Origin of the sequence: Delftia sp. 11MD (genome assembly GCF_050907895.1) — a bacterium.
Taxonomy (GTDB): domain Bacteria; phylum Pseudomonadota; class Gammaproteobacteria; order Burkholderiales; family Burkholderiaceae_C; genus Comamonas; species Comamonas tsuruhatensis.
In genome coordinates this window covers 2,237,700-2,289,275 of record NZ_CP194333.1, presented here as the reverse complement: position 1 = coordinate 2,289,275, position 51,576 = coordinate 2,237,700, and the positions used below count along the sequence as shown (strand labels likewise).

The window sequence follows — 51,576 nt, the reverse complement described above, 5'->3', positions numbered from 1 at the left end:
GTCCTTGGCCTCCAGCAGCTTGCGCATGCCGGCGCTTTTCTCGGGGCCATCGGGCAGCTGCTTTTCCAGCAGCTCGGCTAGCAGGCCCACGGGCTTGCTCACGGCCTGCAGCTTGGCCGGCAGGTGAGCGTGGGCGAAATACTTGATGGTTGTGGATGCCATGTCAGTGGTTGGGGGTGGTGCCTGCGGCCGGCAGGCTCGGGGATGGGATCACGGGCCAGGCGGCGCCGAGGGTTTGGACATCAGCTGCGTGCCCTGCAGCCTTTGCTGCCATGTCCCCATACGCTGCGCGGCAGTCTTCAAATACGACTCCGAGGGCAGTGGCGTACTCAATGACGGCAGCAGGGGGAGCGCTGGCAAGTCGGCGGGCGGCATCTGCGGATTGCTCGCGCAGGCCGTCAGAGACAGTGCGCAGCTGGTCAAGATCACGGCGCAGCAGCGCCTCGCGGTCACGGGCGGCATTGAGGGCTCCTTGGTATTTGGTGTTCATGGCCTGCTCGGCCTGGCGCACGCGGGCGTCGGCCGCGCGCTGCGCGGTACTGGTGGCCAGCTGCTGGGTGGTGGTTTCCAGCCGGGCCTCGGCCAGCTCGGCGCCCAGGCGCGCGCCCTGGAACTGCCATGCCAGCACGGCGGCCACAGCGGCGGCGGCCACATGGGTGTAGAGAGCGGGGATCACCGCCCACCCCTCCACCAGTACCACCACATTGCCCAGAGGATCGGGTTCATGGCTGGGCCTCGCAGTCGTAGCCATTGCGACGCTGGGCCGCGCATGCGGATGCCTCGGCGCGCTCGCGGGCATCGGGCACGCCGCAGCGCTCCAGTACCTGCCCGGCGCTGACATACCAAGCCGGCGCCATCTCGGCTTCAGCGGCAGCAATTTCGATCACGCGGCAGGCCTGGTGCGCGGTGCCAGCCGGGACCACGGTGCAGCCGGCCAGTGCAAAGCCTGCGGCAATCAGGAGAGATTTCATTGGGCCTCCATGCACGCGGCGTGCCGCGCCTGTTGACGGGTCCAGACGCCGCGGCAGACGCGGTTGCCTGGGGTACTGCAGTCGTAACGCCAGCGCTTCGGGCGGCCTGCCGCGTCCCACTGGTATGGTTCCCAGCCCGGCCCCTCGCGCTTGGGGCTGGTCATGAAGCGATAGTCCAGCAGCGCCTGGCAGGCCGGCGCGAACTGCCCGGCCAGCAGCCGCGTGCGCATCCGACTGGTGCGCCAGGCGCCTATGCCGTACTGGTAGGTGAAGTCCAGGTAGAGGTCGTATTCCGCCTGGTACAGGGCCACGCCCGGCAGGCTGGCCCGGAACATGGCCTCGTCCTTGGATGTGTGGCTGCGCACCAGCTGCAGCGCTCGCTCGCGGGTGATCGGTGGATCCGACAACTGCACGGGCGTGCCGTCCTCGTAGACCGTGGAGCCGTGGCCGATGGTCGGGCGGTCGCCTTGTGTCGGGATGTGCGGGTCAGACCGGAAGCCCTCCACGCCCAGCGTGGCCAGCAGGCCGGCGGCCGAGATGGTGAGCGCCGCGACGGCGGTGCGCGGGGCCTTGCTCACAACACCCCCATGTCGGTTGGAGAGTGCTCAGGCTCGTCGTGCACTGGCCGGAGCGGAATGCCGGTCTTGCGCATCAGCTCCATGCGAAGCGCATGCTCGGCTGCTTCCTCTTGCCGGCTGGCCGTGGCACGCCGGCTGGCCTCCCGCCTGTAGTACCAGTTCACCAAGGTGCCCAGAAGCGCAATACAAATGCCCAGCAAGCCTATGGCCTGGGAAGAGGCGAGCCAGCCGAGAAAGCCGACGACAGCCCCGCCGCCGGTGGTGCGACTGCCTGCCGTTGCGAGCGTGTCGAGGGTTTCAGTTTTCATGGCCCCGATGATTCCGGGGCCGGGCCGCGCTGGCGAACCCTACACGGGGGCCGCAGGCCAGCCGGCCGCGACATCGATCTGCGACAGCGCCAGGGCGTCGTCGGCCGCCGCATCGATCTGGTCCTCGATGCGCTGGCGCGTGCCCGTCAGCAGGCCGTGCACCTGCCGGTATGCGTCATCCTTCTCGCGGATGCGCTCGGCCAGCACCAGGCGATCCAGACCGCGCGCGGCTGCCGCTGCGTCGATCCAGGGCGTTGCGGCTGCGGGGTCAGCCTCCAACTCCCTCGCCTCCTCCGTCTGCACGGGCCAACTCTCGCGCTCGCTCAGGGGGTAGCCTGCGGCGATCACCTGGATGTGCTTGCGGTACTCTGCGGCCAGGGCCAAACGCAGGCCCGCCGCGATCTCGGCTGCCGGCCGCAGTTCGGCAGGTAGCGGCACGCCGCCGGCCGCGAGCCAGGCGCGGTATTCGACTGCATCGGGATTCGGTGGCAGGCCCGGATCGTCCGCAAGCGGTATCGTCGCGCGTGCGCCGTCCTGCCAGCGATACACGAACCCCTCTCCGGTGAGCTGGTATGTCGTCATGCGTACCACCCTGGCGTAGTTGCGGAGCCAGCTGTGCTGCCGGGCAAATAGCTGGAACCTGCTCCGTTCACAAAAATGCCGGACCCTGTATCCGTGAAATAGCGCTGCCCCGTAGCACTTCCGGTGAATGTAGAGGCATGGAATTGAGCCAACGAATTACGAGCTGCGCGTGCATAGCCACCAGATCCAAAGGATGGCGATCCAGTCAGAGTGACATTGCAGAGCAGTCCCAGGAATGTTGCTTGATCAACGCATTCGACGTGCCAACCCGAATCAACCGCGCCAGATATCGTGTATGTAGCCGCCCGCGCATTGAGAATACTTCCACTCGCAATATACATATGCGTGCGACCTGCCGCCGCAAAATTTATCTGATCGATAGTTAAATAATTTTTTCCACCTTCCAAAAGAATTGGATATCCGGCAGTTCCTGTAGTTTGCAGCGTTAGATACGTCGCTTTGTATTTGCTATAGCGGGTTTCTACACCCCGGAAACACGAACCGTTGTTGACAGAAATAATTGTGCTGGTTTGGTCTGCATTTAGCCCTCGTACATGAATCGTTCCGCCACCAACATGCTCGCGGAGAACGACCCCCGCAGCGTAAGTTCCGGGCCCCACCAAGATGGTGATGTCGAAATTGTTGTTGTCGAAAGCAGCCGCGACATCGACCGCCTTCTGGATCGTGAGGAATGCACTGCCCGCACTATTGGCCAGTCCTGTGTTGCTGTCGCTGCCATCTGTGCGCACGTAGTATGTGCGCGCGGCGGTGAGCAGCTCGCGCACGCCGGGCAGCTTGTCGCCCGCGGGCAGCTCGCGGATGCTGCCGCTGACGTTGACCAAGGGACGCCGAGAAGCCATGGTGAATCAGGCCAGAACTACGGGCACGCCGCCCTCGAAGTTCACGGCGGTGGTGCTCACGGCCACGCCCAGGCGCTGCACCACGTTGCCCGATGCGCTGGGCGCCGTGGCGCCGCCCGTGCCCGCAGTGGTCTGCAGGAATACAGGCCCAGGGGTCTGGGCGGTGACCTGGGTGTTCGTGCCCTCGAAGTACACCGTAGCGTTGGCACCGCTGGTGACGGCGGCCAGCACGAAGCCGTGGGCCTCCTTGCCGGACGTGGTGGCGTCGGCCTTGCGGACCTTGGCGCCCGTGCTGTTCCACACGTTAACCCAATCGCCGGCCGCGAGTGCCTCGCTGGCGGCGATGACGGCAGTGTCCGCGCCGATGCCCACGGGCATCATGCTGTTGTCGATACGGCCCGAATCATCCAGGGCCACGATGTCGCCGGCATTGGCCGCGCCAGCCGATGTCTGGATGCCCAGCACCTCGGTGACCAAGTTGTTGACGAGACGTAGAAATTTCTTGCCAGCCATGGTGGACTCCTATTCAAGCAAGGGTGATTGGTGGGTTGATGTCGATGAGGACGCGGGTGGAAGACAGCGCCTGGCCGATGACCTGAGCGAATAGCGCGCCAGCGGGCGGGGCCTGGGCCAGTTGCCCCGAAAGCCCGACCAGCACCGGGCCGGGCGCCCAGGTCCAGCCGGCGTGCTCAAGGACGTAGCCGGTCTGCACCACGGCGTCGTCGCCAGGGCTGTATGCATCGGCCACCACGCCCAACACGGCGCCGCGGTGCGCAGGATTGGTAGCGTCGGCTGCGACCAGTTCGCCAGCGCTGTCGCAGGCCACCACGCTGTGGCCACTGATGGGCAGCAGGCCGACCTTGACAGTGGTGGCGCCGCCGGGCGGCCCAGGCACTCCACGCAGACCGCGCGGACCAGGAATTCCACGGGTCACAACAACGGCCCGGGGAGCCGGCTGCCGCACCACCACCGTCTCTCCGCCCCTGCGCATCACCACAATCGAGGTCTCACGCTCGACGATGGTTGGGCCTGGACGGCTGGAAACGATGGTGGTCACCTGGTGCCCTCCGGATACAACCCGAAGCGCAATTCGTACTGGCGCTCCACGTCGCCATTCGGTCGCGTGACTTCGACCTGGCCCACGCACGAGGTCCATCCTGGCGGCATGTCGCCGTAGACAAAGGCGCCCGTCTGCTCGGCCGTCATCAGCAGGCGCAACCAGGCGCCATCCAGCTCTATACCGCCGTTGGCCGTGCTCAGCTCCAGCAGGATCTCCGGGTCATCGACCTCGCGGCGCAGCTGGACGCGCGCCGTGCAGCCGGTGTAGTCCTCGCGGGTGATGTCGGCGTCGGGCACGGCAGCGCCTGTGCACGCATCCATCAGACGACCACATTCCTCGCGCACCACATAGGGCACGGTCACGCGCTCCAGCTCCTCGCGGAAGGTGGCGCCCTGATAGATCGAAAAGCTGAGGCATGCCGGTGTCGTCATGCTCCGCAGTGTCCCGGCCAGGGCGCCAAGAAGCGAACCCTAGCCGGGGGCGGCATCAGATCTGACCGCTGTAGTTCCAGCTGACACGGCCGTCGATGCCCGCCGTGGTGGACACCATCGACCAAGCGCTGGCCACGCGCTGCGCCGCAGTGGTGTATGCGACCTTGGCCGCGTCCAGCTGCGCGTCCTTGGCATGCATCGCTGCATCGTTGTTGGCCTTCGCAACCTGGAAGGTCAGGTTTGTGCCCGCCTCGTACTGCTTGAGATCTGCTTCCCAACGCCGCATGTACGCGCCGGCCTGGGCCTCCGCGGCCGATGCGCCCAGGCGGTAGCCGTCCACAACGATCGAGGACTGGCGCGCGGCGGCCTCCATGCGGCTGCTGGCCGCAGACAAGCGGGCTTTCCAGCCATCCCACTCCAGTGTCTTCGCGGCAATCTGCGCCTGATACCGAGCCAGCTCGACGCGCGCCTTTTCCGCCTGGGCACCGACCTTCGATGCATACGCTTGGGTAAGCGAGCGGAAGGCCTCCACCTTGGTGCCCTCAGCGCCGACCTGTGCCTTGTACATGTCGGCGCGGGCGGTCTCGGCGTTGACCGTGGCCACGAAGGCCCGGACCTGCTCGCCGCCGGCCTGGATACGGGCCTTCTCCAGTTCGACGAGGGTCTGGGCCGCGCCCACGCGGGCCTTGTAGATCTCAACCACCGCCATGCTCCCGTCGATCTCGGCGCGGTAGCGATCCACCAGGGACTTGTTGATGTCGGCCTTGGTCTGCTCGGCCGCCAGCATGGCCTTGTAGACCTCGACCTTGTTGAGCTCGGCCCGAATCACCGTGTCATAGGCGGCAGCATAGGCCTGGTAGCCGGCCAGCAACGCCTTGTAGTGCTCAACCGCCGCGTTGAAGGCGGCCAGGGCATTGTCGGCAGTGATCTTGGCGGTCTCGAAGGCCAGCATCTCCAGCTTGTAGGCGTCGTCCAGCAGCGTGGTCTCCAACTGCAGGGCCTGGGCGATGGCGTCCTTGACGTTCTGCTGCTCCATCTCGGCCTGCTTGATGGCCACATCCCGCGACAGGCCTGACAGCTTGTCGTGGAACTCGCGGCGCGCGTCCGCCAGCTGGCCCGCCAGCGCGCCACTGGGCAGCGGGAAGCCCAGAGCTTCGGCGCCGCGCAACACCTCCTGCTCGCGCGCCAGCGCCAGGGCCGTTTCGCGGTCGCGCGCACGATCCCAGATCTGCTGCTCGACCGCCGGAGCGATTCCGGAGCCGCCCTGGATGCGCGCATTCAGGGAGGCCTTCAGGTTGTCCAGCAGCTGCGAGGCGTATTTCGCCCCGGGCGTGTGCTGGAATGGCGCGGGCCGCAACACGGACAGCGTCGGGATGTCGTCCAGCTTCTCCAGCCAGTCCTCGTGCAGGTTCACGCCGCCGAAGGTGTGCGTCTGCAGTTGCAGGAACTGGGGGGCGTCCGGCAGCAAGACATCTGGGGCATCTGGCACAGCGACGTCGCGGACCTCGGGCAGCGCCGGGGCCTGCCCGATGTTCAGCGTCGGGGCCTGGCCGAAATTCAGCTCCGGCGGCGTGACCTCGAAGCTGTCGATCTGCACGTCGTCCATCTGGAGCATCAGGCTCCCCGGCATACCCTCCGGCTCATCAAAGGTGACGTTGGGCAGCTGTGGCAAGTCGGGGATGGGAGGAAGATTGGGCGCTGCCAGCGTCTGCCAGCGCACGTCGATCTGGCCGGGCTTGTAGAAGTTGTTCGCCAACGCCGTGGCGCATGCCGCAGCCTCTCGGTTCGCGGCCTCGGCCAGCGCGACGGATCGGGCGTATTTGTCCTCGACGATCTCGGCGGGTCCGTTCAGATCCAGTGCCATTTCATGCTCCTACGCGGCGGGTTTTGGACGAGACCGTCACGACTTCAATGCGGTCCAATGTGAAGGTTTGGCCGGCCGGCGTGCTCAGGCCGAAGCCCAGGTAGTTCTGGCGGATGCCGCGGCCTGGCTGGCACCGCGTCTGGCCGGAGGCCACGAGGGGGAAGCTGTAGGCCCAGCGCTCCGCGTTCGGCCCAAGCACCGCGAACTGCGCGCAGCCGCGCCCCCGCATGGACAGATAGACCATCTCCAGGTGCTTTTTCAGCGTGTTCTCGCGGATGGTTGCTGGCAGCCGCAGCTCGGCGACGATGGGCAGGCCGTCGTCGGTATCACCGCTGGCCAAGGCATATAGGCCCGTGGCGCTGCCGCCATGGGTCGGTGTCAACGCATGGAAATCGTGGCGCGTGTACTCGGACACGGCGCCGCTCAGGGTGTTGCAGACGAGGGTGTTCATACGGAAATCAGGCTTTCGTCGGTGCGCACGCGCGCCGTGTGGTCCATCGGCATCTTCATGATGGTGTGCAGTTCCCGAGCGCCGGTGTCGTCGGCAACAAAGATCCAGCTGCGAAGCACCGTCTGGCGGTCCTCTGCCGTGTACTGCATGAGATTGGCGCAGACAGCGCCGGTCCAGGGGTCTACCGCGGCCGACACTGCGAAATAGTGGGGATCAGCATCTGAAATATCGATGCTGGCGACGATCTGGCCCCGGCACTGCACGAGCACCTCCCCACGATTTGTGTAGACCGTGCCCTCCAGCCTGGATGGCACCGCGAGTGGATACCAATTGCCGTCAGATGTCTGAGCGGATTCATACACCGCCGAATAGTCGCCGCGTTGAATCTTCTGAGCCTGGATCACCAACTCTGTAGTGGGATCGAAAAACAGCACCTGCAGCATCTGCCACGACTCTGCCCAGTCTCGGATGAATCCGGAGGCTGCGTATGTGAGGGTCACGCCATCTGCGACGGTTCGCGTGACAAGCAATTCGCTACTGCTTTGCCCCGCCACGCTGGGGAATGTGATGTCGTGACCATTGATGCGGATGAGCCCCCCCGGATCCGAGTAGTCGCCCGTCAGGAACAGGCCCTCATTCTCAAGCGTGATCGCCCCCCGGATCGGGTCTACACCAATGACTTCGCCCGAAAATGACTCCCGGTATGTCCAGTGCTCCAGCCTCCCGCCCCCACCCAGCAGAACCTCGAAATCCCGCCCCTTGCCGTCATAGCCATAGGTGGCATTGCCAAAGGAGATAGGGCCCATGCGGGTGCCCGTGATGTTGGGCTCCAGCTCAGTGCCGGTGTTGGTGGATTCCTCCCATCCTTCGATGCGAGAGCCGCGCTCTGAAGTGGTGACAATTGAAAGACTGGCATCGCCAACGGCCAGATCAACGAGCAGGAAATTGCCCAATACCGTGGTGAACACAGCGCGCAATCGTTGGCCGTCTGCGCTGGAGGACAGCGAGTCCCATTTGACGGTGTGGCCTCCGGGAATGGGCAACGTGGCGACCAACTCCCCAACTGCGCCGCCTGGCGGGCGGTACTGCTGGCCCCACAACTCGATGCGCTGCGGCCCCCCTGCAAACTTGGCCACGGCCTGCATGATCCAAAGGGAGCCATTGGAGTGCTTGCGGAAAAATGGCAGTGGCTCGGCGTCGGATCGAAACTCAGCCACGGGGCGGCGCACGCTGTAGACACTGAATCCAGGCCCGTAGGTGCCATAGCGATAGGCGCGCATATTGGTGCCGCCCAAGGCATCGAAGCTCGGAGGGGGCGGCAACTGGAAGAAGGTGGATACCCCATCCACTCCTGTGAGGTAGAGGTCAGGCAGGCGTGTCTGGAACACGGCCTTGCCACCGTTGTATCCGTTGACCTTGCGAACACGCCAGCGCCCGGTACAGATGCGAGTGCCAGGAACTACTTCCGGCGTGAGGATGAAGGGCTGCGGGCTCGTCCCGTTGGAGTGCGTGAGCTCCGGCACAAGATCGCCTAGCAAGTCCACCATGGTGATGCCGATCCCGCTCTCGCGCTCGTTCGCCGCATCCTCCGGCCAGATCTCCATGGTGGTCGAGTTGCCGATGCGCACGATGCGATAGGCCGTGCCGTCGGGCAGCCGACCGGCCTCCACTGGATTGGGCACGACCGACAGCCGCGCCATCATGCAGAAGCGGTAAAAGGCCGCCTGAGCCATGCCAAGCTGGTTGGCCGAGGCCGGCGAGCCGTGCACGCGCAGCGCCGGCGGGGCCACCGCGCCGATGGCCTGGCCGTCGGGCCGGTAGGTGTAAGGGTCCCAGATCGTCATTGAGGCACCGCCAGGTACTGCGGGATCTCGTTCACCACGCGGAACGTGGCAGCGACTTCGACCACCGGCGTCTTGAAGCGGTTGGCCGTGAGGCTGGCTGTCTGGCCGCCCGCAAAGCCGGCCACGATCTCGCCGCCTGCGATGCATACCATGGCAGGGCCCGAGCCGGTGCCATCGCCCAGTTTCAGATGGCGGCCTGGCGCCGGCACGGCAGAGCCAGGTACCACAGGGCCAGTCTTGCGCTCCAGATAGGCCAGTTGGTCGAAGGTGGTCCCAGCCAGGAAGACCAGATCCTCGGCCGTGCCCACATAGATGCCATCGTCCACGGGGACGATGCCGGTGATCGGCGCAGGCATGGGCCGGAAGTCTCGCCAGTCGGCAAGGTGCGGCGCCATGGGCCGGCTGGCCCACAGCACATTGCCCTGGGCGACGAGCACGCGCCCACGCCACGCAGCAGTGATGGTGCCCACAGGGAACGGCTGAGCACCCAGCGTGCGGCAGGGCAGAACCAGGGTCGAATTGGGGCCGCTGACTTCAAAGCTGCTGCCCGTGGCAACGCCGGCCAGATAGGCACCCTCCCCGTCCTGGCCGGAGAGGTAGACGTTCAAGGCGTAGCCCTCGCGCACCGGCAAACCGTCCAGGCGCAGGCCACCGTCGGCGATCTCAATGGGTGCAGAGCTGATGGCCGGGCCTTCGAGCCGGTCAGCCAGGCGCACATGGCTGAGGTGGTAGCGGTACTGGCCCGGGTGCAACTGCCCGAAGGCCGCGTCTGGCGCGCCCAGGCCCGCCGGCGTGGGCACGCTGCGCTCCTGGTTGACCAAGCCATCGGTCACACCTTGGATCAGGCCATTTGTCCAAGTCGTGCGGCCGTCGGGAAGGTTGCAGTACCAGACCCGCTCAGGCCCAAGGGATGGGTGGATGACGTGGCGCGTGCCGTCGGGATGGATCGCTGTCAGTTGCGCGCCTACCGTGGCGAGCATGAAGCCGCGGCCCTGGTGCAGGTTCTTGTGGCAGAGGTCGGATACCTGGGTGATGCCGGCGCGGCGTGTGACCTCGCCCGTGAGCCCGATGTCCACGTTCTCGGCCGCCAGCAGCGCATCACCGCCCAGGCGGTGCTCAGGCAGCACGTTGTTGATGCCGCTGAATTTCTCGTAGGTCAGCATGTGTTCTCCCTGGCCACGGCCGGCATGCCCAGCTGCAGCGGGAAACTGGCGCGTGCGCGGACGGTTGTGGAAGGCAGGCCGGGCGTGCCCAACTCCAGGACATAGGCGCTGGCGGCCAGCAGCTGCGCGGTGGGCAGCGCGATGCTGGCCGTGCCCGCGCGCACCAGATCAATGCCCTCGACTTGCAGCGCCACAGCCACCGTCGGCACGCCAAGCTCCAGAGGCCGGGCGGCGCTGGCCTGCAGGCGAATGCCCGCGGCGGGCATGCCGAGTTCCAGCGCCTGCGCACCCTGGGCCTGCAGCCGGATACCTGCGCCCGACGCGCCCAGCACCAGGGGCTGCGCGCTGACGGCTTGCACCGTCACTGCGCCGGGCCGAGCCTCCGGCGTGCCCATCTCCAGCGGGCGGCCGCTGCGGGCCTGCACAACCTGGTCGGGTGCGACCTGCTCCAGCGTGATGACTGCGAAGTCCGTGCGAACGAGGTCCAGCCCTTCGATGCCCAGGGATGCATCCAAGCCATTGCGCACGCGCAGCGCGCCCAACTCAAGCGGCTGCGCGCCTTGCGCCTCAAGCACCATCTCCGCCATAGCTCGTCCCCCTGTGACGAGATCAATGCCCGGCGGCTGCAGGGCCGTGTTGTAGCGCGCCGTGGCCTGCCCGGAGCTCACCAGATCCAGGCCTGGCGGGCGCAGGGGTAGCACGATGCGCGGCGTGCCCAGCTCCATCGGCTGCGCGCCGGCTGCCAACAGCGCAGGCACGGCGACGGCTTGGCCAAAGGTCACCAAGTCAATGCCGACCGTGGCCTCGCCAGCCTCCTCGCCGTTGATGGCGGCGCCGTTGATGAGCGGATAGCTCATGAGATCTCAACGTAGAACCCGCGCCAGTAGAACCGGCCCGAGAACCGGCCACCAGCAGCAGGCGTGTCGACTCGGAAGGTCAGGGAATCCGACAACTGCCCGCCGACAGCGATGGGGATGCGGTGGGACTCGCCGCCGGCCGTGATCTGCGACAGCGAGACCGCATTGGCAAAGCGCGTTGGCCGCGCATCGGAGAACCCGAGGTCCGAGCCGATGGAGACCGTTGGCGGCGTGCTGGCCGTCACCACACTGGCGATGAACCCGACCTCCTCGACCACGATGCGCACGCCCTCCAGCCGCACCAGCAGGTCCACCGGCATCTGCACTGGCACCCAGTAGCCCAACGACGGATAGGTGGGGTCCAGCGGCACATGCGTGCCCATGCCCTGGAAGTCCGGCACCGCATCCGCATACACGGCGTTCGCTTGGTTGGTGCAGGCCCAGTACTGGCAGCCATCGGGTGTGCCCGGCACCACCACGTCCCCGTGGGCGAAGTTGCCCGCAGCCCAAGCCGGCGGCGTGCCCAGGTCCACGAACATTGAGCCGCCCACGATGGGCAGGCCGTTGCCCGCGCGGTGCCAGTCGGACGTGGGGTTCGCCAGCAATTGCGGCCACGCGCTCTTGAGAGCGGGATAGCCGAGCGCCGCGAACCGGTCAGCGCCGCTCAGGACCTGGCCGAAGAAGCCCGACTCTTGCATCTGCATGAAGGACTCCAGCATGCCCGCCGTGAGCCGCACGCTGACCTTGGCACCAGCAGGCCAAGCCATGGGGCCGCCGGCATCCCATGGCAACTCGATCCCGCGATCTACCACAAGATTCACGCCGTCGATCTGGCGGATCCGCACCACCTCCCACTGTCCGGGCATGGTGGCGTCCGTGATGGTCGCGCGCAGGGAGCGCGTCCCGCTGGGGTTGGCAAAGCCGTCCAGGCCCGCGCCCGTGGTCACGATCGTGCCGTACCCCGGATCACCGCTGTCGTTGGTCAGGGCCGAGACCGTGCTGGTCTCGGCGTTGTTGGAAAACAGGTCCATGGCCCTGCCTCCTTACGCCGGCACCAGCGAGAAGATGCGCGCGGTTCCACCAGACCACCCCAGCACCAGGCCGCCACCATTGGTTGCAAGCGGCAGGCCCAACACATCCGTCACGCGCGCGATCAGCGGCGACGTGGCCGGCGTGCCCGTGTCCTTGTAGAGCACCACGCTGCCGATGGTGGAGCCGGTGGGTAGCGCACCGAAGTTGACGGAGAAAGCGTCGAACACACCGCCCGCGACGGACTTGCCGGCAAGCGCCTGGGCCGCGCCGATCACGGCACCCACGTCCGGTAAGAACTCGTGGGCAGCGTCGTAGACGTAGGAGCTGGGCAACAGCGCCACCTTGATGTCGTCTGCAGAGAAGTTGATGGAGCCCGCCCACATCTTCTCCGCGCCCTTCGGGTAGATCGGCAGGTTGATGCGCGCGATCTTCTTGACGCCGTTGTCCCAGGGAATGGTCACGGCGCCGCCGTTGGTGGACATGGGCAGGCCTGTCACGGTGTCCAGGAAGAACAGCACCGGCGACGTGGAAGTGTTGCCCGTGTCCTTGAAGATCACGACCGAGCCGATGGTCGAACCTGGCGCCAGGGCACCGAAGTCCAGGTCGTCCGCGTCCAGCACGCCGCCGGTGATCGTCTTGTTGAGCAGGGGCTGGGCCGTGCCGATGATCGAGCCGAGCTGGCTCACGAACTCATGCGACACACTGAAGGCGTAGCCGCTGGGCAGCAGCGCGGCCTTCAAGGTGTCGGTGGAGGCATTGACGGAGCCGGAGAGAAGCTTCTCCATGCCCTTCGGATAGCTGGTGTTCGACATTGGAAGCTCCTGCGAAGTGAATTCCCGCAGTCTTCCAATGCCGCCCTTTCAAGGCCAACCCTGCAAGGGGCAAGTCCTACCGCGCCTCCGCTGCCATCTCCCGCATCTGCTGACGCAGCGCCTTGGGCGAGTTGTCCGCGATACGGTCAATGCGGTCCTTGCCCATCTCCCGCACCTTCTTCCAGATGTCCGGCATCTTCACGACGATGGGCTGCTCCGGATTGTTCTTGTTCCAATCGGCCAGCCGTTCGCGCACGCGCGCCAGAGCACCCTCATCCTTGCGGAACAGCGCATCCGCCCACTGCGCCTTGATCTCGCTGCTGGTCTGGCTGTAGAAGCTCTTGGACCGCTGCATGAAGCTGTTGGCCTCCTGGATCTCGGCCACGCTTTTGGGCTGGAACCCGATGGCCTTGGCCACCGCCTCGGCCAGCGTCGTGTCGATCACCTTGTAGCCCTTGGTGTCCTTGTACATGCCGCTGGCGGCCATGTCCGCGCCCTTGAACGCATTGCGCACCGCCGTGGGAGACACCTCCAGCGCTACTCGGCCCGCTGCGGACGGATCCAGATTCATCACCCCACCCACCAGTTCGCGTCCTGCCGCGAAGCCGCGGGACACCAGATCGCCCGCCGGCCCCACAACCTCCAGCAGATCCCGCTCGCGGCTCTGCTTGGTCAGCAGCAGGCCGGTGCCTGGCAGCAGGTTGCCCATGCCCAGGCGCCCCGAAACATCGATGGGCGCACCTGGCAGGCCAGAGACACCTTGCTCCAGGAACTCGGCCAGCTCCTTGCCCACGATGCCCGCCAGCGCCTCCTTGCGCCACTGCTTGGAACTGAGGTTGTAGCCCATCATCTGGCCCACGCCGTCGATCAGGTCCTCGGCGTCCTCCATGAAGGGCACACCGCCGGCGCCGCCCATCAGCAGCAGCATGGCCAGGGCCCAGCCCACCGCGCGCTTGCCCTCGGGCCCGCCCTGCTGCCACATGCGCTGCATCAGCTCCAGGTAGCTGACGGAATAGGTCTTGAAGACGAACAGCGTGCCGCCCACGGCGCCGCGTGCCCAAACAGGCTTCGCCGCCTTGGAGTAGACAAACTGGGTCTCCAGCACAGCCTTGCGCGCGAAGGCGCCTGGATCCGCCATGCCCTGGGCCTTGGCGATACGGAAGGCCGCGATGAAGGTGGAGCGCCGATTGAACTGCTCGGCCAGGGCGAAGGGCTGGCCCCAGGCCACCTTGGCCCGCTCCCAAGCATTGCCCGCCGCGGCGCGCGCATCGCCAGCCCGCGTACCGTCACCCGAGCGCAGGCCGCCCGCGCCGCGCGCCTGGGCCATGAGCTGGTGCACTTCCTGCGGCGAGACCACGCCATCGTCCTCGGCAGTCTGCAGGGCGTGCGCCAAGTCCGACTCATAGCTGAAGCCCTTGTCCATCCAGGAGCGACGCATATCGTTCAGTGCCCGCGCCATCTGGCCGCTGGCCGCACGCATACCTCCGAACTGGCTGAGCCAGGGCAGCGTCACCGCAAAGGGCTGGGTCATGTTGACCACGGCCGAGGCAAGCGAGCCGCCCAGGTACTGCGCGAACAGCATGCCGCGCACGGCTTGGCCCTCTTCCTGGGGATCGCGGATGTAGCTGCGCAGGCCCATGGCCAGGTCCTTCAGCTCGCCCTGCTCCTTCGGGATGTCGTTGATCGCGCGATCCATGGTGCCCGCGTTCAGGCCCGCCGCGCCCTGGCGCGCATTGCTGTAAATAAAGTTGGCCACAACGCGGCCCACGTCATGGCTGTAGCCCTCAATGCCCTTGCGCTGGATCAGACGCTTCAAGGCGCTGTGGTTGTTCTTGGTCAGCTTCAGGTATTCATCGAACACCTTGCGAGTGGCCGCGTCGGCCTCCTTGCCCACCACCATGTCCTTGAAGATCTCCAGCGTCTCGGGCGTGATGCCCGCGAACAGCTTGAAGGATTGCTGGCTCATGGTGCCCTGTGTGATCACCGCGCCGGGGAAGGCCTGGGCCATCTGGATCTTGGCCAGGTTGGAATCCTTCTTGGATTCGTACATCCCGAAATACTGCCGGTTGCCCTCCTGGTCCACCACGTCTAGCGTGTACCGGCCGAAGCGCGACAGCGGCGCATACCCACCGTCCTGCAGGTCCTTGGCCGTGGCCGCCCGATCCACCACCATGTTGTTCAGCTGCAGCAGCCGTTCGGCCATGTCCGGCTTGGCCTTGGCATCCTCCTGCAGCGTGGTGGTCAGCAGCTCCAGGGCATCGGACAGCTTGGGCGCGTCCAGCACCATGTCGCGCAGGCCGGCGTACTCGTCGCCCAGCGCTCGCATCATGTCCGCGCGGGCCGTCATGTCGATGGAGCGGTCAATGGCCGCGCGGGCTTCGCGGTACAGGGCAATCTGGTTGGGCGTGGCGCCGAACATCGTCTGCAGCTCGGCATCCGTCCAGACCGCGCCGGCCTTGAGCATCTTGCTCTCGAAGCGAGAATTCACCAGCGCTTCGTACTGGGCCAGCGGCAGCCCGCGCCAGGCGCGCAGCATGCGGTCGTCCAGCCGGCCGGCGCGCAGCAGCAGTTGGGCTTTGTCGTCGGCGGGGAGGTTGCCGTACTTCTTGGTCAGCTCGTCCACCAGCACGGCCTTGCCGTCCACGTCCCGACCCCACAGCAGCGTGCCCTCGAAGAGAGGCTTCGCCACAGCCTTGTTGTCGGCCGCCGAGACAGGGGTTTTACGATTCTTGCCCACCAGGTCGCCGATGGTGTCCACGCGCGGCAGCAGGCGCGGCGCCCGGTCGGCCGCATCGTTGGCAAGCATGGACACGTCATCGATGTTGCGCTGGGCGGTCTCGTAGACGGGCTTGAAGGCTGGCGCACGCTCGGCCAGGTGGCGCATGGTGCCGATGGTCTTGTCCCAGACAGACACCTTGCCCGGGTGGGACATCGTTTTCTGGAGCTGGTCCAGGGCACTGTCCTTGATCTCCGAAAGCCGCGAGCGGCTGAACATGAGGTCTTCTCCGGAATCCGGGCCCGCGGCCTCCCTCGTGTTGATCTGAAGCAGCCCCCGCAGTACACTGGCAACGTCTCCTGAAGTGACCTTGCCGGATCGCTCCTCGGGTGCTTCGGCACCGGCCCCGGAATCCCTGGCCTTCAGGAGATTTTCTTTTGTGATGACGCTGTGCAGGTACATCCGGCGGCTGTTCACGTCCTGGCGCACCAGCACTGTGACGATGTCATCTACCCCCTTGATCTGCACAGGCGCGCTGACGAAGTAGCTCTGCACATCATTGGCGCGGCCCTCTGCGACCACAACACCCTGCTCAAGAATCCGAGGCACTGCGGCAAATGCAGCAGCTTTGAACGGGTTCATGCCATGCGCCATGCTGTCGCGCACCGCACGCTCGTCCAGCACAACTGCGCCCAGCTCGGGATTGACGGCCTGGCCGCCCGCATCCTTGAAAACCTTGGTTGCCCAGGCCCGCAGCAGCGGATATCCCTGCGGCGCCTCATCGCCACGCAGCACGGCCACAGGCTCGCCCTGGAGAACACGGGCCTTGTCCACCAGCGACATCTCGGCCGCGCCACGGCTGAATGACGGCTCGATGCGGTCCGCGACTGCACGCTGCCCACGCTCCACGAACCCGCGGGCCGGCAAGATGTACGCCTGGATGATGTCGGCATCCGACAGCTTCAGGCGCCCGAACCCGGGCACGTTGGCCCGCAGCCAGTTGCGGATGGCCGCCACGGCGCGCTGCACGAAATGCAGCTGCGGCGTCTTCTCGGCCATCTCGGCCAGCACCTCCTCGGCCGCGTGGCGCCGGCTCAGATCCGTGACGCCGCGCAGGCCATATTCCTTGATCTTGGCCGCCACCTCGGCATGGCGCATGGTGGCCACCTGGTTGAGGATCTTGTTCAGCTCCGGCCCGAACATGCCGCGCAGGCCATGATGGCCCAGCACCTCGTGGTGCAGCACGCGGGCGGCGTCGGCCGGCGTGTTCAGCTTGCTGGCCAGCAGGTAGGCCTTGCCGCGCCAGTAGAAGCCCTCGGGCGCTCCGGAGGCCCCGCCACTGCGCTGGCGCAAATCCGCGCGCCGCGCCGCATCCGGCACGGCCGGGTCGTTCATGTCGAACGCCACCACCACCTCGGGGCCGTTGCTCCAGCCCTTGCGGATCGCATCCACCGTCTCGCGCACCTGGCCCACGGCCTGGGCGCGCGCAGCATCGGAAAACGCGGTCGGCTCGGGCCGCATGATGCGCAGCAGGTTGGCCATCTGGTCATCGGTCAGGCCCTGGCCCTCGGCCTCGGCGCGCCGGAATGGCAGTTCCTCAGTGCGCTCCACCGGCCCGGCCTTCAATTCGCGTGCGCTGGGAGGCGTGGCATGGGTGCGTTCGCGCACGCCCGGCACATCTTCCCAACCTGAGCCCTGCTTCTCCACCTGGCGCACCGTCACGCTCCACACGCCATCGGCATTGGCCGGCGTGTACGAGACCACGCGGACATGGCTATCCCCGTACCCCTTCACGATGTTGCCCGGGGTGAAGTAGTCGGCGCGCGCCGCTTCCTCAGCGGCAGCCTTCTTGGCCAGGACGCCGCGAGGCTTTGGCTTGGCTGCTGCAGCAGAGGCTGGAGCCGCACCCTGGGCCGCACCCTCGCTGGTCGTGGAGCTGGGGAACTCGCGCGCGGCGTCCAGCAGTTCGCGGATGGGCGCATCCAGCCGGATCACCTTCACGTCCTCGCCGGCTTCGCGCGCAGCCAGCCACTGGTGGTGGCCGTCGAGCACATGCCCATCGCGCGAGACGAGGATAGAGCGGTTTCCGCCCTCGAAGCCCCTGGCCCGCGCCACGCGCTCGCGGCTGAATTCCGCCTGCGTGGGCTTGAGACGGGAGGCCTGCACGCTCTCCTCCTGGTGAGCAATGCCGCGGGCATTCATGAAGTTGACCATGGCGCCGCGGTGCTCGGCTCGGATCTGCGGCATCTCCGCGCGCGGCACTCCTATGGAGCCCGAGTCGCGGGAGAACTCGGCCCAGCCGTCGCCCAGGTCGCGGCCTTCCACGGAACGTGCTGGCGTGCGGGCTGCAGGTGCTGCAGCAGCATCGGGCATGGCGGCGGCCAGCTTGTCGCGCACCTTGGGCGCCAGGTCCGCCCATGCCCGCGTGTGGGCGCCGGCCCGCGCCGGGGCGTTCAGGCCCTTCGCGGCCTTCGCCACAGCCTGGCGCTCAGCCGCCGGCATGCTGGTCCAGCGCTCGCTGGCGGCCAGCAGTTGGGCGCGCCGCGCGTCGTTCCCTTCCTTGGCGATGGCCACGGCCTGCTGCTCGCCCGCCGTGGGCGCTGGCGCAGCAGCAGGCGCTACAGCGGCAGTCTGTTCGCTGGCGCCACTTCGGCCAGGTAGAGCAGGTTGCACGCCGGCAGCAGGCTGTCCGGCACTTCCACCTCGCGGCCCAGCAGGCTGCGCATCTGGCGCGCGTCCTGCCTGCTGACTGCCCCCAGCCTCCGGAGCAGCCGCAGGGCCTGCTGGGAGTTCATCTGCCACCCGTACTGCAGGTGCGGTTGAATCATTGGTTGCTCCTTGCGGTTGCATGGCGTCAGCAAGACGGAGCTGCAGCTCCGCATTCAGGTTCTCCCAGCGCGCGCCGTGGAGACTGCCTTTGAGGGCAGCGTTTACACCGCCCACACGCTTGGCCAGGGCCTTGCGCTCTGCGGTGGGCATGCTGGCCCAGGCCGCGCGCCCGGCGTCGATTCGCTGGGCTGGGGTTTGGACTGGCGCTTGAGCCTGCGGGCCTGGCGCTGCAGCTGCTTGCGCGCCATCGTGCTGAGACGAGGTGGTGCCATTGGTCAGCTCCTGCGCAGGGCCAGGACCTGCAGCCGGCGCTCCCTGCGCTCCTGCTGCCGGCGAAGATTCCGCGCGCGGCGGCTGGGCTTGATCGGCTTGTGTGCCATCGATGCTTCCTTGCTGGGGGGTGGATGTGGTGGCGGGCGTGAGCGCGGCGCCGCGGCCCTGTTTCTCGCGCTCGGCACGGCGACGTTGCAGCTCCAGGGCCAACGGCGTGCGCACCTCTTTGGCCTGCGCAGAACGGAATGCGTTCGACAGGTCTTCATCGGTCCAGGTGGCCAGGGCCCCGCCCTGAATCTCGCCTGTGGCAGGGTCTGCAGTGACCTGGCGCTCGGAGGCCTTCTTCTTGGCTGGCGCGCGTGCGGCTTCCTCTGCGGCCTGGGCCAGAGCGGTGGCCTGCTGGGCCTGGGCGGACGCGCCGGAATCCACTGCCAGGGCAGCAGCTGCGGACAGCGAGCCAGCAGCAGGATCCAAGCCCATTTCCTCGGAAGGACGCTGCGCGCCAATGGCGGCATCAATGCGCGTGGTATCCAGTTGCGGGGCGGGCGTGATGTCCTGCTCGCGCAGCCGGGCCTCGTCGATGACCGGCTCTTGCTGAGCGGCCAGCTGCCGCACGAATTCATCGCGCACCGTCGACAGGCCAGACGGCACTTCTCCATCGGCATGGTTCTCGCTGACCTGCTGGAACAGATCTGGGCTGAAAGCCTGGTGCAGCGAGTCCGCCGCGGCTTTCCGGTCCTCGGGAGGCAGGGTCTCGTCCTGAGCTCGCGCCAGCGCTTCTCGGTACTGCTGCTGGTTTTCCGGCCGCACCATCTGGTCGATGGCCGGGCCGTAGGTTGCAACGTCTGGCAGACCCGCAGGCTCGGCGCCAGCGTCCGGGGGCTGGGCAGCAGCATCGCCCGGCTGGCCTGCAGGCACGCGCGGCTCGCGCGCCGCCCGATACCCCGCCGCGCCGCCGCCCATGGCCGCGCCAGACAGCGTGCCCAGCACCACAGCCGTATCCACGTCCTGGGACCAGTCCTTGCCCAAGGCCAGATTCTGGAAGATCTGCTCCGCCACAGACTGCGGCAACTCCTCGAGGAAACCTTCGGAAATCGCCCCCTGGATCACCTGAGTCGGAATGCTCTTGACCGCGCGCTGCTGCACCAGTGGGTTTGCGGCCGCCGTGGCCGCGTCATCGGCAAACTGCTTGGCAATTCCCTTGTTGCCCTGGGCCAGCATGGTCTCGGCATCACCAATGCCCAGCCGCTGCGCTACGCGCCCGCCGGCATACCCCAGCCCTGCCGTGGCCGCGCCCGTGGCAGCCGCTGCAGCTGTCTGGCCAGGAGAGAGCAGGCCGTCATCCGTCTCCTGCCGGATCTGCTCTGCCGCCGAGCCCGCGCCCACGATTCCCTCACCCAGCGCACCAGCTGCTGCAGCACCCTTTGCACCAGCCTGGCCCAGCCGCGTGGCCGCGCCCAGTGCGCGCGCCGCCACGCCGCCCGCGCCCATGGCCGGCAGCGATTCAACGACCGCGCCGACGATGTTGGACGGATTTTCAACGGCGGCCTTGAACTTGCCGCCCAGACCCTCGGCTTCCTGGAATTTGCGTTGGGCTTCCTTGGTGGCGTCAGAGTGCCATTCGTTGATGGCCTCGCGCGCCTGCTTGGGCCGGAAGCCCACAGCGCCACCCTCGTTCTCCAGGAGCTTGCCCGCGCGCCCGCCTGTGGCGATGTCGGCCAGGCCGACAACAGCTTCTGGCACCGCCACGGCGCCCTTGGCTGCCCAGGCTGCCGCGTCCCGGACGTAGTCGGTGGCGCTGCGACCTGGCGGCTCCTTGCCATAGTCAGGGTCCGCGAACGGATTCTTGGTTTGAGACTTGGCGCTCGGCGCATCGGCGCCGTAGTCGGGATCGGTGAACGGGTTCTGTGCCATCCCCCAACTCTCTCCGCGAGGAGGAGCGGGGTCGAACCCTAGCCGGGGGTCAACTCAGACGGATGTAAGGCTGCTCAGGAATGATCCACGGCAGCGGCCCCATACTGGTGCACCGGATCACCCAATGACCGTGCACTGGAGGAACGATGGAAAGCAGAGACGGGGAGCGGGACGAAGACGACGACAGCAGTCCGGCCTTGACCGTGGGCTTGGCCGCCCTGGCGCTCGTGCTGCTGGCTGTGGTGTTGGGCGTGCTGACGCTGCTGGTGCGCGGGTAACCTGGAGACTCAGCGCTTGGCCTCATCCTCCAGCGTGTGTGCGTAGAACATGAGGTGCTCCAGCGCTACAGCGTGCGGGTCACGACCTCCCAATTTTGATTCCCTGGAAGAGTCGTCCGGAAGGAAGACCAGAAGCACGTCGCCACAGGCCTCGTAGTCTGCGCTGAACTCGACGCCGTTGTGGGTGAAGATGCATTCATGCATGCGGGGCATTGTCTCAGGCGCGAGCTCAAGGCACCAGCGCCCAGAAACGACGACGCCAGCCAGAGGCCGGCTCCAGTTCAGACCTCGAAGGGCTTTCGATCTCGGCCCTCGATCCAGCGCGGAGGTCGGCCGCGACCCGTCCAAGTCTCGCCGGTCTTGGGATTCCGGTAACGCGCGTTTATTGGCGTGTTCAGTGCAAAGAGATCGCAGACCTTGAGATGGTGTTGCTTCACCAGATCCCGTGCTGCATCAATCGCATCGAGCCGCATGGCTCCATAGTGCTCTGCGATCTTGGCGTCCAATGCAGCTTTCTCCTGCATCAGGGACTTGTACTTGCGTGACATGTGTTCGGCGCTCCGGCCAGAAATATGCACCGTTCCGGTTCTGGGCTGCAGAGGGAAACTCCCTCCTCCCCGAGCCGGGCTCTTCCTGCGGAGGGGGCAAACGACGTGCCGAATTTGAAGCTGCCCAGAAACGGCGAAGCCCGCACGGGGCGGGCTTTGCAGGTCTACTTGACTGGCGCCTTGGCGTTTGCAGCCTCTTCTTTTGAGAAATCAAGACGGCCCTGTTGGGCGCCAGGGGGAAGCTCCAACTCTTCCATCTTCAAGCAATGCATGCCCACGCGCAGCGCTGCCGTCCTCACGTCCTTGTCTTGACTGATGACCAAGCCAGCTCCTTGCGCCTTGCCAATCGCAACTATCTGCCGGTCAACCTTGATCTTCTGCCATGCCGCATCGGAGCCATCCTTCTTATCTTTGCGGCCTAGTGATGCTCCATCAAGAATGGAGCACTCATAGGCGGCCGCGCGATCGAAGTTTGCCATTTGAACGAAGGTCTTCCTCTCAAAAGCATTGAGAGACTCCAGGCCCGCCGAATCTGCACCCACTAAATACTCAGCAAGAGCGGGCATTGGCACGACCAAAGAACACTGTTGCTTTTCTATGGTGGCAATGAAGTGCTTCAGTCTCAGTTGAACATCTTCAGACGACTTCCGTGAGACTAGGGCGACCAGGAAATTAGCATCAACCAAGATCCGCTTCGCGTACACAACGACGCTCTGCTTCATTCGTCACCTCTCAGTTGCAGGAGAAGCTGATCAGGATCTTCTACGGACTGCCATCCGTTGTCAGGGGTAGCAGCGAACTGTGCCAGCACTTCGCTGATCGGCGTGCTGTCGAGCACTTCGAAGCTCACGAGGGTGCACTTGCTGGCCTCAGGTAGCCACCCAAAGTCGGTCCTCTTCCAGGTGCCTGACGCCTGAACGCGGATTACTCCGCGACGGAAATGCTCTAGGAGATCACGCGCCAACGCCTCACTCTTGACCAAAATTCTGATGTCTCGGTTCAGGTAGTCACGCAGATGAAGATGCATCGTGTCATCGGCGCCAACGATGCCCGTGACCATACCGTCAACCGTGGCGGTCTGGTAGATGGCGGGGGTCTTTGCGTCTTGCACGGTCTTGCCTTGGAACAGATAGACAACATTGTTGTTCCGATCCAATACCTGTGCCTGTCGGATGTCATCCTGATCAATCATCTGCTGCAGACGCGACATGGCCCGCCCGGGGCGGCTGGAAGGCTCCGTCTTCGCCACCACCATCCGAGCATGCGCGTGGTGTTCTCGGGCATATGGGACCTTGGCCTTGAGGCCCGTGCTGGCCTTCTTGATACCAGCGAAGGTGGGCAGGTTCTCGGCGCCGAGCAGATCTGCGAACGCAGCGATGTATTCGCCAACACGCTCCATGGGTAGCTGGTCAGGATTCCTACCCATGATGCGCAACATGTAGGCATATCGCTCTTTTGCTGGCTCGTCTTTATTTGCCATCTCATTCCATCCTCTTTCGATTACTGTATCAGGATGTGACTCAAGGTAGCTGAATAGTAGAGAAGACACAACACCTGCAAATGGCTGCACATGCAGGCTCTGATAAAGTGCCCGCGACAGGAGGGTGTATGTTTTTAATGCACAAGGTCGCATGCTCGGCCGTACTTGCAATTGCGGCTCCCGCTTTCGCCGCGGACTACGCCACCTGCCTGTTGGACAAGCTCCCTGGGGTGAAGAACGCGCCGGCCCAGGCTGCTGCACTGAACCTGTGCGGCCAGCAGCACCCCGACAAGTTCTTCGAGATCCGCCGCGGCTCCGGCCGTGGGCTGCTGGGGCCGAAGTCTCCGGAGCAATGCACACTGGACAAGGCGCGCGACACAGCCTGGCAGCCGGGTTGCTGATGGCATCCTGATACATTTGCTTTCATGGAGGGTTCACTATGGAGGCCATCTCAAAGATATGGCGCGGCGAGGAAGGTCTCGCCAAGACATTTTGGCTATACAACGTACTCATTGGGACACTGTCTGGCGCAGCCCTGTTCATGGCATCACCCGGGAGCCTGCTCGCCAAAGCAGGTGCTGCCATTTTCGTGGCCTATACGGTTTTGGTTTGCGTGGGAATTTGGCGGGCCGCCAACCAATACTCAGGCCCACGAGCGTGGGCCTTGCTGGCCAAGTCCGCTGTTGCGGCCCTTCCGACATGCCTTGTGATCGGCACGCTTGCGGCCGTGCTCATTCCAGCGGCATCGCGGTTGACCAACCATCCATCAACCATGGACAGGCCTTTGTCATCTGCAACGCCCTACTCAGAGAGGGTGAAAAGGCTCCGTAGTGCTGCGGAAGCAGGAGCGCTGAAGGTCATCGATGTGCGTGCAGCAACACCTGACGACCTTCTGCTCGACCACTGGTCTTCCTCCGAGGTTTCCGGAATCGAGGCCGATCAAACGTGGTGGGTCTCTGACGGAACGGTGTGGATTCACGTTGATAACCGCCACAGCTCCGCAATAGACGTCATCCACTTTTCCTACGCCCCTGGCTACTGCGAGAGCATGCCCGCATCGGCGCGTGCGGGGTACAGCCTGCCACTGCTGCAAAAGATAGCTCCGCACGCACAGGCGCTTGTGCGATTTGCTGCAACGGATGTTGTCCGCAATGGGCCAGGGTGCTTAGTGATCACCGGCGTTCAAGGCCGGGCCACCCAACAATCATCAAAAAACCCTTTCGCTGATCCCAACTATGGGGCTCCAGCATTGGCACAGCAAGGCACAACCACATCAGCCCCCTCCAACTCGCGCACCCAAGCAGATACAGCTATGGAGGTTCACTTGAGCCGCATCTACGCGGCCCATCCAGACGCTGACGCCGTCGTTGACTCTCCCGCCTTTCAAGCGTGGCTTCAACGTAGCTATGAGCGTGTAGCAGCCCTCCGATCAGGCACGACTCAAGAGGTGATAGATCTGTTTCACGCTTACAAGTCTCACGATCGGACCGAGGAAAGATACCAAGCGGAGCGCGAACGACAGCTGAGGGACGCTGCTGCCGAAGCGCTTTCACGTAGCCAGTAACAACTTACCCAAGATATCGTTTCGACGCCCCTGCTCCGTAGAAGGCGTCAAACTGGGCCGCCAGCTTGGGGTCCTTTTTCAAGATGTTGACGTGATTCGATGGCGGCTGGATCGGTGCTCCATCAACCTGCTGCACCTCACCCGTCACGCCGTTGTGCCGGATGATGCTGCCCTGGGTTGTTGACCCGTCGGCATTCTTGATGGCAGGCGTGACCGTGACCTTCCAGGGCGACGGATCTGCATCCCCCCGGATCGCGCGCAGGCTCTGCTGAGCCTGCTGCTTCTGCTGGGGCGTGGCGTTGGGATCGAGCAGCGTATTGCGCAGCTGCTCTTCCTGGCGTTGGGCCCGGGTTTTGAAGCCGCGCGCTTCGGCCTCGCCCTGAAGGCGCTGCTGCTCGATGCCCAAGCGCATGCCCGTGCGCCCGGTTTCGCCGGCCTGCTGCATGGCCTCGCGCTGCACGCCACCGGATTGCTGCATGTCTTCGCGCATGAGGCCTGCGTTCTGGCGCATGGTCTCGGCATCCAGGCCTGGCTGGGCCTGGCGCAGCGCCGAGTCGGTCTGCAGGGCGGCCTGGTAGGCGGCCACGGCCGGTGGCGGGCCGGACTGAGCGCCACCGCCACGGAAGCGGGCCATGCCTGTGGCCGCCCACTCGGGCCGATTCGCGATGCTGCTCGCGCCGGTCTCCAGGTTCTGGAGGTCTTTGCGGGCCTGCCAGTCGTTCCCGGAGTGGGCGACGGTGGGCGCCTGGTAGCCGGGGAAGCCCAGGCGGGGCTGCTCGACCTCGGTACGCTGGCCTGGCGTGAAGCCGCGAGCCGTCGATTGCGCGGCCAGGTTCTGGGCTGCCAGGTCGTTTTGCCGGGACGGCAAGCCGCGCGGCTGGGCGCCGAGCGCCGCGCTCTGTGCGCTGTCGCCGAAGCTGTTGCCCTGACGAAAGATCCCGGGCTGAACTTCCTGTGGTGCGGCTGAGCTGGGCGGGCCCATGGGGCTTCCGGCGGGAGGCGTGGCCTGCGGCGAGGTGGACGTGGCTGCTGGAGCGGTGGAAGGCACGGGATTCACCCCTGTGGAGGCTGCAGCAGGCGTCGATGCCGCGGCACCACCAGCGATCCCTGCACCAGCGGCCAGCGCGCGCGGGGCATTGAGGCCAGAGTTAATCGCGCCGCTGATAGCCCCGCCAGTTCGCGCGATGGCCCGGGCGCTCCCACCCAGCGCACCAGGCACAGCATTTGCCAGATTCGACACATTGCGTCCGACCTCGGTGTTCATGGGATTGGACTGGGAGCCGTCAGGACCCGGAGCCTTGGGGTAGCCGTCCGTCGGGATCTGGTCTTCGGGCCGGCCGCCATTGGCGAAGAACACCTTGGGCTTGAAGCCGCGCGGCACGAATGCCTGCTCGGGCGCTGGTGTATGGGTCGCATCGACGGCGGCCTGCAGCGCCCCGGCCCCGCCCATGGCGTGCACGGTATCGGGCGGCAAGACGAACTCACCCGGTTTCACCATGGCGGGGATGGAGTCGGGCGCCTGGTTCTGGGCCTCAGCAACAGCCGCGGCCTTGCTGCGCGGGCGGAAACCCAGTCGCGGCTGCTCAGCCGCCTGCGCTTCTCGCCGACCTGGTTGAAAGCCGAACATGATGGCTCTCCTCAAAGAATGATGGATTCGGTGACGTGAGGCTGGTCCTCACGGGTTTGCCGGCGCAAGTCGGAGTCGGGCCGGCGCCCAAAGTACCGAGTGAACTCAGCCTCTGCTGCTGCCGCGCGCGTCGGGTCGAAACCATCCGCGTCTGGCTGCGAGAAAGCACGGTGCAGGGCCCAGAGCACCAGCTTTTCATGGCTGAAGGCATGGATCTCGGGCGACTCTCCTGAGCTGCACATGGGTCGCAGCGGAAGGCGGTAGCCCTCCAACACCAGACGCCCATTGCGCGGCGGGGCCGGCACGAGTCGGATGGATCGTTCGCCCTGCACAGCCCAGCGCATGCAATCAAGACGCTTGTGGCGCCACCCTGGCTGATGTCGGTCCAGCCATTCCGTGGAAACCAGCTTCAACTCTTGTGGTTCCCGCGCGCCGTCGATCTCGTAGGCGAGATAGGTGATCTCGTACAGGGCGGGGTGCAGAGGATAGGTGGCCTGCCCTTCCTTCACCGGCACATGGCAGAATTGAGGGCGCTCTACTTCCAACAGAAGCCGGCCGCGCACCGCCGCTTCAGCCACGGCCTCGTTCAGCCAGGCTGTCACCAGTTCCTCGCCCCAAAGGTAGGGCTTCACGCAGTCTTTGGAGTCGGCGCGGAAGCGGTTGATCAGATCCTGGAGCGTCATATCAGCGTGCTCCGAACTGCTCGATCAGGTTGGCCACCTCGGCGCGCATCTTGGCCTCACCCTTGCGCGCGTCGAGCTTGACCTCGTACTTCGCCGCGTATTCGGCCAGGGCGCCCTTGTCCATGCCCTCGATGGTCAGCAGCATGGCCTCGGTGGCCGCGCGCTCTTGCTGCTGCAGCTGCTCTGCCTGCTGCTGGGCGGCGTGCGCTTGCTGGAGCGCTGCATCATCAGCCTGCTGGTCCGATGTGTCGGGCTGCTGCGCCTGCTGACCCTGCTGGTCGGCAGGCTGCAGCTGCTCTGCCTGCTGCTGATCGACGGGCGCGCGGCGGAACTCCACGAAACGCAGCAGCTTGCGCGCGACGGCCTCGGGCACCAACTTGATATCGCCAGGCTCCCAATGGGTGGCAGCGTGACGGTCGTGATAGGGCTTCTTGCCCGTGTATTCCAGCTTGTCGAACTTCATGATTCGCTCCGTTCATGTGAAACAAGCCGGACAGGCCGGCTTGCTGCATCGTTCATCGCCGCGAGCGCGGCTTCGATCAGGCCACGCCTTCGGGGACGCCCAGCACCACCACGTCCAGCGCGCTGGCCTTGGCGTTGTCCGCGCCGCCCACGGTCAGGATCAGGTACGCATCCTTGGGCAGCGTGATGACCGGATTGGCGGTGGCGTTGCGCAGACGCGCCGTGGCGGCCAGGTTCACGCCAGCGCCGAAGTAGTCGTCGTCCTGCGGCACGGCCGGCACATCCACGCCGTCGGCATACTCGAAGCCGATCTTGGCAGTGACGGATGCCGTCATGCCAACGGCAACGACAACCAGGCTGTCGATCAGCTTGAAGCCAGCGGGCAGCAGGCCCAGGCGGATCTTGGTGCCCTGTATGGCGGGCGTCAGGATGTCGCCGCCCAGGGCCGCGCCGGCCGCATTGGTGGCCAGGGTGTAATGCAGGGCGCTCAGGTTGCCCCACGGAGTCGCACCCAGCTGGTTGCTGGAGGACTGCACTTTGGTGATGGTTGCCATGTTGGCCTCCGATGAAATGGTGAAGAACTCAGCGGAGGACAGGCGATCAGCAGACCGCCCGCCCTGGGGCGCGTCAGTTGCGCTCGCCGATGATGCGCACGGCTGTGTCGATGGCCGTGACGCCGTGGTCGGTGTAGTGCTTCTTGCCGTTGCCCTGCGACACCAACCAGCGGATCTTGAAAACGCCCATGATGGCGCCGATCAGCAGTTCCATCTTGTCGCCGTGGTCGAAGTCCTTCTCGCTCCAGAAGAAGGGCATACCGCCGTGCTTGGACTTGCCGAAGGCCTGAGCCAGCGACTGGCCGCCCAACAGGATCGCGCGGTCCACCGCATGGGTGGTGCCGAACGAGGCGGGGACGGTGCAGGTGCTTTCCGTCTCGGTCTCGTAGGAGGCGCAGTAGCGAACGGTGTCGCCAGCATAGAAGCGGATGGGCTTGGGCATCTTGCAGATCAAGATGCCGTTCCACAGGCCCACTTCGCCGAGGAACAGGGGGTGGTTGTTGGCTTTGGACGCGCGCGCCAGGGCGTTCGCCTGGAACTGGCGGAAGCCAGGGTCCTGGGCAAATGCGTGGTACTGCGCGGGCGAAACCAGCAGCACACGCAGCGGCGAATCCTCGGCCACCTTGTCCTCGGGGATCTTGATGGCGGGCGGCGGCAGTGCGATGGACTCCATCACCGTGCGAATGCTGTCCACCACGTCCATGCCGAGCACGTCAGTGGAGGCAATGTCCAGCTCACCCGCGTTCACCGACACAGTCTTGATGGAGTCGCCATCGGCGATGTAGTGCCGGTTGCGTGTGGGCGCCTTCACTTCGTTAATGGCGAACTCCGCGAAGTCCGGATGGGCGCTGGTCGGCAGACGCCATTCCATGCCGTCTTGAAAGCCGCGCGCGCCCGCCAGGTGGGTCAGCATCAGCTGGTCCTGGTAGCTGTTCATCAGCGACAGCGCAATGGGTCGGCCGATGCGACGGAATTCCACGGGGGAATTCATATCGGTCATCGTGTTGCCCAGGTCCACAGGGAAGCGGACTTGGTTCACGCGCACGCGGCCGTTGTCCAGCTCAATCCCCGTGCCCTTGCCCTCGGCCATGCGGTTGCCCATGATGGGATAGGCGTTGGTGGGCTGCACGAAGTGGAACTCCACCTCGGAGCCGTGGCCGCGCGTCAGGTCCACCGTGCGCACGATGGGCATGTCGGTGGCGGTCTGCTTGCTCAGCACGGCGCTGACGTGAGCCTCGCCCTGGGGGACCGTGCCCACCATGCGGTTCAGCGTCGAATTGCGCTGCATGGACTGAGCGAACAGCCCGGCAGCCTGGACGAATTGGGCATTCGGCGAACCGGTTGCCACATTGGTTTTTCCGGACATATGTCCTCCGTCTTGGGGAGAGGGCTGCCTCATCACGAGGTGGCCCGGGTTTCAAAAAATATTCAGCGGTTCACGCCAAGCTGTTCATCAAGGCATCGATCTTTGCCGACGACATACCGCTCATCACGTTGAGCAGCGCCGCGGGGTTGTTGGCCAGTGCCTGCGCGCGCTCCGCTTCACTGGCACCGGCAGCCGCGCCCGTCAGTTCGGACAGACTCACCGGCACGGCCTGCACTGCATCAGCTTTCGCCTTTGCCACGGCCGCGTCCACGGCATTGGCAGGAGCGGCGGGCTTGGCACCCTTGAAGGTGCTGAAGACTTCCACGATCTCGGCGGCGGATCCGTTCTGCAGGACATTGGCCACGGCTGCGCGCGCGAAAGCAGGCTGGGCATCCACCCACTGCTTGAACTCGGCAGAGTCGGCAATTTCGTCCGCGTCCGCGTGGGCCGCATAGATCGCGTTGTCGTGCGCCTGCCGGGCGCTGACCTGTTCACGCTGCTGCAGCGGCTGCATCGCCTGGGCCAGTCGTGCGTCCACCAGTGCTGCGGCACGCTGGTCCACCAACGCAGCCACGCCCTTGGCGATGCCCTCCTCCGAGAAGTCGCCGAAAAGGGCCATGTCCACGCCTTGTGAGGCGGCGGCCTGGGCAATGGCCAAGTTCTTGTCAGCCGAAGTTGGCGCCGCGCCCGCTTGCTCGCGAGCCGAGGCATCCGCCTGGGCCTGTGCGAGGTTGGTTTGCTGACTGCGGGTCAACTGGTCGATCTGAGCCTTCAAGGTGGCGTTCTCGCTCTCCAGCGAATCGCCGCGCGCCTTGAACTGGTCGCGCTCGGTGCGAGCTTGGGCCAGCTTCTCAAACGGGATCGTGTAGCTGCCCGACTTGCTGGCAATAGGCGCGCCGGCCGGCTCGTCATCCTGAGCGGGCGCCGCGCCTGCAGCAGGTGCAGGAGCCGGGGTTGCTGCAACAGCGGGTGCAGCGGCAGGAGCGGGAGAAGGCGCTGCAGCAGTTTGCTCAGCGCCAGGGGTGGCGGTTGCGGGAGTAGCAGTGCTCGCGGCGTTGCTGGCTTCGGCGGTCTTGGTCGCGTCCGCGTCCAGATCCAGTTGTCCTGCAAAGGCGGATTCGAGCAGTTGCTCAGGGGTCATCGGCATGTAGGTGCTCCACATCCCCGGCTATCCGGCCGGGCCTGTTTGAAGGGGCACGCAGATTCGAGGATCAGGCCGGGGCCGAAGCCCCGACCATCACGCTCTCCAGCTGCGGGAGGTGCCGGCCCATCACGGGCAGGCTTCTCGTCTCTGGCTTTCGCCTTCAACGTGAAACACAGTGTCAGGCCGCGCGCGCGCAGCATCCAACTCTGGACGGAGTGAGCCGCTATAGGTTGTCGGCAGGGGTGGCCGTCTCGATCCCCTGCATGCCGCGCGCCGGCTCCTGAGGGATTGGCGGGAATGCGGGGCTGGTGTTCTCGCGCACCTGGGCGATGTCGCCGGCCGCGCCCGGCCCGCCCGGCTGAGGCGCGGGGCCGCCGGCCGCCACGTCCGGCACCGGGAAGTCTGGATCGTCGCCTCCCGGATTGGGCTTCTGGTAGCCCGCGCCCTGCATGATGGCGTCGGCAATGGGTGCGATGGCAGGATTCATGGCGACCTGTGCCCCGCCCTGCATCGCCGAGAAGGCGGCCTGCACGCCCACCTGTACGGCGTCGGCCATCACCTTCTTGATCTGAGCATCCGTGAGGCGCTCCTTCATCTCCAACTCGCGCGCCTTGAGGTCGTGCCCGGCCTTGGACAGCGCGGCCTGCACCTCCTGCTGAATCCGCTTCTCGACCTGCTCCGGCGTCTGCTGGCCCGTTGCTGCGCGGATGGCCTCCACCACCTGCTTCTTGCGGGGCAGATCCATCAGGTCAATCAGGAATGGCAGCGCAACCACCTGGATATGCTCAGGCAGGGACTTCACCGCCTCGGACAGCGAGCTGAGCTGCTGGCCTCGGAAGCTGCTGGTGCTCGGCACGTCCTCCAGAGCGACCTTCATGCGCGTGCGCAGCACATCGTTGGACCGATAGGCCAAGCCTGTGTCGGGGTCCTCTTCGGCCTTGTTCAGCACCACGGTGCGCGGTGGGTTGAGCACGTCGCCCTCGATCACGATGGTCTGCTCCTCGTCGCCCATGTCCTCGATGATCAGCGACATCAGCAACTCGCCCACCATCGTGCGCCCGTCCTTGGTGTTGTCCATCAAGTCAGCCATGCCGATCTGGGACTGCTCCACCTGGGTGGTTTCCTGCAGGCCGCTGCGCGCGGTGCCGGCCTGGCCCTGCATGGCGGGCGTCACCGGGCTGACCCGGCCCAGCGCGCGCCGGCTGTCTTCCATCAACTGCAGGTGCTGGGCGTTGAGCTGGAAATCACGGTCCACCTCGAATATGCCCCCGTCCTTCATGTGCTCTGCGTTCAGCACAATGTCGGCGTCAGGGCGCGCCAGTTGCTGGCGGATCTGAGCACTGGTCATGTCCGTAGCCTCCTTCGTCCGCCGCACCCGCGTCGAGGCCATGCCCCAGCGAAGCTTCGCCATGGTGCTGTTCAGGTTGTCCTGCGGGAAGAGCATGTCGCGCACCAGGCCGAAGGGCATGCCCGTCTGGTCTTCCCGATAGCCCCAGAACGGCACATACGGAAAATGCTGGTGTGGGTATGGCGTGGGGCCGTCGTGCAGGCAGATGGGTCCAATCCAGTAGGACCGACGCAGCCGCGTGACGGTCTCGCGCGACAGCGTGCCCGCGCCCGAGGCCACGGCCAGGCGGTGCTGCTGGTTGGATTCATCGAACTCGACCACGCGGCCGCCGCGCAGCCTCAGCACCAGCGCCGACACCCAGCGCCGGTACCAGAGTTCGCACAGGCTGAGCTCGTCGGTCTCCGAGCGGTACCAGGCATGCTCGCGCGGCGTCCAGGCGCGGGATACATCCAGGCCCGGCACCAGGCCCGTGGAATAGCCGCCCTCGCCCAGATAGCCGCCGTAGCCGCCAGGGCCAGATGCCGAGTCCGCGCGCATGATCAGCTCGCGGTGCTTGGGGAATGCCGCCGCGACCCGGTCTTTGCGGATGAACCGCTCCCGGAGCAGCCAGTGGGCGTCGGACAGGTCTGCTTCCTGCGCCCGGATGTCCCACCAGATTTCATTGCGGTGCACATACCGACAGCGGTAGGGGTAGGCGAAGGGATCGCTGGCCCGTGCAACCTCCACCCAGCCAAGGCCCACGCTCACCTGCGGCTTGAAGGCATCGCTGATCGCGCGATCTGCCCGGCTGTGGCGCTCTGCCTGGTTCAAGCGGAAGTTGAGCGCATCGGCCACGTCCTGGCCGCCTGGGTCGCCGTCGGGTGTCACGCGCCAGTCCGTCCGCGTCTTGGCCTCGTAGCCGCACACGGCCGCAATCGCCGGGCCGATGATGTTCTCCTTGGCTGGCGGGATACCGAAGCGCTTCATGCGCGCGAGCAGTTCGCTACCGAGCTGGTTGCCATCGGCATAGTCGGCTTCCATGTCGGCCTGGCGGCGCCACGGCGGCTGCTCCAGGATGTCATCAATGATGCGGGCATATTCGTGCGGCGTCAGCGCCGCGCCCAGGTCTGCAGTGCTCGGGGGGGTTGCATAGTTCATGGCAGTGCCTCACGCGCGCCAGTCCGGCGCATCCTCTTCCTCTTCGGGCTCGGCGCGCGCGCCGTACCCATCGTCATTGGGGTTGAAGAGCCCGCTTTCCTTCGCCTGCGCCCACTGCCGCAGCGCGTCCGCGCCTTCGGTGCAGCCGTTGGACTTGTCGGGCTCATCGATGAATTTGTTCAGCGCCCGGCTGAATTTCTTGCTGTAGCCGCGCAGGCGCTCCAGGCCAAAGGCACAGGCTTCCCGGTCGAACCAGGCGCCGCGCAGGTGCTTGCGCACCAGGTTGACGCCCGTCTGCAGCTCGGTGATGCGAGGCACCACCGTGAATTTCTGGCCAGGCATCAGGGCCTGCAGCTGCTGTTTGGTGGATCGGTTGGTGTCGCCCAGGCGCTTGTGATTCGCGTCGTGCGGCAGGAAGTGCGCGCCGAACACGTAGCCGAGGCCCTGCAGGTGGCGCACGTAGTGCCGCAGGTCTTCCTCGTGCTCTTCGTAGTAGTTGATGAAGCGGTCCTCACCGCGCAGGGACTGCATGAACCAGATGGCCGTCCCGTCCGCGCGCCCGATATCCCAGAATGTGTAAACCGGCAGATCCAGCTCGGGCACCGAGGTGATGCCGCCGCGCTTCGTGAGCGCGACCATGGCCTTGGCGTAGTACCGGCCCGCGCTGGACTGCTGGAATGCCTCGGCCGGCGTGGAGGGGTACTCCTGCCACATGCGCTCAGGCGCACCGGGGAAGTCAGCCTCCTGGGTGGCCACATACCAGGCCCGCTGTTCCAGATCGATGGTGCACTGCATCTCGACCTCGACCTGGTCGAAATAGTCGTGCTGCTCGCGCGCGACATGGACCAGGCCCGCGTCCATGCGGTAGTTGGGCTCCTGCCACCACGCGTAGAAGTGGAAGCGATAGTCGCGCGGGCTCAGCTTCTTGTGCGTGTAGTGCAGGGCCTCGGCCCGCTGGGACAGGTGGTAGAACTCGCCGTTGGCGCCCTCGGCCGTGCTCTCGATTACCAGGATGCCGGTGGTGGGCACGGCCGGAATGGAGCCGGTCATCACCTCCTTGGCCTTATGCGGGAAGCGCGCCGAGATCTTGCCCAGTTCGGAGACGTGGAGCCGATGGATCGTGCCCGACCGCATGGACGTAGCCACGCGCACGCTGCTGTTGTTGTGGGCGAACAGCAGCTCCACGGCACTGTCGCGCGCCAGGGGGAAGCGGTCTCGAATCTCCTCGGGCAGGTTCTCGTAGGCGTACTTCACCTTGTCCCGGAAGATGGCCTCGGCCGCCTCGCGGTCGTGCGCGATGATGCCGCAACGCTGATCCGCATTGAACAGCGCGTGGTCCAGCCACAGGATTGCGATCAGGGTGGTGAAGCCCAGCTGCCGCGCCTTCAGGATGATGTTGCGATGCCAGAGCCTGCTGATGAACCGCCTTTGCGCGCGATTGGGCCGGAAAGGCATGGTGAAGGTGTCAGCCTCTTCCCCATCCTTGGAATCGCCCTTGACCATGATCTTGTACAGGCAGCCGGAGAACAGGCGCCATTCGGGATCACGCAAGCACCGCTCCAGCTCCTCGGGCGTGTCGGGGAGCCGGTTCAGGGGAGCACTGTGGACGCGCGCGGCCACAGCCTCAATCCTCCTCGTCCGTCGGGTCTTGCTTAACCTGCAGCGTGGAGCCCGCGCGGGGGCCTGTGCGCTCCGGGTCATCTGCAATGGGCGCGAAGCCGTTGCCGTTCTCCTTGGAGATGCGATGCAGCAGCGCGGCCAGCGGGTCTGACTTCTGCTGGTTGTCCCTCTCGTACATGCCCAGGTACTTCCAGATTTTTTCTGCGAAGGCCTCCTTGCTGTGCGTCAGGACCTGCAGGCCATCTTTCGTACGCTTCACGCCGGCATACAACTGGGCAGCGGCTGGGCTCAGGTAGCGGGTGTCCTTGATGACCTCGCGTGCATATCCATCCCCAACGCATGCAGTGCAGTCCGGGTGCGGCGGCCGGTGGGGGTTGAAACCGATGCCGCCTTCTTCATCGAAATCCTCGGGCGCCTTGCCTTCAGCACGCCATGACTCGCGTGCCTGGTTCATCTCGCTGACGGTGCGCTGGTAGCGGAAGTTCTCCCCCCAGCAATGGCGGCAGCATGCGACCTTGGTCTCGATCAGTTCGCGTGCATCGGCTGTGGCGATCAGCCAAGCCTGCTGCAGCATGGCGTCGGCAGTGATCTGCGTGCGCTCCTGCTGCTGCTTTCGGGCTTCCGCAATCGCGACTTGGATGTGAGGTTTTGACAGGTTCTCAGAGGCGATCTGCCGAGCCGTCTTGGCGCTGTAGCCGGCTCGTATCGCCGCTTGGGTTCCATTCAGGTCCACCAGGAATTCATCGATGAACTTCGACTCCCTCGCGGTCAGCGCCTGGGCATCCGTGCTCTTGGTGCGGGCGGCCTTTTTTGACGGGGCCTTCTTCAATGCGGGTTTCGCGGTCGCGCTCGGCGGCTTCTTGGCCGCTGGGCGCTTCGCAGGAACGGCAGTGTCTGCGACCTTCTTCACGGCTGCAGGCTTCTTGGGGACTGGTTTCTTAGGAGGCTCGGACTTGCCGGCAGGACGTTGGGCCATGGCCGGAAGTGTTCCGGCATGGCCTAGGGCCGTCGAACCCTAGCCGGGGCGCGCCGCGCGACGCGCCACTTTGCGCAACAGTTGCGCATAGAATTCCGGCATGACAGCCAAACCACCCACCGCCCACACAGCCGAAGAAATCACGGATTGGATGCGGCGCAATGGCCTCACGCAGACCGCTGCAGCCGAGGCCCTGGGTATCTCTCGCCGCATGCTGCTGTACTACCTGACCGGCGAGAAGCCCGTGCCCCGCACCGTCGCCCTGGCCTGCCTGGGCTGGGAAGTGGAGCAGGAAAACGCGGCCTGATTGGCTCCTGAAAAAAAGACGTTGACTGCGCAATCATTGCGCATTAATATTCTTCCCATGGCAGCAGCAAGCGGCCACTGGCCCGGCAGATCCGGGAAGTCTCGGCCGCCTAGGTCGAACGCATCAGGGGGAAGAAACCATGTCCTACATCATCAGCAACGGCCAGATCATCGCCAAGACCGCCGCCACCCTGGCCAGCGGCCAAAGCGTCACCTTCAGCGGCACCCGCGTGGCCGAAGAAATCCACGCCGCCCGCCAGTGGAACCTGGTCAACGCCCAGCGCGGCACGATCGGCAACGGCAAGGCCTGGGATGCCAAATGGGCCAGGCTGGAAGATGGCCGCATGGCCAGCGAAATCAACCCCGGCGAATTCTTCATTGCCTGACTGCTATAGTGGTGCCATCCAGATAGGTGCCGACTGCCGAATAGGCAGCTTAGGAAATACCGCAGTCATGGTGCTCCATCAGCGGGCTCCGCACTCTCCACTACCGAACAGGTAGCTTTTCTGCCGCATAGGCAGTACCACAGGAGATGGATGATGCAAACCGAAGACCAAGAATTTGATGCCGAGGTGCGCGCCTTCGTGGCCTCGTTCGGCCAAGTGCAGCGCACGCGCTATGGCCGCTGGTTGGCATGGCTGGACCCAACGCACGACTTTGTGCGCGAGGGCCTGCAGCCGCCTGGGCAGGTCAATGTCTACCTGCACGGCGAACCCACATGCACCGCCCAAAACAGCTACTGGGACGGCCAGCCGCCCATAGGCTTTGCGCGGGGCAAGCCCATCTTTGGCGGCCCGCTGGACTTGCGAAAATCCGCCGACCGGCTGCTGTGGCGCCAGGCCTGGGCCGCTCGCCCGTATTTCGAGAGCGCGGAATCGGCGCGCCGCAAGATCGAGGACTGGATCTGGGCCAACCGCCCAGACATCGTGCGAACGGCAAAGAATGAGGTGCGCGAGGCCATCGCCTACCGCCGCCGCATGACCTGGAAAGCCCGGGAGCAGGCCCATGGCTGAGTGGCGCATCTACCAGGGCAACACTCTGTATTGCCAAACCGATTGGGCGCCCATGGCTGTGGCTGCCTGGGACCGAGCCGCCCGCGACACAAACACCGAGGATGAGCGCACCGAGGTGGTGCTGGAGAGGGACGGCCAGTTGTTGGAGCGCGTACTGCCACGCCGTGCGGGTCACCCTTGGCCCGACACTCGCACCACTGTGCCAGCGCTGGGGGATCTGGCGGCGGCAATCCTGCAGCTGGCACGCGCCGCAGGAATCGACGCCACCGCGCTGGCCGATGAGATGACGCGCAACGGCCTGCCCACCGCGCGCAGCCGCCTGGACCGCATCCGCACAATCTCGCGCGACAACAGCGCGCACACATCCAGCGCCGAGCTGATGGCCATGTGCTATGCGGCCGTGGGAATTTTGCGCAGCAACGAAAAAGGGGATTGACTGCGCAATCATTGCGCAATAGTATTGAACCCATGGCAGCACACCGCCGCCAGCGGCGCCTCCCGTCAATGAGGGGCAAGTGAGAACCACAATGAGCGCAATTTCCTATATCTGGGCCGCAGAGCAAACCGAGCCGGGCATGAGCGGCGTGCAATACGCTGCAACCAATACACCTGCCGCACCCAGCGGGCTGCAGGCTGTGCCCGTTGGGGGTGCCGAGGGCCTGGTGCATCAGGAAAGCCTTTACGGCGACTGGAAGCTGATAGGCACCGCCAAGGGAACCAGCTACAGCAACGATTACGGCTACTTTGTTGAGCTGGACACTCCCATGATGCAGGGCGCCCCCGTGGAACTCGAAGAGGTGGTGCGCTGCGGCTGGTACAGCCAGGCATGACACAGCGCGCCAAGCTGGTGGTGCACCACGGTGGCCCCTGGCGCCACTATCAATGGACCGAGCTGCCGGGCTGGGAAATGCTGGGCACAGTGCAGCGCGGCCACGAAATCGGCGCGCTGGCGCGCAACCTGCGCACCGGCCAGTTGGTCATGCTCAGGGCCGGGGCGGCCAGCGCCCTGGACCAGCGCAAGGTGCTGGCCGCCTTGCAGACTGCGCGGGCCGTTTGACTCGAAAAAGCCCGCGCGCATCTGGCTTTTTCTTGACCCTATGCTGCAGCTTGGCCCGACAGCGCACTGAGCAGATCACCCTGACGTCCGTCAACACGCCGCTGAGCTTTTAGCGCTTTCACTTCGCGCTCCAGGTCTCTACGTCTGGCCACCTCCTCCAGCAGTTGGTCCTGCAGTTCAGTGACGCGCGCCAGGGCCGTGTGCTCGAGCGCCACGCCTGCCAGTCCCTGACCGAGGCGCGCGGCTTCGGGGCGGACCAGATGCAACACATGCTCCCCAATCTCCACCAAGGTCCGCCCATCGTTGAGGTGAACGATGACTACATCCCGCGCCGGCCCGTGCTGGTGCACAGGGCGATAGCACTGCTTCACCGCCGAAATCATCCCCTCGCCGCGCAACACCTTGATGCGGTCGTCCACTGTGGTGAGGTTCAGGCCCGTCATCTTGTGGATCCGGTCCCGCGTCGGCTCCTCGCCTGCTTCGTGCAACTGGCGGATCGCCTCATAGACCTGCGTCAGCGTGGGCACGGCCTCGACCGCGCCAGTGTCCGGGTTGCCGCCGGCTGTCTTGTGGATGGTGCTGTTGGTGGCTTGGTTCATGCGGTTTCGCTCCAGAGTGGCAGGCGTTGTGGCCATTGGCCGGATTCGAGGATGGTGTGGCGGGTGATGCGGCCCCACTCGAGGCCGTAGTCGCGGTGGGCTTCGCGGCCGCCGTCAACAAGGCGGTATTGGTCGTATGCGACGTGGCATCCCTCGATGTCGGGGCGCGTGCAGCACAGCGGGAAGCCAGTGCGGTCATCTGTCTTGAGCGCGAAGCCCTTGCCGAGGTTGAGGTGTGCATGCTGAGAGAAATCGCAGATGCCGCACCAGATGCAGGGCAGCGCGGCGACGGCGCGGCGGTAGGCTTCGCATTCCAGGATCTCGGCCTTTGGCACGACCAAGCCCGTGCTGGCCCCGCCCATCACAACAATGCTGGTGCACGCCATGCCGGCGGTGGCGCGTGCACTGTCCATGGCGCGGGCCGCGCGCTGCGCCAGGCGCTCCTCTCGGTCTTGCGCTGGTGCGGCGGCGGGCCGGCGGCCGAAGCCGCGGCTGGGCCAGATGCTCCGGTTCTGGATCATCGGATTTCGCCCTCCAGGCCCACATCCACGAGGAAGCCGTGGTCGCCCATCACGCACACACGCGTGGGGCCGTACTGCTCCAGACGGCAGCAGCGGTTTTCCGACCAGGCGGAGAAGCGGTAGCGGCCCAGGGCATCGGGGCCTTCGATGCGCTCACGCATCGCGGCGCCCCGCCACAGGGGCGGGTGTTGGGACGCGGCGCGCACGGGGCCGCGCTGGCCACGGCGCGGAAGATCGGGGCGGAAATCAAGCATGTGCGCCGCCCTCCCCTGCGCCGGCATCGAAGTCCTGCACCTCCAGACCCAGCACGCGCGCCACAAAGTTCTCCAACCGGGCGCCGCGCGACTGCTTCCAGCCCGGCAGCCGGTGGACGGCATCGCAGGTGCACAGCTGCGGCAGCGCCAGACGCATGTAGCCGGCCCAGCTCCCGCACGCTGGCGCGGGGTTCTCGGCCGGGTTCTCGACGTGGTGGCCCTGGGCGCGCAGCATGGCGGCGGCGCGGTTGAAGGCCGGGTAGTTGAACTCAGGCAGCCCCGACATCGGGCCGGCGATGTAGATGCGCTTCATGGCCGGGCCCTCCGGAAGGACCACGCGATCATTGCGGCGTCACGCTGGTGCTGATTGCTGCGGCCAGCCCAGCCGGTCAGGCGGCTGAAGGTGGCGGCATCGATCTTGGCGCCGTGGGCACTGCCGGCCTTGGCGCTTGGCGGCATGCCGTGGCATGGGATGCCCAGCGCCGCGCACAGGCCAACGATGAGCTTGCACCAGGCGTCGATCTCGCCGACGTTGCGGGCGATCTTCTTGCGGGCACCGTCGCTGCCCTTGGCTGTCCAGGTGCGGCGCGCGGCGCGGCTGTCTTCGAAGATGACCAGCGTGGGCCGGCGCTCCTGCAGCACCAGGGCAATTTCTGCGGGCTCGATTTCCTCCAGCCCCTGCAGCTGGCCGTCAACGATCCAGGCCAGGCCCGTGTGCTTGCCCGGGTCCATGCCCAGCACCGTGATCGGACCCTGGTGGCCAGCCGGCACCGTCACGCGCGGGGCGGCGGGCGCCAGGCGAGCGCCTGCAGCTGCTGCACCACCTGCTGCTCGATGTCCACGAACAGCCGGGACTCGTCCCTGTCCAGCTCCCTGGCCCTGGCCTTGACGTACTCCCACCACCCGGGTTGCTGAGCCAGCTTGACGAGGTGCGCCACGGCTTCCCCGCTGAGATTGATTTGATGTTGCTGCCATTGGTTATCAGACGACGATGAATTCATGGGTGTCGCTGCCGTGGCTGTTGACCAGCAGCTCGCGCAGGCGGCGTTCGGTGGCGCGGTGCGCGCGGATGAAGGTGCGGGCCGGGATCACCTCCAGCACCTGGCCGTAGGCCTCGCCGAACTCGACCAGGTGGCCCAGTTGCACTGCGTTCAGGCGCATCTCCTGGCCATGGCCGTGCTTGCGGCCCAGGTCAACCACGGCGGCCACCGCATCGGCAAACAGGCTCTGGGCCTCGGGCTCGGTGAAAACGCCCATGCCCAGCAGCGTTTCGGACAGGTTCGTGGCGTCGGCCAGGTCGCGCCAGTGCTGCACGGTCGGGGATGCGTAGCCCACGGCATGCACTGCGGCCAGGACTGCAGCAGCCAAGGGCTCGCGCTTGCGCTGGTGCAGCGGCTGCCGTTCGCTGGCCGATAGCTCCTGTGCCAGCGTGTAGGTGTAGGGCAGCCGCAGGTAGTCGCGGCTCACGGCGGAATGGATGGCGCTCATGGCTGGCTCCCCTGCTGGTGCTGCGCCACGGCGGCGGCAGCGCGGCGCTTGGCCTGACTCAGGCGCATGCGGCCGGCGCGGGCCTGGACCTGCACGGGCGTGAAACGCGCGGCCTTGAGTGCAAAGGCTTCGCGCAGGGTGGCCAGCTTGGACAGCACCTCACGCTTCGGGCCGCTGGGCATGGACTCAGGTGCCGGCAGCGCCAGGGCGGCGCGCGGGGCCGGCAGCTGCAGCTGCTCGCGCAGGTCGTCAGTCAGGCCCTCCAGCCCGCCCGGCAGCCTGCCTGCCGTGATGGCTTCCTGCACGGCGCGCGTGCGGGCTTCGGGGTCGTGCCCCAGGCTAACCTGAACCACAGGACGACGGCGCAGTGCACGGGCCTCGCCGGTTATCCTGCCGTAGGCCTCGATGAAGGCCTGCCGGGCGCCGAACTTGTCGCCGGCATCCAGCAGCGGCGCGGCCACGGCCCAGGCCTGGGCGATCTCATCGGTCCACACCACAGTGGCCTGCTGGTCTGCGCTGGTCAGCGCCAGGGCGTAGGCCTCGGCCGGCAGCATGCGGCCCATGGCGTGGTCCACGTACTGCAGCACGGTGCCGGTGAGGATCGGGCCGCGATGCTCGGCGCGGATGCGGGCAAGGGCCAGGCGCAGCACAGGCTTGTCGATGTGGGCCAGATCTTCCGCCAGCAGCAGCAGCGCTGCAGGCCGGACCTGCTGGCCGCTCAGCTCCATCGTGGCGCCCAGCTCCTCCAGCAGCCAGTCGGTGGCGTGGGGGTCAGACATCGATCACCTCCCCCTGGCCTTGTTCGGCACCCGCGCCTGCGGCCTGGGCAGCGCCTGCACGCTCGCGCATCAGCCGCTTGGCTTCTTCGATGGCGCCAGCGTTCGCGCTGGTCTGGTCGGCTTGGCGGGCCTGTGTGCTGGTCATCCCAACGCCGGTCTGGCACTGCGTTGCCCACTTCTCAGCGTTCTGCTGCAGCAGGCGGACGGGGTGCATCTCCCGGACGATGAAGTCTTCCTGCACGCGGCGCACGTAGTGCACGGCGATGCGGGGGGCGACCTCGGCGCCAACACGGTCGATGAAGTTGCAGATCTGGCCGCCCACCGTCTGGTTCCAGACGGGCCAGCTGCGATACCGGCCCTCGTAGGCAATGGCGTATGCGATCCAGGTCTTGTGGGACTTGGTGTCCGGACCGGGGTAGCGCAGCTCAGCAGGGATCTCGTGGATGGTCCCGTTGGGTGCCGTCACACGCATCGGCTCAGCAGCAGCGTGGGGGGCTTCAGCCCCCGGCGCAATACTCTCTGCTGTAGTCTCTGAAGTAGTCTCTGTTGTAGTCTTACTTAGTTTAGATTGCGGGTTTCCTGCAGACCTGTTTGCAGCTTTCCCGCGAACCTGTTTGCGGGTTTTCTGCGAACCTGTTTGCGGGGTTCCAGCATCCTTGATTGCAGGATTCCTGCAATCTTGTTTGCAGGGGGTGTCCAGGCCTTCCAACTGGCTCACCAGCGCATCGATGCTGACTCGGAAATACAGCTTGGCGGGGATACCCCGGCGAGCCTCTTCCATGAGCCCCAGCGACAGCAGCTTCTTGCGGGCGGTCTCCTGCTCAGTGCGGCTCAGGCCGGTTTCATCCTCCCACTCCACCTGCGTCTTGAAGAACCAGCCATCGTCGTCAGAACCACGGTTGGCCCAATACACAGCCTGGGAGAGCATCAGCGCGCCAGTGATGCCAGCGCCAAGGTGAACGAACGAGCGCTGGAAGGCAATTGGACGGTCCAGCATGGAAGCGAGGTTCATGCACGCTCCCCTTGCGCCAGGCGGGCTTGGTGCTGGCCCCACAGGCCGGCTACCCAGTTCACGCCCTTGGGGGTGAACTTCGTGGTGTTGAAGGCATGCTCGTTGGCCTGGGCCACACCCGTCTTCACGACAAAGCGGCCGGCATCGATGTGGCACTGGTGCGCAGTCCACTCGCCGCCCAGGCGGTACATGATCTTTTCGTCCTGCAGCCAGGCCCGGAATGCGTGCTCGTTCGCGCCCAGCAGCTTGGCCACCTGACGGAAGCCCTTCGCGCCGTTGGCGGCCACGTAGCGGTCCACATATTCAGCCTTGGGCGCGGCCAGTGCCAGGGCGGCCTGCTGCTGCTCGATCTGCTCGGCTTGTTCAGCGGCCAAGCGCAGCGCCTGAGACATCGTGCGCGGCACCGCTGGCGCGGCCTGAGCCTCCAGCTCCTGCCACCGCTTCACCACCTTCATGCGCGCCACGGCGTCGTAGCCCAGCAGCAGGGTCAGGCAGGTGTCGCGGTCCAGTTCGTACTGCGGGTAGCGCTGGCCGTTGGCACCGGCGTAAGTCGTTGTTTCGCAAACAGGCTTCAAATCTGAAGCCTGCAAGTCGTCCAGCAACGTGCGGATGTCGCGCATCACGTTGCCATGGTCGCGGCCTGTCAGCTCGGCGATCTCGCGGCTGCTCATCGTCAGCACGGCGGCGGAAATTGCAGTGATCGCGTTCATCGGGCGGACCCTCCTAATTCGGGGGCCCCAAAGGGTCCTATGAGCGATTGCAGTCGGCTGGCAGACTGCTCCTCATGCATCAACTTCTCCGCCACCATCTGCCGATAGCTGCGCTCCCAGGTCATCACATAGATGGCATCGCGCAGCACCGTGGAGGTGTCCGTTCCCTTCAGCACGCAGTTGCGGCGGAACTGCTCCGCCGTGGACTCGTCCACCTTGGTCTTGAGCTGGATGTCCAGCTTGCCCAACGGCCCGGCAATGCCGCGCGCGAACATCGGCGCGCCAGCGTCTTCGTCCAGTTGATCCTGGACACGGGCCAGGACGCGCTCGACCTGGTCGTAGTCCAGGTTGGCCAGGGCGGCGAGCACGGCCTTGGCCGCCGCGGCTTCCGCGCGGCTCAATGTTTCGTGGGTGTCACGCATGCGGGACTACTCCTTGGATGTGGAGACAGGTGGAGGGGAGTTGGGACGCCAGCAGTTGAGGCGCGACCAACCCAGCAGCCAGCTCAAAACAGGCCGGCGGGGACTTGGTGCTGCAGGCGGCACGGTGGAGCAGGTGAAGTCGCCGAAGGAATCGCCATGGATGCTCTTGAGGATTCGGTCGCGCTCTTCCTCGCTCCCGTGCATGAGGCGATGCCTGATCACGAACCGTTGGTGATCGCGCTTGGCCTGCAGGGCCGCCTCGCGTTTCCTGCGCAGTTCCCGCAGGCGCTGCACGGTGGGCGGGGCCTTGTCGCCCCAGCGGTACGGCTTATGCATGGCCCTGCTCCTGGGCGGCAGGCTGCGCAAGCTCGGGCCAGATGTCTTGCCAGTCGTTGGGGCGGAGGTCTCGGCGGGAGACGGCTCCCTGGGTCGCGCGCTCAATGCCCACGCAATGCGCGGGATCGGGCTTTGTTCCACGCGCGCGCCAGTTGCTTACAACGGGCTGAGCTACGCCAAGGGCGGTCGCAAGCTTGCTGACGCCGCCAAGAAGTGTGATGGCTTGATCAAGGGCATTCATGCCCAGCATCATCACTCAAGTGATCAGAAATATCAACACCATTGTTATTCACAGTGGTGATGCAATGTGAATATGGAAACCTCAGGACAACGCCTCGCGCGGCTTCGCAAAGAACGGGGGATGAGCCAAGCCGCTCTCGCTAAGCAAGCAGGCCTCAGCGGGCAAGGCGCCATCGGCAATATCGAAAACGACACCCGTGGCTACGGCGCTAGCATCATTGACATCGCGCGCGCTTTGCAAACCACGCCCGAATTTCTGCGCGGCGAGACCATGGACCCGGGAAGCGCCAGTACCACCTCAAACGGTGAGAACGTGATCCAGGTTATCGATGACACCCCGCCGCCCGGCTACGTCCGCCTACAGCACCTCTCGGTCCGGCCGTCGATGGGCCCGGGCACGCACATGGATGAGGCCGTGCAGATCGTCCGGCATCTCGATGTGTTGGAAAGCTGGGTGCGCAAGAAGATCGGGACCGTCAACCCCGAGCGCATCAAGATCATGACGGGCAATGGCCACAGCATGAAACCAACGATTCAAGATGAAGACTTGGTGTTTGTGGATATGGGCCAGCGGACCATTGACGCACAAGGCATTTACGTCATCGATGTTTACAACCGTCTTTTGTTGAAAAAAGCCCTAATACTTTCTGACGGCACCCTTGTTCTTCGCAGCGACAACATCGTGGACTATCCCGACGAAGAGCGAATTGATCTTCGCAAGGCATCTGAGTGCATCAACATTGCCGGCAAGGTGTTGGCTTGGTGGACTATGAAGCATTGAAGCTAGAGAATAATCTGAAAACACATGAACACCACATGCCCTCTTTGCGACTCATCTGCTACATTTTCAAGGAGCGGAAAATTTAAACTATACGCATGCCCAAAATGCACCACCTTCTACATTGACGAGTCTGCCGAGGATTGCCTCAGCGAACTTGTCGAGGTGTTCAAGACGGAATTCCGACGAAAGCTCTCTGATTTATCCAGGAGAAAGGTTGAAGGTACTCGTTTTGTCATTAGAGAAGCGCCCGCAGTTGACAAATCTCTCCCGCATATCGAAAACGTCACGCCTAGAATTAGTGCTTTGATTGAAGACAACTCAACCGGTCTTGCCTGATAGCTCGTAAAGAGTTATGCATTTACTGACTCCTTCCCCCTCAGTAACGGCCATATTCATCCCGGACGTATTCTGCTCGAATTGCTTGGTGCCAGATTTTGTTGCAGCGGCTATAGTCAATACACCATCGCCAAACCCTGTTGCGATCCCATTTGCGTAAACTCGGTACACACGTTGCGTTACAGCGTCTACCGCTACCCATATAGGTCGGCCATCAGCCCCATCTCCAACACTCAGAATCCGTGGATCGATGGGGTTGATAAGAATTTCTGACCCCTCAGGGGCAGACTGCTCACTCTTGGTCATAGTCTTCCTTTGCCCGCCTTGAGCGGGCTTTTTCATGGCCGCCTGCTGGTGTTTAGCGGACCATGTAACAAATTACTGTACACGCATACAGTCATCATGCATACTAGAACTGTGTTTTTAACCAGCACCAAGGATGCACATGACCACTTCCGCCCTCACCTCGTTCCGAGTCACCCTTCAAGACTGCATCGGCATCGAGCACGACATCAAGGCCAAGGCCGAAGCCCGCTTCGCCAAGGTGATTGAACGAAGCTTCCCTAACCAAGAGGCCATGACACGGGCCTACAAGCTCTTCAACGATGCGGCCGAGGGCGGCGTAATCGGGAAGGCCAACGAGCCAGTGGCGCTCTCTTGGCAGAAGGCCTATGAAGCGGCCCAGCAAGCCGGACTCCAGGGGATTGCTGTGGAGGAGGCCTACTTTGAAGTCCGTCTTCACTAAGGACGCCCAACCCACTACCCCCTACACGGCCCCCTTGCAATCACTATGGTGTGCAAATCTTACTCCAGCACATCACTTTAGTGTTGCTTTAGAAAATAACTTATGTGATCATTGGCGCAACGTAACCAGCCACCGCACATGCGGACAGGCAGGGAAGTTGGGCACCACGGCATCGACCGGCGCGCTCTGGCTCTTGCAGCAAGCACGGCTGGGTAAAGACAGGGCACCGCGGGCATGGCGCGGATGGAATGTTGAACCTGCCGGTGCGAAGGCTAGTAGCGCTCTGCCCCTGGATGGGATCAGGCAACGCGAACGAGATATGGCGCCGCATGTATGCCGGACTTGAGCCGGCAGCAGGCGAGCTACCACTGCACTGCGAACCGCCTCCTGGGTCAAGAAAACGGGAGTGAGGCATGAACTGGGATGCCAAGAAAAGAAAAGCCCAGAGCAACGCCCTCCCCGAGCGCATCGGGGCGAAACAAAAGCGGCTTCCCAGAGAGGCCGCTTTTGTTTCCGCCACCACCACAGGAGAGACCACCGTGAACCATTCCAATTCCCTCGCCCATCTCGGCGCCGCCCCTGCCCGCGGAGTCAGCGCCCTGCACGCCGCTGCCCAGGCGCAACCCGTCAGCCAGGTTGAAGCCGCGCTCAGCAACGTCGATGCAGGCATGGATGACTTGAAGAACACCATCAGGCGCATCTCGGGCCGGCTGGAACCCGTGATGTCGGCCGCCGGCATCTCAGCCGAAGGCAATGCGCACGAAGCCGAACCTGCATCCTCCACGCCGCTGGTGCGCCGGCTGAACGAGCTGGCCAACCAGCTGCGCCTGGACTGCGCTGCCCTGCAGGACCTGGAGCGGCGCCTGGCGCTGTGATGGGGGATGGCAGCCAACATCCCACAGGACGACTGGCACAAAACAGGATTGCGGCTGCCGAAAGCCCTTCATCAGCGAGTGCATGAAGAAGCGGCAACCAGCGGCCGGTCCTACAACGCCGAGATCGTCCACCGCCTGGCCCAGACCCTGAGCGAGGACTTAGCCGCAGAGCAGCCAGCTGCGCAGCCGGCGCTGGCCGAGATGCTGGCACAGATGCGCGAGCAGACCGGGTTGCTGCGAGATCTGGTCGGCCTGGCGCGCGAGGCTTCATCAACGCCAGAAGACTTCCGTGCGTGACAACTCCCCGGCGCAGAGCCGGGGCCATCATTGAAGCGGCGGCGTGGAGCCCTCGGGCGAAGCTGGAAACAGCGAGGACACGCGGTGGTGCCCTGCAACCCCCAGACCTGCAGGGCCTCGAAAGCTGCTGGGAGCCGGAATCAAGCCCGGCCCGCTTCAATGATGGTGACGAGAGATGACCACGGGTAGCGTCGTGGCCGTGCCTGGTGCACGGGAGGTACGTAGTCGGCGTGCACTGGGATCTATCTGACCACCCCGGGAAAGTAGCGGGGACCATCAACCTATACCCTGGCCACGGGGTCGCAGAGGCCTGACCAGCCGCAGCAGGTGGAAGCCCTGCACCTTTTACTCTCCGTTCACATTTGCCCGGCCGTGTGCAGGGTATCGTGGACGCAATCAGTTTCCACGCCGAGCCTGGGCATCCTCCTCCCTCCCTCTCAACTTCCCAGGCACGCCTTCACGGCATCGGCACTTTCCAGCCAGGCCCTGCAGCTTCACAAGTTGCAGGGCCTTTTTGTTTCGTGGGGCCGCTCTCGCGGCATTGGCCCGCCCTGCAGCAATGTGGGGCGGGCTCTTTTTTGGAATCCACCATGAGATCGAAATTCATTCGCCGCCGCGGCGGCAGAGCCCAGGCCCAGTACGAGCCTCGGACCTATGCCGACTGGCGTGAAGAACAGCGCCTCATCGCCGAGCAGGAGGCCCAGCGCCTGCAGCGGCAAGCAGCCACCAACCCGAATCCGCCTCCTGGCGGATTTGTTGTTTCCGGAGAGCCCAAATGCAACGAGTGATCCCCTCCGAGCCCTTCAATCCCGATCCCGATGCGCGCTTCCTTCGCGAGGCCTCGCGTCCTGGCCCTGTTTCCGAGCCGGGCCCAGCGCCCACGCATGGTGGCTGGCTGCTGCTGTGCCTTGTCCTGCTGGTGGCCCTGGCTCTCAGCGCATGTGCCGATGCTGGCGCGGCCCAGGACCCCGTGCCCAGCGCAGCGGACGTGCAGCGCGCACACAGTGCCGCCCAGGCCTGCCCGCCCGGTCATGCAGTCGTGTGGACCGGCCCGCAATCGATGGAATGCCTACGCGAGTTCCCATGACCAAACTCCTCGGCTTTTTCCTCTGGTCGGCCTTCTCGGCCGCCGGTTTTGCTGCTGCGGTCGCCATCTCCGGAGCACCCCTTTTCTGAACCTGGAGCACCAGCTCATGAGCCAATTCACAGACCCCATCGAAGGCGTGCGCGTCACCCACGAGATCACGTCCAACCACCACGCCCATGCCATGACGCATGTGGCTGAGCCGATCATCGAAATCCTGAGCGCCTATGGCCAGCGCAACGGCAACACGTTTGCCCTGTATGGCGGCCTGTACGCCATGGGCTGCGCCCTGGCCAGCGTCGGCGCGAACCTGGAGCCCGGCGTGGATCTGCGTCAGCAGCTCGAACCCATGCTCGCCGGCTACCAGGCAATGCGCGAGTCCCAGGTCAAGGCACAGGCCCACTGATCACCATGGCGAATCCCGAGAAGCTCAACCTCTCGCAGATCTGCGCGGCCTTCGCGCCCGTGTTGCAGCTCAATGCGGCAAACCTTGCAGCCCTGGGCGTGCCCTTTGAGAAGGACCGCAACGCTGTGCTGATGAACGCCCGCGACCTGCCGCGCCTGGCCGACGCCCTGATCGACCGGCTCTACCAGAAGCGTGAGGAATTCCTGGCCGGGCCCGCGCCGCGCGCGCCAGCGATCCCTGTGCCCGCCATCCAGCACCTGCCGGCCGACGACACCGAAGGCGGCGCGATATAGCCGACCCTCCCCTGCTCTCCCTCAACGCCCACCACCTGGTGGGCATTTTTTTGCCTCAACCAGATAGGAGCATCCCGTGAGCAAGCTCATCAATCCCACCCTCAAATCCAGGCGCCAGGCCTTCGCCGACTTCCTGGCAAACAGCGCGCCCTTCCTGGGCGAGGAAGCCACCGAGGCCCTGAACGACCTGGTGCACGCCACCACGGAAACGGGCAAAGCCGGCTCGCTCACCTTGACCATCAAGATGAAACCCATCGGTGGCAAGGCCGGCCAGATGGAGCTGGACACCGATGTGAAGACCAAGCTGCCCGCGCCCACGAAGGGCCGAACCATCCTCTTCACCACCCCCGACAACAACCTGCAGCGCAGCGATCCTCGCCAGCAAACGCTGGATGGCGTGCGCGACGTGTCGCAGGAATCCATTGCCCAGAAGGAGCTGCGCCAAACCGCCGCAGCCCCTGAGCAGCAGCCCGGCCTGCGCGTCGTCGGCTGACTCCCATTTCCTCAACCCAGTCCCTCAAGGAGAACCCCGTGGACCTGCAAGACACCAAGACCGAAACCGCCAGCCGTGAAATCCAGGCAGCCAGCCATCAAGCCGTGCGCTTTGTCGGCGCCGGCGCACCCATCGTGCTGCTCCCCGAAGGCTTCACCGCTGAAGACCTGAGCTACACGCTCGCGGCCCCGACCCGCAAGAAGGGCACGGTGCAGTTGAACGATGCCGAATCGTTCATCGCCGTGGTCAACGACCAGAAGGGTGAATCCACTCGTCTGTTCAGCACCATCGATCCGCCCACCTTCACTGCCGTGTTCAATCACATCGCGTTCGGCAGTGGCTGGGGCGATCACCAAGCTCGCTACAACGCTCCCCTCTCGCCGGAGTGGAAGGCGTGGACAGGCATGGATGGCAAGAAGGTGGGCCAGGTCGATCTCGCGCAGTTCATCGAGAGCAACCTGGTCGATGTCGTCTACATCGCTGCCGACCCGGCAGCGCGCGAACCAGGCAGCCCGGACGGCTCCACGTTGCTGGAGGTCTGCCGCACGCTGGAAGCCAAGAAGAAGGTGGACTTCAAGAGCAGCGTACGGCTGTCGGACGGCTCGACCCAGTTCACCTATGACGAAGACGTGCAGGGCAGCGCGCGCCAGGGCCAGCTGCAGGTGCCCGAGCAGTTCAGCCTGGGCATTCCCGTCTTCGAGAACGGCGACAAGTGGCGTGTGGATGTGCGCTTCCGCTACCGCATCGACGGCGGCAACCTCGTCATGTGGTTGGAGCTGGTCCGTCCGCACAAGGTGGTTGAGCAGGCCGTGAAGGACCTGCGCGAAAAGATCGCCGCCGCCACCGAGCTGCAGATCCTCAACGGCGCGCCGAACACCGCGCGCAACTGATTGCGGGGGCGCCTATCTTGGGCGCCCTTTGCGAACTCCCCCGCCATGGCCACACCACCTGAAAAGGTCTGCACCACCTGCGGCGAGCCCTGGCCCGCCGACGTGGGCTTCTTCCGCGCCCTGGTCAAAAGCCCCGACGGGCTGGCCGACCAGTGCAACGCCTGCGTATGTGACAAGTACCGCCGCTATCGCATCCGCAACCCCTCCCGCCCGCGCGCCACCGATGTGCTCGCCAGCATCTGGATGCGGCCGGCGGCCCCAGCCTCAACAGCATGAACCAAGACACCGAACACCAGCCCACGCGCTCCGAGCGCGATCTGCCAGCCGCGCGCCGCGCCGCCGAACGTGCCCGCGCCATCTGGTGGGACGAGCAGAAGCCCACGCACTGCTTCGGCTGTGGCGCCGAACTGCCCGAAGACCATCACCGCGGCGATGCCCTGCCCTGCGGCCACTGACCACCCCGTCCAAGAAAGGAACCCCTGACATGACCGACTACCAGAACCTGCTGGCCCGCAAGGCCGAACTCGACGCCCAGATCGCCCAGGCCCATGCCGAGCACAAAGCCGAGGGCATCGCCGCGGCCCGCGCGCTGATCCAGGAGCACAGCCTGACCGCTGCCGATGTGTTCCCCGCCGCGAAGCCCAAGGGCAAGCGTGGGCGCCCCGAAGTACCGCGACCCCGCCACCGGCGCCACCTGGACCGGCCGGGGCAAGCCGCCGAACTGGATCAACGGCAAGGACCGCACTCCCTTCCAGATCACACCCGACTGAACGATGCATGAGCGAAGGAGCCGCGCGGCCCCTTCCCTGATACATCTCGAGTTTAAGAAGAGCGAACGATTGGATTTTCGAACCAGCCCTCAAGCATCAGAAATCCTCTTCGGAAAGCGTCTTCTACAGAGTCGCCAAAGATGTCATCTGATGGGAACTTAAATTCCTCTCCATTGGGAGGCGTCAGATAGACATGCACAGGGAAGCGGTCGTTTATTACATCGTAGCCTGTGACCACCTTGAATTTGCTTCCGTTGTAGCGGCCAACTTGCACTTGCCTTGGTCCATTCTCAGTTTGCACAACAGAGAATTTATGTATGTAGTTCCCCATATCAACTCCAAAAGATTTTGATACCACACATATCGATCCCGAATAAATCATAAATCCGAAATCAGGCCCTAGCCGCACAAAGCAGCAGGGCCATTTTTTTTAGGAGCACTCATGTCCGAGAACAGCAAGATCGAATGGACCGACCACACGTTCAACCCCTGGGAAGGCTGCCAGAAGGTGGGCCCGGGCTGTGACCACTGCTATGC

The 51,576-nt window shown here is 65.1% G+C and carries 67 protein-coding genes and 1 pseudogene (2 of these 68 running past the window's edge); 23 read left to right on the top strand and 45 right to left on the bottom strand.

Annotated features, from left to right (window positions below; genetic code table 11):
• The 18 genes from ACRSCF_RS10260 to ACRSCF_RS10175 form a co-directional block, all read right to left on the bottom strand.
• Positions 1 to 162: the 5' end (the start) of a crAss001_48 related protein gene (locus tag ACRSCF_RS10260; protein ID WP_244388004.1), read on the bottom strand. The gene continues 243 nt to the left of window position 1, outside the view; 162 of the gene's 405 nt are visible here — the first part of the coding sequence; it begins with the start codon at positions 160 to 162; the stop codon falls past the left edge of the window.
• Position 163: 1 nt separating this feature from the next.
• Positions 164 to 751: a hypothetical protein gene (locus ACRSCF_RS10255; RefSeq protein ID WP_432675697.1), complete on the bottom strand. Its 588-nt coding sequence runs from the start codon at positions 749 to 751 to the stop codon at positions 164 to 166.
• On the bottom strand, positions 723 to 971 hold the full coding sequence (locus ACRSCF_RS10250) for a hypothetical protein (RefSeq protein WP_432675695.1): 249 nt from the start codon (positions 969 to 971) through the stop codon (positions 723 to 725). Before ACRSCF_RS10250 ends, ACRSCF_RS10255 begins: the two co-directional genes overlap by 29 nt.
• Positions 968 to 1,549, bottom strand: coding sequence for a glycoside hydrolase family protein (locus ACRSCF_RS10245; protein ID WP_432675693.1), 582 nt, complete (start codon positions 1,547 to 1,549; stop codon positions 968 to 970). Before ACRSCF_RS10245 ends, ACRSCF_RS10250 begins: the two co-directional genes overlap by 4 nt.
• Positions 1,546 to 1,857, bottom strand: coding sequence for a holin (locus ACRSCF_RS10240; RefSeq protein ID WP_016450008.1), 312 nt, complete (start codon positions 1,855 to 1,857; stop codon positions 1,546 to 1,548). The genes ACRSCF_RS10245 and ACRSCF_RS10240 overlap by 4 nt, the downstream gene beginning before the upstream one ends.
• 39 nt (positions 1,858 to 1,896) lie before the next feature.
• Positions 1,897 to 2,439: a hypothetical protein gene (locus ACRSCF_RS10235; protein ID WP_432675691.1), complete on the bottom strand. Its 543-nt coding sequence runs from the start codon at positions 2,437 to 2,439 to the stop codon at positions 1,897 to 1,899.
• A complete protein-coding gene (locus tag ACRSCF_RS10230; protein WP_432675689.1) occupies positions 2,436 to 3,281 on the bottom strand; it encodes a hypothetical protein in 846 nt (281 codons plus the stop codon). The genes ACRSCF_RS10235 and ACRSCF_RS10230 overlap by 4 nt, the downstream gene beginning before the upstream one ends.
• A gap of 24 nt (positions 3,282 to 3,305) precedes the next feature.
• Positions 3,306 to 3,812, bottom strand: coding sequence for a hypothetical protein (locus tag ACRSCF_RS10225; RefSeq protein WP_034364594.1), 507 nt, complete (start codon positions 3,810 to 3,812; stop codon positions 3,306 to 3,308).
• Between the two features lie 13 nt (positions 3,813 to 3,825).
• Positions 3,826 to 4,194 carry a hypothetical protein gene (locus ACRSCF_RS10220; RefSeq protein ID WP_052151653.1) on the bottom strand — a complete coding sequence of 123 codons (369 nt, stop codon included), beginning with the start codon at positions 4,192 to 4,194 and terminating at the stop codon, positions 3,826 to 3,828.
• Between the two features lie 158 nt (positions 4,195 to 4,352).
• Complete coding sequence (locus ACRSCF_RS10215) at positions 4,353 to 4,790, bottom strand: hypothetical protein (RefSeq protein WP_034364596.1); 438 nt, start codon at positions 4,788 to 4,790, stop codon at positions 4,353 to 4,355.
• Positions 4,791 to 4,845: 55 nt separating this feature from the next.
• On the bottom strand, positions 4,846 to 6,654 hold the full coding sequence (locus tag ACRSCF_RS10210) for a hypothetical protein (RefSeq protein WP_432675686.1): 1,809 nt from the start codon (positions 6,652 to 6,654) through the stop codon (positions 4,846 to 4,848).
• Between the two features lies 1 nt (position 6,655).
• Positions 6,656 to 7,105 carry a hypothetical protein gene (locus tag ACRSCF_RS10205; protein ID WP_289241731.1) on the bottom strand — a complete coding sequence of 150 codons (450 nt, stop codon included), beginning with the start codon at positions 7,103 to 7,105 and terminating at the stop codon, positions 6,656 to 6,658.
• Positions 7,102 to 8,949: a hypothetical protein gene (locus ACRSCF_RS10200; RefSeq protein ID WP_324623092.1), complete on the bottom strand. Its 1,848-nt coding sequence runs from the start codon at positions 8,947 to 8,949 to the stop codon at positions 7,102 to 7,104. The genes ACRSCF_RS10205 and ACRSCF_RS10200 overlap by 4 nt, the downstream gene beginning before the upstream one ends.
• Complete coding sequence (locus ACRSCF_RS10195) at positions 8,946 to 10,112, bottom strand: hypothetical protein (RefSeq protein WP_432675684.1); 1,167 nt, start codon at positions 10,110 to 10,112, stop codon at positions 8,946 to 8,948. The genes ACRSCF_RS10200 and ACRSCF_RS10195 overlap by 4 nt, the downstream gene beginning before the upstream one ends.
• Positions 10,106 to 10,969: a hypothetical protein gene (locus tag ACRSCF_RS10190; protein WP_432675682.1), complete on the bottom strand. Its 864-nt coding sequence runs from the start codon at positions 10,967 to 10,969 to the stop codon at positions 10,106 to 10,108. The genes ACRSCF_RS10195 and ACRSCF_RS10190 overlap by 7 nt, the downstream gene beginning before the upstream one ends.
• Positions 10,966 to 12,000 (bottom strand): hypothetical protein, encoded by a 1,035-nt coding sequence (locus ACRSCF_RS10185; RefSeq protein WP_432675680.1) that lies wholly within the window; start codon positions 11,998 to 12,000, stop codon positions 10,966 to 10,968. Before ACRSCF_RS10185 ends, ACRSCF_RS10190 begins: the two co-directional genes overlap by 4 nt.
• Before the next feature lie 12 nt (positions 12,001 to 12,012).
• Entirely contained in the window at positions 12,013 to 12,813 is an 801-nt protein-coding gene (locus ACRSCF_RS10180; protein ID WP_432675679.1) for a hypothetical protein, read from the bottom strand.
• A gap of 76 nt (positions 12,814 to 12,889) precedes the next feature.
• Positions 12,890 to 20,545 (bottom strand): PLxRFG domain-containing protein, encoded by a 7,656-nt coding sequence (locus ACRSCF_RS10175; protein WP_432675677.1) that lies wholly within the window; start codon positions 20,543 to 20,545, stop codon positions 12,890 to 12,892.
• Positions 20,546 to 20,691: 146 nt separating this feature from the next.
• Here ACRSCF_RS10175 and ACRSCF_RS10170 point away from each other — a divergent pair, with 146 nt between their 5' ends.
• On the top strand, positions 20,692 to 20,823 hold the full coding sequence (locus ACRSCF_RS10170) for a hypothetical protein (RefSeq protein ID WP_289241277.1): 132 nt from the start codon (positions 20,692 to 20,694) through the stop codon (positions 20,821 to 20,823).
• Between the two features lie 9 nt (positions 20,824 to 20,832).
• Here ACRSCF_RS10170 and ACRSCF_RS10165 read toward each other — a convergent pair whose 3' ends face one another.
• The 4 genes from ACRSCF_RS10165 to ACRSCF_RS10150 all read right to left on the bottom strand — a co-directional run bounded on the left by ACRSCF_RS10165 (position 20,833) and on the right by ACRSCF_RS10150 (position 22,851).
• Positions 20,833 to 21,027, bottom strand: coding sequence for a hypothetical protein (locus ACRSCF_RS10165; protein ID WP_289241278.1), 195 nt, complete (start codon positions 21,025 to 21,027; stop codon positions 20,833 to 20,835).
• A gap of 77 nt (positions 21,028 to 21,104) precedes the next feature.
• The gene (locus ACRSCF_RS10160; RefSeq protein ID WP_082254142.1) at positions 21,105 to 21,371 is read right to left on the bottom strand and encodes an H-NS family nucleoid-associated regulatory protein; all 267 of its coding nucleotides are present in this window, start codon (positions 21,369 to 21,371) and stop codon (positions 21,105 to 21,107) included.
• Positions 21,372 to 21,535: 164 nt separating this feature from the next.
• Positions 21,536 to 22,093, bottom strand: a complete 558-nt coding sequence (locus ACRSCF_RS10155; protein ID WP_052151655.1) for a hypothetical protein — start codon at positions 22,091 to 22,093, stop codon at positions 21,536 to 21,538.
• Entirely contained in the window at positions 22,090 to 22,851 is a 762-nt protein-coding gene (locus ACRSCF_RS10150) for a hypothetical protein (protein WP_158528248.1), read from the bottom strand. Before ACRSCF_RS10150 ends, ACRSCF_RS10155 begins: the two co-directional genes overlap by 4 nt.
• Before the next feature lie 137 nt (positions 22,852 to 22,988).
• On the opposite strand from ACRSCF_RS10150, the gene ACRSCF_RS10145 reads away from it, so the two are divergent.
• Entirely contained in the window at positions 22,989 to 23,252 is a 264-nt protein-coding gene (locus ACRSCF_RS10145) for a hypothetical protein (RefSeq protein ID WP_324623085.1), read from the top strand.
• A gap of 38 nt (positions 23,253 to 23,290) precedes the next feature.
• The gene (locus ACRSCF_RS10140) at positions 23,291 to 24,415 is read left to right on the top strand and encodes a hypothetical protein (RefSeq protein ID WP_158528249.1); all 1,125 of its coding nucleotides are present in this window, start codon (positions 23,291 to 23,293) and stop codon (positions 24,413 to 24,415) included.
• Between the two features lie 4 nt (positions 24,416 to 24,419).
• On the opposite strand, the gene ACRSCF_RS10135 is transcribed toward ACRSCF_RS10140, so the two are convergent.
• From ACRSCF_RS10135 to ACRSCF_RS10095, 9 genes are all read right to left on the bottom strand, one after another.
• Positions 24,420 to 26,042, bottom strand: coding sequence for a hypothetical protein (locus ACRSCF_RS10135; RefSeq protein ID WP_432675673.1), 1,623 nt, complete (start codon positions 26,040 to 26,042; stop codon positions 24,420 to 24,422).
• A gap of 11 nt (positions 26,043 to 26,053) precedes the next feature.
• Positions 26,054 to 26,725, bottom strand: coding sequence for a hypothetical protein (locus ACRSCF_RS10130; RefSeq protein ID WP_203400664.1), 672 nt, complete (start codon positions 26,723 to 26,725; stop codon positions 26,054 to 26,056).
• Position 26,726: 1 nt separating this feature from the next.
• Positions 26,727 to 27,188: a hypothetical protein gene (locus ACRSCF_RS10125; protein ID WP_034364626.1), complete on the bottom strand. Its 462-nt coding sequence runs from the start codon at positions 27,186 to 27,188 to the stop codon at positions 26,727 to 26,729.
• 76 nt (positions 27,189 to 27,264) lie between these two features.
• On the bottom strand, positions 27,265 to 27,741 hold the full coding sequence (locus ACRSCF_RS10120) for a hypothetical protein (protein ID WP_203400663.1): 477 nt from the start codon (positions 27,739 to 27,741) through the stop codon (positions 27,265 to 27,267).
• Between the two features lie 73 nt (positions 27,742 to 27,814).
• Positions 27,815 to 29,107, bottom strand: coding sequence for a DUF4043 family protein (locus ACRSCF_RS10115; RefSeq protein WP_046240351.1), 1,293 nt, complete (start codon positions 29,105 to 29,107; stop codon positions 27,815 to 27,817).
• Positions 29,108 to 29,177: 70 nt separating this feature from the next.
• Positions 29,178 to 30,254 (bottom strand): hypothetical protein, encoded by a 1,077-nt coding sequence (locus ACRSCF_RS10110; protein WP_203400662.1) that lies wholly within the window; start codon positions 30,252 to 30,254, stop codon positions 29,178 to 29,180.
• Between the two features lie 220 nt (positions 30,255 to 30,474).
• On the bottom strand, positions 30,475 to 32,736 hold the full coding sequence (locus ACRSCF_RS10105; protein WP_432675669.1) for a hypothetical protein: 2,262 nt from the start codon (positions 32,734 to 32,736) through the stop codon (positions 30,475 to 30,477).
• A 9-nt stretch (positions 32,737 to 32,745) separates the two neighbouring features.
• A complete protein-coding gene (locus ACRSCF_RS10100; RefSeq protein ID WP_034364632.1) occupies positions 32,746 to 34,356 on the bottom strand; it encodes a terminase in 1,611 nt (536 codons plus the stop codon).
• 4 nt (positions 34,357 to 34,360) lie between these two features.
• Entirely contained in the window at positions 34,361 to 35,266 is a 906-nt protein-coding gene (locus tag ACRSCF_RS10095; protein WP_432675667.1) for a terminase small subunit, read from the bottom strand.
• Between the two features lie 166 nt (positions 35,267 to 35,432).
• Here ACRSCF_RS10095 and ACRSCF_RS10090 point away from each other — a divergent pair, with 166 nt between their 5' ends.
• The 6 genes from ACRSCF_RS10090 (at position 35,433) to ACRSCF_RS10065 (ending at position 37,708) form a co-directional block, all read left to right on the top strand.
• Entirely contained in the window at positions 35,433 to 35,639 is a 207-nt protein-coding gene (locus ACRSCF_RS10090) for a helix-turn-helix domain-containing protein (protein WP_082254135.1), read from the top strand.
• 139 nt (positions 35,640 to 35,778) lie between these two features.
• Positions 35,779 to 36,024: a hypothetical protein gene (locus ACRSCF_RS10085; protein ID WP_432675665.1), complete on the top strand. Its 246-nt coding sequence runs from the start codon at positions 35,779 to 35,781 to the stop codon at positions 36,022 to 36,024.
• 153 nt (positions 36,025 to 36,177) lie between these two features.
• Positions 36,178 to 36,651, top strand: a complete 474-nt coding sequence (locus ACRSCF_RS10080; protein ID WP_289241613.1) for a hypothetical protein — start codon at positions 36,178 to 36,180, stop codon at positions 36,649 to 36,651.
• Complete coding sequence (locus ACRSCF_RS10075; RefSeq protein ID WP_432675663.1) at positions 36,644 to 37,087, top strand: hypothetical protein; 444 nt, start codon at positions 36,644 to 36,646, stop codon at positions 37,085 to 37,087. The genes ACRSCF_RS10080 and ACRSCF_RS10075 overlap by 8 nt, the downstream gene beginning before the upstream one ends.
• Before the next feature lie 91 nt (positions 37,088 to 37,178).
• Positions 37,179 to 37,481, top strand: a complete 303-nt coding sequence (locus tag ACRSCF_RS10070; RefSeq protein WP_034364644.1) for a hypothetical protein — start codon at positions 37,179 to 37,181, stop codon at positions 37,479 to 37,481.
• The gene (locus tag ACRSCF_RS10065; protein ID WP_203400660.1) at positions 37,478 to 37,708 is read left to right on the top strand and encodes a hypothetical protein; all 231 of its coding nucleotides are present in this window, start codon (positions 37,478 to 37,480) and stop codon (positions 37,706 to 37,708) included. The genes ACRSCF_RS10070 and ACRSCF_RS10065 overlap by 4 nt, the downstream gene beginning before the upstream one ends.
• Positions 37,709 to 37,746: 38 nt before the next feature.
• Here ACRSCF_RS10065 and ACRSCF_RS10060 read toward each other — a convergent pair whose 3' ends face one another.
• Genes ACRSCF_RS10060 through ACRSCF_RS10000 form a run of 13 tightly spaced genes read right to left on the bottom strand, consistent with a single transcriptional unit; the run spans position 37,747 to position 44,070 of the window.
• A complete protein-coding gene (locus tag ACRSCF_RS10060) occupies positions 37,747 to 38,307 on the bottom strand; it encodes a hypothetical protein (protein WP_432675661.1) in 561 nt (186 codons plus the stop codon).
• Entirely contained in the window at positions 38,304 to 38,828 is a 525-nt protein-coding gene (locus tag ACRSCF_RS10055) for a hypothetical protein (protein ID WP_432675659.1), read from the bottom strand. Before ACRSCF_RS10055 ends, ACRSCF_RS10060 begins: the two co-directional genes overlap by 4 nt.
• Entirely contained in the window at positions 38,825 to 39,082 is a 258-nt protein-coding gene (locus ACRSCF_RS10050; RefSeq protein WP_289241618.1) for a hypothetical protein, read from the bottom strand. Before ACRSCF_RS10050 ends, ACRSCF_RS10055 begins: the two co-directional genes overlap by 4 nt.
• Positions 39,075 to 39,395, bottom strand: coding sequence for a DUF4406 domain-containing protein (locus ACRSCF_RS10045; protein ID WP_432675656.1), 321 nt, complete (start codon positions 39,393 to 39,395; stop codon positions 39,075 to 39,077). Before ACRSCF_RS10045 ends, ACRSCF_RS10050 begins: the two co-directional genes overlap by 8 nt.
• Positions 39,392 to 39,859, bottom strand: coding sequence for a hypothetical protein (locus ACRSCF_RS10040; RefSeq protein ID WP_432675654.1), 468 nt, complete (start codon positions 39,857 to 39,859; stop codon positions 39,392 to 39,394). Before ACRSCF_RS10040 ends, ACRSCF_RS10045 begins: the two co-directional genes overlap by 4 nt.
• Positions 39,856 to 40,020 carry a hypothetical protein gene (locus tag ACRSCF_RS10035; protein ID WP_180319365.1) on the bottom strand — a complete coding sequence of 55 codons (165 nt, stop codon included), beginning with the start codon at positions 40,018 to 40,020 and terminating at the stop codon, positions 39,856 to 39,858. The genes ACRSCF_RS10040 and ACRSCF_RS10035 overlap by 4 nt, the downstream gene beginning before the upstream one ends.
• A gap of 43 nt (positions 40,021 to 40,063) precedes the next feature.
• Positions 40,064 to 40,570 carry a hypothetical protein gene (locus tag ACRSCF_RS10030; RefSeq protein ID WP_432675652.1) on the bottom strand — a complete coding sequence of 169 codons (507 nt, stop codon included), beginning with the start codon at positions 40,568 to 40,570 and terminating at the stop codon, positions 40,064 to 40,066.
• On the bottom strand, positions 40,567 to 41,349 hold the full coding sequence (locus ACRSCF_RS10025) for a hypothetical protein (RefSeq protein ID WP_016454791.1): 783 nt from the start codon (positions 41,347 to 41,349) through the stop codon (positions 40,567 to 40,569). Before ACRSCF_RS10025 ends, ACRSCF_RS10030 begins: the two co-directional genes overlap by 4 nt.
• Positions 41,342 to 42,361, bottom strand: a complete 1,020-nt coding sequence (locus tag ACRSCF_RS10020; protein ID WP_016454790.1) for a hypothetical protein — start codon at positions 42,359 to 42,361, stop codon at positions 41,342 to 41,344. The genes ACRSCF_RS10025 and ACRSCF_RS10020 overlap by 8 nt, the downstream gene beginning before the upstream one ends.
• Entirely contained in the window at positions 42,358 to 43,071 is a 714-nt protein-coding gene (locus tag ACRSCF_RS10015; RefSeq protein WP_034364725.1) for a phage antirepressor KilAC domain-containing protein, read from the bottom strand. The genes ACRSCF_RS10020 and ACRSCF_RS10015 overlap by 4 nt, the downstream gene beginning before the upstream one ends.
• Positions 43,068 to 43,493: a hypothetical protein gene (locus tag ACRSCF_RS10010; RefSeq protein ID WP_432675650.1), complete on the bottom strand. Its 426-nt coding sequence runs from the start codon at positions 43,491 to 43,493 to the stop codon at positions 43,068 to 43,070. The genes ACRSCF_RS10015 and ACRSCF_RS10010 overlap by 4 nt, the downstream gene beginning before the upstream one ends.
• Before the next feature lie 6 nt (positions 43,494 to 43,499).
• Positions 43,500 to 43,829 carry a hypothetical protein gene (locus ACRSCF_RS10005; RefSeq protein WP_034364657.1) on the bottom strand — a complete coding sequence of 110 codons (330 nt, stop codon included), beginning with the start codon at positions 43,827 to 43,829 and terminating at the stop codon, positions 43,500 to 43,502.
• Complete coding sequence (locus ACRSCF_RS10000) at positions 43,822 to 44,070, bottom strand: transcriptional regulator (protein ID WP_126313202.1); 249 nt, start codon at positions 44,068 to 44,070, stop codon at positions 43,822 to 43,824. Before ACRSCF_RS10000 ends, ACRSCF_RS10005 begins: the two co-directional genes overlap by 8 nt.
• 72 nt (positions 44,071 to 44,142) lie before the next feature.
• On the opposite strand from ACRSCF_RS10000, the gene ACRSCF_RS09995 reads away from it, so the two are divergent.
• Positions 44,143 to 44,850, top strand: coding sequence for an XRE family transcriptional regulator (locus ACRSCF_RS09995; RefSeq protein ID WP_082254137.1), 708 nt, complete (start codon positions 44,143 to 44,145; stop codon positions 44,848 to 44,850).
• 318 nt (positions 44,851 to 45,168) lie between these two features.
• Here the strand turns inward: ACRSCF_RS09995 and ACRSCF_RS09990 are convergent, their stop codons facing one another.
• Positions 45,169 to 45,528, bottom strand: a complete 360-nt coding sequence (locus ACRSCF_RS09990) for a hypothetical protein (protein WP_126313204.1) — start codon at positions 45,526 to 45,528, stop codon at positions 45,169 to 45,171.
• A gap of 103 nt (positions 45,529 to 45,631) precedes the next feature.
• Between ACRSCF_RS09990 and ACRSCF_RS09985 the strand changes: the two genes are divergently transcribed.
• The 13 genes and pseudogenes from ACRSCF_RS09985 to ACRSCF_RS09925 all read left to right on the top strand — a co-directional run.
• On the top strand, positions 45,632 to 45,931 hold the full coding sequence (locus ACRSCF_RS09985; RefSeq protein WP_034364730.1) for a hypothetical protein: 300 nt from the start codon (positions 45,632 to 45,634) through the stop codon (positions 45,929 to 45,931).
• Positions 45,932 to 46,470: 539 nt separating this feature from the next.
• Entirely contained in the window at positions 46,471 to 46,806 is a 336-nt protein-coding gene (locus ACRSCF_RS09980) for a hypothetical protein (RefSeq protein ID WP_324623075.1), read from the top strand.
• Between the two features lie 6 nt (positions 46,807 to 46,812).
• A complete protein-coding gene (locus ACRSCF_RS09975) occupies positions 46,813 to 47,103 on the top strand; it encodes an Arc family DNA-binding protein (protein WP_082254138.1) in 291 nt (96 codons plus the stop codon).
• A 590-nt stretch (positions 47,104 to 47,693) separates the two neighbouring features.
• Positions 47,694 to 47,891, top strand: coding sequence for a hypothetical protein (locus tag ACRSCF_RS09970; RefSeq protein ID WP_158528252.1), 198 nt, complete (start codon positions 47,694 to 47,696; stop codon positions 47,889 to 47,891).
• Entirely contained in the window at positions 47,879 to 48,190 is a 312-nt protein-coding gene (locus ACRSCF_RS09965) for a hypothetical protein (RefSeq protein ID WP_047475203.1), read from the top strand. Before ACRSCF_RS09970 ends, ACRSCF_RS09965 begins: the two co-directional genes overlap by 13 nt.
• Positions 48,191 to 48,296: 106 nt before the next feature.
• The gene (locus tag ACRSCF_RS09960; RefSeq protein ID WP_272206840.1) at positions 48,297 to 48,593 is read left to right on the top strand and encodes a hypothetical protein; all 297 of its coding nucleotides are present in this window, start codon (positions 48,297 to 48,299) and stop codon (positions 48,591 to 48,593) included.
• Between the two features lie 5 nt (positions 48,594 to 48,598).
• Positions 48,599 to 48,886, top strand: a complete 288-nt coding sequence (locus ACRSCF_RS09955) for a hypothetical protein (RefSeq protein ID WP_272206841.1) — start codon at positions 48,599 to 48,601, stop codon at positions 48,884 to 48,886.
• Positions 48,887 to 48,962: 76 nt separating this feature from the next.
• Positions 48,963 to 49,379, top strand: a complete 417-nt coding sequence (locus ACRSCF_RS09950) for a hypothetical protein (protein ID WP_034369364.1) — start codon at positions 48,963 to 48,965, stop codon at positions 49,377 to 49,379.
• A gap of 38 nt (positions 49,380 to 49,417) precedes the next feature.
• Positions 49,418 to 50,269, top strand: a complete 852-nt coding sequence (locus ACRSCF_RS09945; protein WP_324623070.1) for a YfdQ family protein — start codon at positions 49,418 to 49,420, stop codon at positions 50,267 to 50,269.
• Between the two features lie 45 nt (positions 50,270 to 50,314).
• A complete protein-coding gene (locus tag ACRSCF_RS09940; protein WP_432675645.1) occupies positions 50,315 to 50,545 on the top strand; it encodes a hypothetical protein in 231 nt (76 codons plus the stop codon).
• Positions 50,542 to 50,724, top strand: coding sequence for a hypothetical protein (locus tag ACRSCF_RS09935; RefSeq protein ID WP_432675643.1), 183 nt, complete (start codon positions 50,542 to 50,544; stop codon positions 50,722 to 50,724). Before ACRSCF_RS09940 ends, ACRSCF_RS09935 begins: the two co-directional genes overlap by 4 nt.
• Positions 50,725 to 50,753: 29 nt before the next feature.
• A pseudogene (locus tag ACRSCF_RS09930) lies at positions 50,754 to 51,039 on the top strand (H-NS family nucleoid-associated regulatory protein).
• A gap of 442 nt (positions 51,040 to 51,481) precedes the next feature.
• On the top strand, positions 51,482 to 51,576 hold the 5' end (the start) of the coding sequence (locus ACRSCF_RS09925) for a phage Gp37/Gp68 family protein (RefSeq protein ID WP_432675641.1). Its footprint extends 946 nt past the window's final position; the window shows 95 of its 1,041 coding nt (coding positions 1-95); its start codon is at positions 51,482 to 51,484; its stop codon lies beyond the right edge, outside the window.

Bases quoted from the DNA above. Each gene is read 5' to 3' on its own strand.
- ACRSCF_RS10255 (WP_432675697.1), bottom strand. From the start codon at position 751: ATGGCTACGACTGCGAGGCCCAGCCATGAACCCGATCCTCTGGGCAAT.
- ACRSCF_RS10250 (WP_432675695.1), bottom strand. From the start codon at position 971: ATGAAATCTCTCCTGATTGCCGCAGGCTTTGCACTGGCCGGCTGCACC.
- ACRSCF_RS10240 (WP_016450008.1), bottom strand. From the start codon at position 1,857: ATGAAAACTGAAACCCTCGACACGCTCGCAACGGCAGGCAGTCGCACC.
- ACRSCF_RS10235 (WP_432675691.1), bottom strand. From the start codon at position 2,439: ATGACGACATACCAGCTCACCGGAGAGGGGTTCGTGTATCGCTGGCAG.
- ACRSCF_RS10225 (WP_034364594.1), bottom strand. From the start codon at position 3,812: ATGGCTGGCAAGAAATTTCTACGTCTCGTCAACAACTTGGTCACCGAG.
- ACRSCF_RS10215 (WP_034364596.1), bottom strand. From the start codon at position 4,790: ATGACGACACCGGCATGCCTCAGCTTTTCGATCTATCAGGGCGCCACC.
- ACRSCF_RS10210 (WP_432675686.1), bottom strand. From the start codon at position 6,654: ATGGCACTGGATCTGAACGGACCCGCCGAGATCGTCGAGGACAAATAC.
- ACRSCF_RS10205 (WP_289241731.1), bottom strand. From the start codon at position 7,105: ATGAACACCCTCGTCTGCAACACCCTGAGCGGCGCCGTGTCCGAGTAC.
- ACRSCF_RS10200 (WP_324623092.1), bottom strand. From the start codon at position 8,949: ATGACGATCTGGGACCCTTACACCTACCGGCCCGACGGCCAGGCCATC.
- ACRSCF_RS10195 (WP_432675684.1), bottom strand. From the start codon at position 10,112: ATGCTGACCTACGAGAAATTCAGCGGCATCAACAACGTGCTGCCTGAG.
- ACRSCF_RS10190 (WP_432675682.1), bottom strand. From the start codon at position 10,969: ATGAGCTATCCGCTCATCAACGGCGCCGCCATCAACGGCGAGGAGGCT.
- ACRSCF_RS10185 (WP_432675680.1), bottom strand. From the start codon at position 12,000: ATGGACCTGTTTTCCAACAACGCCGAGACCAGCACGGTCTCGGCCCTG.
- ACRSCF_RS10180 (WP_432675679.1), bottom strand. From the start codon at position 12,813: ATGTCGAACACCAGCTATCCGAAGGGCATGGAGAAGCTTCTCTCCGGC.
- ACRSCF_RS10175 (WP_432675677.1), bottom strand. From the start codon at position 20,545: ATGGCACAGAACCCGTTCACCGATCCCGACTACGGCGCCGATGCGCCG.
- ACRSCF_RS10170 (WP_289241277.1), top strand. From the start codon at position 20,692: ATGGAAAGCAGAGACGGGGAGCGGGACGAAGACGACGACAGCAGTCCG.
- ACRSCF_RS10165 (WP_289241278.1), bottom strand. From the start codon at position 21,027: ATGCATGAATGCATCTTCACCCACAACGGCGTCGAGTTCAGCGCAGAC.
- ACRSCF_RS10160 (WP_082254142.1), bottom strand. From the start codon at position 21,371: ATGTCACGCAAGTACAAGTCCCTGATGCAGGAGAAAGCTGCATTGGAC.
- ACRSCF_RS10155 (WP_052151655.1), bottom strand. From the start codon at position 22,093: ATGAAGCAGAGCGTCGTTGTGTACGCGAAGCGGATCTTGGTTGATGCT.
- ACRSCF_RS10150 (WP_158528248.1), bottom strand. From the start codon at position 22,851: ATGGCAAATAAAGACGAGCCAGCAAAAGAGCGATATGCCTACATGTTG.
- ACRSCF_RS10145 (WP_324623085.1), top strand. From the start codon at position 22,989: ATGCACAAGGTCGCATGCTCGGCCGTACTTGCAATTGCGGCTCCCGCT.
- ACRSCF_RS10140 (WP_158528249.1), top strand. From the start codon at position 23,291: ATGGAGGCCATCTCAAAGATATGGCGCGGCGAGGAAGGTCTCGCCAAG.
- ACRSCF_RS10135 (WP_432675673.1), bottom strand. From the start codon at position 26,042: ATGTTCGGCTTTCAACCAGGTCGGCGAGAAGCGCAGGCGGCTGAGCAG.
- ACRSCF_RS10130 (WP_203400664.1), bottom strand. From the start codon at position 26,725: ATGACGCTCCAGGATCTGATCAACCGCTTCCGCGCCGACTCCAAAGAC.
- ACRSCF_RS10125 (WP_034364626.1), bottom strand. From the start codon at position 27,188: ATGAAGTTCGACAAGCTGGAATACACGGGCAAGAAGCCCTATCACGAC.
- ACRSCF_RS10120 (WP_203400663.1), bottom strand. From the start codon at position 27,741: ATGGCAACCATCACCAAAGTGCAGTCCTCCAGCAACCAGCTGGGTGCG.
- ACRSCF_RS10115 (WP_046240351.1), bottom strand. From the start codon at position 29,107: ATGTCCGGAAAAACCAATGTGGCAACCGGTTCGCCGAATGCCCAATTC.
- ACRSCF_RS10110 (WP_203400662.1), bottom strand. From the start codon at position 30,254: ATGCCGATGACCCCTGAGCAACTGCTCGAATCCGCCTTTGCAGGACAA.
- ACRSCF_RS10105 (WP_432675669.1), bottom strand. From the start codon at position 32,736: ATGAACTATGCAACCCCCCCGAGCACTGCAGACCTGGGCGCGGCGCTG.
- ACRSCF_RS10090 (WP_082254135.1), top strand. From the start codon at position 35,433: ATGACAGCCAAACCACCCACCGCCCACACAGCCGAAGAAATCACGGAT.
- ACRSCF_RS10085 (WP_432675665.1), top strand. From the start codon at position 35,779: ATGTCCTACATCATCAGCAACGGCCAGATCATCGCCAAGACCGCCGCC.
- ACRSCF_RS10080 (WP_289241613.1), top strand. From the start codon at position 36,178: ATGCAAACCGAAGACCAAGAATTTGATGCCGAGGTGCGCGCCTTCGTG.
- ACRSCF_RS10075 (WP_432675663.1), top strand. From the start codon at position 36,644: ATGGCTGAGTGGCGCATCTACCAGGGCAACACTCTGTATTGCCAAACC.
- ACRSCF_RS10070 (WP_034364644.1), top strand. From the start codon at position 37,179: ATGAGCGCAATTTCCTATATCTGGGCCGCAGAGCAAACCGAGCCGGGC.
- ACRSCF_RS10065 (WP_203400660.1), top strand. From the start codon at position 37,478: ATGACACAGCGCGCCAAGCTGGTGGTGCACCACGGTGGCCCCTGGCGC.
- ACRSCF_RS10060 (WP_432675661.1), bottom strand. From the start codon at position 38,307: ATGAACCAAGCCACCAACAGCACCATCCACAAGACAGCCGGCGGCAAC.
- ACRSCF_RS10055 (WP_432675659.1), bottom strand. From the start codon at position 38,828: ATGATCCAGAACCGGAGCATCTGGCCCAGCCGCGGCTTCGGCCGCCGG.
- ACRSCF_RS10050 (WP_289241618.1), bottom strand. From the start codon at position 39,082: ATGCTTGATTTCCGCCCCGATCTTCCGCGCCGTGGCCAGCGCGGCCCC.
- ACRSCF_RS10045 (WP_432675656.1), bottom strand. From the start codon at position 39,395: ATGAAGCGCATCTACATCGCCGGCCCGATGTCGGGGCTGCCTGAGTTC.
- ACRSCF_RS10030 (WP_432675652.1), bottom strand. From the start codon at position 40,570: ATGAGCGCCATCCATTCCGCCGTGAGCCGCGACTACCTGCGGCTGCCC.
- ACRSCF_RS10025 (WP_016454791.1), bottom strand. From the start codon at position 41,349: ATGTCTGACCCCCACGCCACCGACTGGCTGCTGGAGGAGCTGGGCGCC.
- ACRSCF_RS10020 (WP_016454790.1), bottom strand. From the start codon at position 42,361: ATGAACCTCGCTTCCATGCTGGACCGTCCAATTGCCTTCCAGCGCTCG.
- ACRSCF_RS10015 (WP_034364725.1), bottom strand. From the start codon at position 43,071: ATGAACGCGATCACTGCAATTTCCGCCGCCGTGCTGACGATGAGCAGC.
- ACRSCF_RS10010 (WP_432675650.1), bottom strand. From the start codon at position 43,493: ATGCGTGACACCCACGAAACATTGAGCCGCGCGGAAGCCGCGGCGGCC.
- ACRSCF_RS10005 (WP_034364657.1), bottom strand. From the start codon at position 43,829: ATGCATAAGCCGTACCGCTGGGGCGACAAGGCCCCGCCCACCGTGCAG.
- ACRSCF_RS10000 (WP_126313202.1), bottom strand. From the start codon at position 44,070: ATGAATGCCCTTGATCAAGCCATCACACTTCTTGGCGGCGTCAGCAAG.
- ACRSCF_RS09995 (WP_082254137.1), top strand. From the start codon at position 44,143: ATGGAAACCTCAGGACAACGCCTCGCGCGGCTTCGCAAAGAACGGGGG.
- ACRSCF_RS09990 (WP_126313204.1), bottom strand. From the start codon at position 45,528: ATGAAAAAGCCCGCTCAAGGCGGGCAAAGGAAGACTATGACCAAGAGT.
- ACRSCF_RS09985 (WP_034364730.1), top strand. From the start codon at position 45,632: ATGACCACTTCCGCCCTCACCTCGTTCCGAGTCACCCTTCAAGACTGC.
- ACRSCF_RS09975 (WP_082254138.1), top strand. From the start codon at position 46,813: ATGGCAGCCAACATCCCACAGGACGACTGGCACAAAACAGGATTGCGG.
- ACRSCF_RS09970 (WP_158528252.1), top strand. From the start codon at position 47,694: ATGAGATCGAAATTCATTCGCCGCCGCGGCGGCAGAGCCCAGGCCCAG.
- ACRSCF_RS09965 (WP_047475203.1), top strand. From the start codon at position 47,879: ATGCAACGAGTGATCCCCTCCGAGCCCTTCAATCCCGATCCCGATGCG.
- ACRSCF_RS09960 (WP_272206840.1), top strand. From the start codon at position 48,297: ATGAGCCAATTCACAGACCCCATCGAAGGCGTGCGCGTCACCCACGAG.
- ACRSCF_RS09955 (WP_272206841.1), top strand. From the start codon at position 48,599: ATGGCGAATCCCGAGAAGCTCAACCTCTCGCAGATCTGCGCGGCCTTC.
- ACRSCF_RS09940 (WP_432675645.1), top strand. From the start codon at position 50,315: ATGGCCACACCACCTGAAAAGGTCTGCACCACCTGCGGCGAGCCCTGG.
- ACRSCF_RS09935 (WP_432675643.1), top strand. From the start codon at position 50,542: ATGAACCAAGACACCGAACACCAGCCCACGCGCTCCGAGCGCGATCTG.